The 56,639-nt window shown below is 64.9% G+C and carries 57 protein-coding genes and 1 riboswitch (2 of these 58 cut by a window edge); of the genes, 29 read left to right on the plus strand and 28 right to left on the minus strand.

Going from position 1 to position 56,639, the window contains the following annotated elements:
- From AABD04_RS23870 to AABD04_RS23890, 5 genes are all read right to left on the minus strand, one after another.
- Window positions 1-1,064, minus strand: the 5' portion of a protein-coding gene (locus AABD04_RS23870; RefSeq protein ID WP_341442749.1) for an LLM class flavin-dependent oxidoreductase. 205 nt of this gene lie to the left of the window's left edge; 1,064 of the gene's 1,269 nt are visible here — the first part of the coding sequence; it begins with the start codon at window positions 1,062-1,064; its stop codon lies off the left edge, out of view.
- A gap of 1 nt (window position 1,065) precedes the next feature.
- Entirely contained in the window at window positions 1,066-1,827 is a 762-nt protein-coding gene (locus tag AABD04_RS23875; RefSeq protein WP_243609317.1) for a 3-oxoacyl-ACP reductase, read from the minus strand.
- 52 nt (window positions 1,828-1,879) lie between these two features.
- Window positions 1,880-1,972, minus strand: a riboswitch (TPP riboswitch).
- A 73-nt stretch (window positions 1,973-2,045) separates the two neighbouring features.
- Window positions 2,046-3,341 carry an alpha-amylase family glycosyl hydrolase gene (locus tag AABD04_RS23880; protein ID WP_341442750.1) on the minus strand — a complete coding sequence of 432 codons (1,296 nt, stop codon included), beginning with the start codon at window positions 3,339-3,341 and terminating at the stop codon, window positions 2,046-2,048.
- Complete coding sequence (locus AABD04_RS23885; protein ID WP_341442751.1) at window positions 3,341-4,519, minus strand: alpha-hydroxy-acid oxidizing protein; 1,179 nt, start codon at window positions 4,517-4,519, stop codon at window positions 3,341-3,343. The genes AABD04_RS23880 and AABD04_RS23885 overlap by 1 nt, the downstream gene beginning before the upstream one ends.
- Window positions 4,520-4,528: 9 nt before the next feature.
- Window positions 4,529-5,242: a type 1 glutamine amidotransferase gene (locus AABD04_RS23890; RefSeq protein ID WP_341442752.1), complete on the minus strand. Its 714-nt coding sequence runs from the start codon at window positions 5,240-5,242 to the stop codon at window positions 4,529-4,531.
- A gap of 48 nt (window positions 5,243-5,290) precedes the next feature.
- On the opposite strand from AABD04_RS23890, the gene AABD04_RS23895 reads away from it, so the two are divergent.
- The 3 genes from AABD04_RS23895 to AABD04_RS23905 all read left to right on the plus strand — a co-directional run bounded on the left by AABD04_RS23895 (window position 5,291) and on the right by AABD04_RS23905 (window position 8,660).
- Window positions 5,291-7,240, plus strand: a complete 1,950-nt coding sequence (locus AABD04_RS23895) for a helicase-related protein (RefSeq protein WP_341442753.1) — start codon at window positions 5,291-5,293, stop codon at window positions 7,238-7,240.
- Between the two features lie 93 nt (window positions 7,241-7,333).
- Window positions 7,334-7,489, plus strand: a complete 156-nt coding sequence (locus AABD04_RS23900) for a DUF6131 family protein (RefSeq protein ID WP_243596606.1) — start codon at window positions 7,334-7,336, stop codon at window positions 7,487-7,489.
- Between the two features lie 412 nt (window positions 7,490-7,901).
- On the plus strand, window positions 7,902-8,660 hold the full coding sequence (locus AABD04_RS23905) for a GTP pyrophosphokinase (RefSeq protein WP_374230336.1): 759 nt from the start codon (window positions 7,902-7,904) through the stop codon (window positions 8,658-8,660).
- A gap of 67 nt (window positions 8,661-8,727) precedes the next feature.
- Here the strand turns inward: AABD04_RS23905 and AABD04_RS23910 are convergent, their stop codons facing one another.
- A complete protein-coding gene (locus AABD04_RS23910) occupies window positions 8,728-10,347 on the minus strand; it encodes an MFS transporter (RefSeq protein WP_341442754.1) in 1,620 nt (539 codons plus the stop codon).
- A gap of 83 nt (window positions 10,348-10,430) precedes the next feature.
- Here AABD04_RS23910 and AABD04_RS23915 point away from each other — a divergent pair, with 83 nt between their 5' ends.
- Entirely contained in the window at window positions 10,431-10,997 is a 567-nt protein-coding gene (locus tag AABD04_RS23915) for a TetR family transcriptional regulator (protein ID WP_243596608.1), read from the plus strand.
- A gap of 156 nt (window positions 10,998-11,153) precedes the next feature.
- On the opposite strand, the gene AABD04_RS23920 is transcribed toward AABD04_RS23915, so the two are convergent.
- Genes AABD04_RS23920 through AABD04_RS23935 form a run of 4 tightly spaced genes read right to left on the minus strand, consistent with a single transcriptional unit; the run spans window position 11,154 to window position 15,161 of the window.
- On the minus strand, window positions 11,154-12,473 hold the full coding sequence (locus AABD04_RS23920) for an MFS transporter (protein ID WP_341442755.1): 1,320 nt from the start codon (window positions 12,471-12,473) through the stop codon (window positions 11,154-11,156).
- Complete coding sequence (locus AABD04_RS23925; protein WP_341442756.1) at window positions 12,470-13,018, minus strand: 3-isopropylmalate dehydratase small subunit; 549 nt, start codon at window positions 13,016-13,018, stop codon at window positions 12,470-12,472. Before AABD04_RS23925 ends, AABD04_RS23920 begins: the two co-directional genes overlap by 4 nt.
- Window positions 13,015-14,280 (minus strand): 3-isopropylmalate dehydratase large subunit, encoded by a 1,266-nt coding sequence (locus tag AABD04_RS23930; RefSeq protein WP_423228187.1) that lies wholly within the window; start codon window positions 14,278-14,280, stop codon window positions 13,015-13,017. The genes AABD04_RS23925 and AABD04_RS23930 overlap by 4 nt, the downstream gene beginning before the upstream one ends.
- 5 nt (window positions 14,281-14,285) lie before the next feature.
- Window positions 14,286-15,161, minus strand: a complete 876-nt coding sequence (locus AABD04_RS23935; RefSeq protein WP_423228188.1) for an isocitrate lyase/PEP mutase family protein — start codon at window positions 15,159-15,161, stop codon at window positions 14,286-14,288.
- Between the two features lie 109 nt (window positions 15,162-15,270).
- Between AABD04_RS23935 and AABD04_RS23940 the strand changes: the two genes are divergently transcribed.
- Window positions 15,271-16,074, plus strand: coding sequence for an IclR family transcriptional regulator (locus tag AABD04_RS23940; protein WP_341442758.1), 804 nt, complete (start codon window positions 15,271-15,273; stop codon window positions 16,072-16,074).
- A gap of 41 nt (window positions 16,075-16,115) precedes the next feature.
- Here AABD04_RS23940 and AABD04_RS23945 read toward each other — a convergent pair whose 3' ends face one another.
- Entirely contained in the window at window positions 16,116-16,949 is an 834-nt protein-coding gene (locus AABD04_RS23945) for a DUF72 domain-containing protein (protein ID WP_341442759.1), read from the minus strand.
- 94 nt (window positions 16,950-17,043) lie between these two features.
- Between AABD04_RS23945 and AABD04_RS23950 the strand changes: the two genes are divergently transcribed.
- On the plus strand, window positions 17,044-18,153 hold the full coding sequence (locus tag AABD04_RS23950) for a S1C family serine protease (protein WP_341442760.1): 1,110 nt from the start codon (window positions 17,044-17,046) through the stop codon (window positions 18,151-18,153).
- Between the two features lie 6 nt (window positions 18,154-18,159).
- Here the strand turns inward: AABD04_RS23950 and AABD04_RS23955 are convergent, their stop codons facing one another.
- Window positions 18,160-18,573, minus strand: a complete 414-nt coding sequence (locus AABD04_RS23955; RefSeq protein WP_341442761.1) for a VOC family protein — start codon at window positions 18,571-18,573, stop codon at window positions 18,160-18,162.
- A gap of 59 nt (window positions 18,574-18,632) precedes the next feature.
- Here AABD04_RS23955 and AABD04_RS23960 point away from each other — a divergent pair, with 59 nt between their 5' ends.
- From AABD04_RS23960 to AABD04_RS23980, 5 genes are all read left to right on the plus strand, one after another.
- Window positions 18,633-19,610, plus strand: a complete 978-nt coding sequence (locus AABD04_RS23960; protein ID WP_243596616.1) for an LLM class F420-dependent oxidoreductase — start codon at window positions 18,633-18,635, stop codon at window positions 19,608-19,610.
- 67 nt (window positions 19,611-19,677) lie between these two features.
- On the plus strand, window positions 19,678-20,286 hold the full coding sequence (locus tag AABD04_RS23965; protein WP_341443135.1) for an AIM24 family protein: 609 nt from the start codon (window positions 19,678-19,680) through the stop codon (window positions 20,284-20,286).
- 1 nt (window position 20,287) lies between these two features.
- The gene (locus AABD04_RS23970) at window positions 20,288-20,965 is read left to right on the plus strand and encodes an AIM24 family protein (protein WP_341442762.1); all 678 of its coding nucleotides are present in this window, start codon (window positions 20,288-20,290) and stop codon (window positions 20,963-20,965) included.
- A 12-nt stretch (window positions 20,966-20,977) separates the two neighbouring features.
- A complete protein-coding gene (locus AABD04_RS23975; protein ID WP_341442763.1) occupies window positions 20,978-21,721 on the plus strand; it encodes an AIM24 family protein in 744 nt (247 codons plus the stop codon).
- A gap of 58 nt (window positions 21,722-21,779) precedes the next feature.
- On the plus strand, window positions 21,780-22,106 hold the full coding sequence (locus tag AABD04_RS23980; protein ID WP_243596619.1) for a hypothetical protein: 327 nt from the start codon (window positions 21,780-21,782) through the stop codon (window positions 22,104-22,106).
- Window positions 22,107-22,126: 20 nt separating this feature from the next.
- On the opposite strand, the gene AABD04_RS23985 is transcribed toward AABD04_RS23980, so the two are convergent.
- Window positions 22,127-22,624 (minus strand): SRPBCC family protein, encoded by a 498-nt coding sequence (locus AABD04_RS23985; RefSeq protein WP_341442764.1) that lies wholly within the window; start codon window positions 22,622-22,624, stop codon window positions 22,127-22,129.
- 157 nt (window positions 22,625-22,781) lie between these two features.
- Between AABD04_RS23985 and AABD04_RS23990 the strand changes: the two genes are divergently transcribed.
- Complete coding sequence (locus tag AABD04_RS23990) at window positions 22,782-23,240, plus strand: hypothetical protein (protein WP_341442765.1); 459 nt, start codon at window positions 22,782-22,784, stop codon at window positions 23,238-23,240.
- 1 nt (window position 23,241) lies between these two features.
- On the opposite strand, the gene AABD04_RS23995 is transcribed toward AABD04_RS23990, so the two are convergent.
- Entirely contained in the window at window positions 23,242-24,390 is a 1,149-nt protein-coding gene (locus AABD04_RS23995; RefSeq protein WP_341442766.1) for a macrolide family glycosyltransferase, read from the minus strand.
- 34 nt (window positions 24,391-24,424) lie between these two features.
- Window positions 24,425-24,703 (minus strand): ArsR/SmtB family transcription factor, encoded by a 279-nt coding sequence (locus AABD04_RS24000; protein WP_341443136.1) that lies wholly within the window; start codon window positions 24,701-24,703, stop codon window positions 24,425-24,427.
- 533 nt (window positions 24,704-25,236) lie between these two features.
- Between AABD04_RS24000 and AABD04_RS24005 the strand changes: the two genes are divergently transcribed.
- The 3 genes from AABD04_RS24005 to AABD04_RS24015 all read left to right on the plus strand — a co-directional run bounded on the left by AABD04_RS24005 (window position 25,237) and on the right by AABD04_RS24015 (window position 30,034).
- Entirely contained in the window at window positions 25,237-25,824 is a 588-nt protein-coding gene (locus tag AABD04_RS24005) for a GNAT family N-acetyltransferase (RefSeq protein ID WP_341442767.1), read from the plus strand.
- Window positions 25,825-25,833: 9 nt separating this feature from the next.
- Window positions 25,834-28,203: a lysylphosphatidylglycerol synthase transmembrane domain-containing protein gene (locus AABD04_RS24010; protein ID WP_341442768.1), complete on the plus strand. Its 2,370-nt coding sequence runs from the start codon at window positions 25,834-25,836 to the stop codon at window positions 28,201-28,203.
- Between the two features lie 148 nt (window positions 28,204-28,351).
- Window positions 28,352-30,034, plus strand: coding sequence for a bifunctional diguanylate cyclase/phosphodiesterase (locus AABD04_RS24015; RefSeq protein WP_341442769.1), 1,683 nt, complete (start codon window positions 28,352-28,354; stop codon window positions 30,032-30,034).
- A gap of 15 nt (window positions 30,035-30,049) precedes the next feature.
- Here AABD04_RS24015 and AABD04_RS24020 read toward each other — a convergent pair whose 3' ends face one another.
- Together AABD04_RS24020 and AABD04_RS24025 are read right to left on the minus strand one after the other, a co-directional pair.
- Window positions 30,050-30,346, minus strand: a complete 297-nt coding sequence (locus AABD04_RS24020; RefSeq protein WP_341442770.1) for a putative quinol monooxygenase — start codon at window positions 30,344-30,346, stop codon at window positions 30,050-30,052.
- Between the two features lie 45 nt (window positions 30,347-30,391).
- Complete coding sequence (locus tag AABD04_RS24025; protein WP_341442771.1) at window positions 30,392-31,897, minus strand: PucR family transcriptional regulator; 1,506 nt, start codon at window positions 31,895-31,897, stop codon at window positions 30,392-30,394.
- A gap of 149 nt (window positions 31,898-32,046) precedes the next feature.
- Between AABD04_RS24025 and AABD04_RS24030 the strand changes: the two genes are divergently transcribed.
- The 9 genes from AABD04_RS24030 (at window position 32,047) to AABD04_RS24070 (ending at window position 42,605) form a co-directional block, all read left to right on the plus strand.
- Window positions 32,047-32,913 carry an FAD binding domain-containing protein gene (locus AABD04_RS24030; RefSeq protein WP_341442772.1) on the plus strand — a complete coding sequence of 289 codons (867 nt, stop codon included), beginning with the start codon at window positions 32,047-32,049 and terminating at the stop codon, window positions 32,911-32,913.
- 2 nt (window positions 32,914-32,915) lie between these two features.
- Window positions 32,916-33,389 (plus strand): (2Fe-2S)-binding protein, encoded by a 474-nt coding sequence (locus AABD04_RS24035; RefSeq protein ID WP_341442773.1) that lies wholly within the window; start codon window positions 32,916-32,918, stop codon window positions 33,387-33,389.
- Entirely contained in the window at window positions 33,386-34,738 is a 1,353-nt protein-coding gene (locus AABD04_RS24040; RefSeq protein WP_341442774.1) for an 8-oxoguanine deaminase, read from the plus strand. Before AABD04_RS24035 ends, AABD04_RS24040 begins: the two co-directional genes overlap by 4 nt.
- The gene (locus AABD04_RS24045; protein WP_341442775.1) at window positions 34,735-37,059 is read left to right on the plus strand and encodes a xanthine dehydrogenase family protein molybdopterin-binding subunit; all 2,325 of its coding nucleotides are present in this window, start codon (window positions 34,735-34,737) and stop codon (window positions 37,057-37,059) included. The genes AABD04_RS24040 and AABD04_RS24045 overlap by 4 nt, the downstream gene beginning before the upstream one ends.
- A 109-nt stretch (window positions 37,060-37,168) precedes the next feature.
- Window positions 37,169-38,611, plus strand: a complete 1,443-nt coding sequence (locus AABD04_RS24050) for an NCS2 family permease (protein ID WP_341442776.1) — start codon at window positions 37,169-37,171, stop codon at window positions 38,609-38,611.
- A gap of 1 nt (window position 38,612) precedes the next feature.
- Entirely contained in the window at window positions 38,613-39,695 is a 1,083-nt protein-coding gene (locus AABD04_RS24055; RefSeq protein WP_341442777.1) for an XdhC family protein, read from the plus strand.
- 191 nt (window positions 39,696-39,886) lie between these two features.
- Window positions 39,887-40,111, plus strand: coding sequence for a hypothetical protein (locus AABD04_RS24060; protein WP_341442778.1), 225 nt, complete (start codon window positions 39,887-39,889; stop codon window positions 40,109-40,111).
- A gap of 149 nt (window positions 40,112-40,260) precedes the next feature.
- Window positions 40,261-40,785, plus strand: coding sequence for a DUF222 domain-containing protein (locus AABD04_RS24065; protein ID WP_341442779.1), 525 nt, complete (start codon window positions 40,261-40,263; stop codon window positions 40,783-40,785).
- Window positions 40,782-42,605, plus strand: a complete 1,824-nt coding sequence (locus tag AABD04_RS24070) for a hypothetical protein (protein WP_341442780.1) — start codon at window positions 40,782-40,784, stop codon at window positions 42,603-42,605. The genes AABD04_RS24065 and AABD04_RS24070 overlap by 4 nt, the downstream gene beginning before the upstream one ends.
- Here AABD04_RS24070 and allB read toward each other — a convergent pair.
- From allB to AABD04_RS24105, 7 genes are read right to left on the minus strand one after another with little or no spacing between them, the layout of a single operon-like run.
- The gene (allB, locus tag AABD04_RS24075; protein ID WP_341442781.1) at window positions 42,602-43,966 is read right to left on the minus strand and encodes an allantoinase AllB; all 1,365 of its coding nucleotides are present in this window, start codon (window positions 43,964-43,966) and stop codon (window positions 42,602-42,604) included. The two genes, AABD04_RS24070 and allB, sit on opposite strands and share 4 nt — an antisense overlap.
- A complete protein-coding gene (gene alc, locus AABD04_RS24080; protein ID WP_341442782.1) occupies window positions 43,908-44,951 on the minus strand; it encodes an allantoicase in 1,044 nt (347 codons plus the stop codon). Before alc ends, allB begins: the two co-directional genes overlap by 59 nt.
- Complete coding sequence (locus AABD04_RS24085; RefSeq protein ID WP_341442783.1) at window positions 44,948-46,099, minus strand: glycerate kinase; 1,152 nt, start codon at window positions 46,097-46,099, stop codon at window positions 44,948-44,950. Before AABD04_RS24085 ends, alc begins: the two co-directional genes overlap by 4 nt.
- Window positions 46,100-46,101: 2 nt before the next feature.
- Window positions 46,102-47,901 (minus strand): glyoxylate carboligase, encoded by a 1,800-nt coding sequence (gene gcl, locus AABD04_RS24090; RefSeq protein ID WP_341442784.1) that lies wholly within the window; start codon window positions 47,899-47,901, stop codon window positions 46,102-46,104.
- Between the two features lies 1 nt (window position 47,902).
- Window positions 47,903-48,799, minus strand: a complete 897-nt coding sequence (locus AABD04_RS24095; protein ID WP_341442785.1) for a 2-hydroxy-3-oxopropionate reductase — start codon at window positions 48,797-48,799, stop codon at window positions 47,903-47,905.
- An 8-nt stretch (window positions 48,800-48,807) separates the two neighbouring features.
- Window positions 48,808-49,632, minus strand: a complete 825-nt coding sequence (locus AABD04_RS24100; protein ID WP_341442786.1) for a hydroxypyruvate isomerase family protein — start codon at window positions 49,630-49,632, stop codon at window positions 48,808-48,810.
- A 12-nt stretch (window positions 49,633-49,644) separates the two neighbouring features.
- Window positions 49,645-50,040: an allophanate hydrolase-related protein gene (locus tag AABD04_RS24105; RefSeq protein ID WP_341442787.1), complete on the minus strand. Its 396-nt coding sequence runs from the start codon at window positions 50,038-50,040 to the stop codon at window positions 49,645-49,647.
- Between the two features lie 243 nt (window positions 50,041-50,283).
- Here AABD04_RS24105 and uraD point away from each other — a divergent pair, with 243 nt between their 5' ends.
- The 5 genes from uraD to AABD04_RS24130 are packed head-to-tail and all read left to right on the plus strand — an operon-like array spanning window position 50,284 to window position 54,271.
- Window positions 50,284-50,823 (plus strand): 2-oxo-4-hydroxy-4-carboxy-5-ureidoimidazoline decarboxylase, encoded by a 540-nt coding sequence (uraD, locus tag AABD04_RS24110; protein WP_341442788.1) that lies wholly within the window; start codon window positions 50,284-50,286, stop codon window positions 50,821-50,823.
- Window positions 50,816-51,154, plus strand: coding sequence for a hydroxyisourate hydrolase (gene uraH, locus AABD04_RS24115; RefSeq protein ID WP_341442789.1), 339 nt, complete (start codon window positions 50,816-50,818; stop codon window positions 51,152-51,154). Before uraD ends, uraH begins: the two co-directional genes overlap by 8 nt.
- A 5-nt stretch (window positions 51,155-51,159) precedes the next feature.
- Window positions 51,160-52,050: a factor-independent urate hydroxylase gene (gene pucL / locus AABD04_RS24120; protein WP_341442790.1), complete on the plus strand. Its 891-nt coding sequence runs from the start codon at window positions 51,160-51,162 to the stop codon at window positions 52,048-52,050.
- 12 nt (window positions 52,051-52,062) lie between these two features.
- Entirely contained in the window at window positions 52,063-53,463 is a 1,401-nt protein-coding gene (locus AABD04_RS24125) for a nucleobase:cation symporter-2 family protein (protein ID WP_341442791.1), read from the plus strand.
- A gap of 31 nt (window positions 53,464-53,494) precedes the next feature.
- Entirely contained in the window at window positions 53,495-54,271 is a 777-nt protein-coding gene (locus tag AABD04_RS24130) for an IclR family transcriptional regulator (RefSeq protein WP_374639294.1), read from the plus strand.
- Here AABD04_RS24130 and AABD04_RS24135 read toward each other — a convergent pair.
- The 4 genes in view from AABD04_RS24135 to AABD04_RS24150 are tightly spaced (at most 10 nt apart) and all read right to left on the minus strand, a layout consistent with a single transcriptional unit that may run on beyond the window.
- Window positions 54,268-55,092 (minus strand): spermidine synthase, encoded by an 825-nt coding sequence (locus AABD04_RS24135; RefSeq protein WP_243609362.1) that lies wholly within the window; start codon window positions 55,090-55,092, stop codon window positions 54,268-54,270. The two genes, AABD04_RS24130 and AABD04_RS24135, sit on opposite strands and share 4 nt — an antisense overlap.
- Window positions 55,085-55,528, minus strand: coding sequence for a cupin domain-containing protein (locus AABD04_RS24140; RefSeq protein WP_341442792.1), 444 nt, complete (start codon window positions 55,526-55,528; stop codon window positions 55,085-55,087). The genes AABD04_RS24135 and AABD04_RS24140 overlap by 8 nt, the downstream gene beginning before the upstream one ends.
- 10 nt (window positions 55,529-55,538) lie before the next feature.
- Window positions 55,539-56,204, minus strand: coding sequence for an SDR family NAD(P)-dependent oxidoreductase (locus tag AABD04_RS24145; RefSeq protein WP_341442793.1), 666 nt, complete (start codon window positions 56,202-56,204; stop codon window positions 55,539-55,541).
- Window positions 56,201-56,639, minus strand: partial view of a TetR/AcrR family transcriptional regulator gene (locus AABD04_RS24150; protein ID WP_423228189.1) — the 3' portion only. Its footprint extends 263 nt past the window's final position; the window shows 439 of its 702 coding nt (coding positions 264-702); the start codon falls outside the window, past its right edge; the stop codon is at window positions 56,201-56,203. The genes AABD04_RS24145 and AABD04_RS24150 overlap by 4 nt, the downstream gene beginning before the upstream one ends.

The following is a 56,639-nucleotide window of genomic DNA, read 5'->3' on the forward strand; positions in this document are numbered from 1 at the left end:
GCGTGCCCGCCCCCGGCCGCCAGGGTGCCGAGCAGTTCCCGCACGGTGGGAGCGTCCTTCTCGACGATCCGCAGGATTGTCTCGTAACGGCCCTGTGGTCCGGTGAACTCTGCTGCGGGTGGCAGGGACGGCACCGGAGCATCGAGTTCCCATGCAGCACAGTTCTGTCCGGTGAAGGTGGACAGCATCGCCAGCGACTGTTCGGTCGGTAGCAGCAGATCCAGCTCTGCCTTCTTGCGGCGGGCCTCGTCCATCGTCGACCCGATGTACGTCACCAGTCCCGGCATGATGCCCACTGCCGCACTGTCGCGACCAGCACTGTCGATACGAGACTTCACATCCCCGTAATAGCTCTGCGCGGCAACGAGATCGTAGGCGACGGCATAGATCGCCTCGGCGTACTTCGCCGCGAGATCACGCCCCGGTCCCGACGCACCGGCCTGGAACAGAACCGGCCTGCCCTGCGGCGAACGCGGTACCGTCAGCGGGCCGTCGACTTGAAAGTGCTTGCCGTCGTGGCCGATCGAGTGCACCTTGGCCGGATCGGCGTACATCCCCGTCCGATCGAGCGTCAACGCGTCGGTATCCCACGAATCCCACAGCGCCAGTGCAGTATCGACGAACTCTTCGGCGCGCGCATAGCGCTCCTCGCGACCGGGGATGACGTCCATTCCGTGATTACGCGCCTCGGCGTCGAACATGGAGGTGACGACGTTCCAGCCGGCACGGCCGCCGCTGATGTGATCGAGCGACGCGAGCATGCGTGCAGCGTGGAACGGGGTGTAGAACGTGGACGACACCGTGGTGACGAGACCGATGTGCGTGGTCGCTCTGGCCATGGCGGACAGCGCGGTGATCGGCTCGAGAAACCAGGTTCCGGCTCCGGCCGGGTCGCGCACCGAATGTCCGTCGGCGAAGAACACCGCGTCGAACTTGCCCCGTTCGGCGAGTTGCGCGAGTTCCTCGTAGTACGAGATGTCGCCGAGATCCTCCACTCGCGAATCGGGATGACGCCACGCTGCACTGTGGTGGCCGCAGCCGTAGAGAAAAGCGTTGAGGTGCATGTCAGTCCTTGACCAGGCCGCCGTCGACGACGAGATTCTGGCCGGTCACCGACCGCGCCCACGGCGAGGCGAAGAACAGCAGGGCATCGGCGAATTCCTCGGGGGTGGTGACGCGTTGCAACGGGGTCGAGGCGGCAATGAAGTCGAACACCTCGGCCGGGGTGGCGGCACTGGCGTCGGTGGTGCGGAGCAGTCCACCCGAGACCATGTTGACGGTGATGTTGTCCGCGCCCAGATCGGCGGCCAGGGTGCGGGTCAGTGACAGCAGAGCAGCCTTGGAGGCGGTGTAGTCGTGGTACGGCACCACTGGATTCTGGAACAAGTTGGTGCCCACGTTGATGATTCGCCCGAAGCCCGCCTCACGCATACCCGGCAGTGCGGCCTGAGTGGTGAGCAACGCTGCGCGGACGCTGCCACGCAACTGCGCGTCGAAACGCTCCCAGGTGATGGTGTCGGCCTTGGGTCGGGCATCTCCGTCGAAGGAGAAGTCGGCCAGTGCGTTGTTGACGACGGTGGTGATCGGGGTGCCGAAGTGCGCACGGGCCGAGTCGAACACCGTGGCCACCGCGCTCTCGTCGGTCACGTCGCCCTGAACCGCAAAAGCCTGTCCACCGAGCCGGTCCGCCAGCGCTTCGGCAGCATCTTTGCTGTTCCGGTAATCGATCACCACACGTGCACCCTGACCGGCGAACGCCGCGGCGATCGATGCTCCCAGCCCGCGTCCACCCCCGGTGACCAACACTGTCTGCTCGTCGAGTCTCATGCGCTCCGCCTCTCGCTCGAGGTCAGGACCGTCGCGGGGGGGGGCAGGAAATACCGAAACGTCACGACATTCCCTTCGCTGGTCCTAACCAGATCAGGTTCGACGGGTGTGATCTCAGCCCTGACGGGCACCCCGTGTCGCGGTCGACTGTACCTGTAGGTCTCTCTACCGCTCTCTTGCGCTCGACGTAGACAGCCGAACACAACCGAATGCAGCGATCAGCCGATGACAGCCCACCCATGCGGCGGAACGTTTACCCGTCCGTCGTTCACATGCGCCTCACCGGCCAGTACTTCGCTGCCCTGGACCGGGTAGTCGATGGCCTCGTCGCCGAGGTTCTGCGCCACCGTCATCGAATTGTCGTCCGCGTACACGCGGTAGAGCAGCGCGGTGTTGGTGAGCTCGAGCGTCTCGGTGCGCGCGGAGTACAACCACGGATTGCGACGCCGCAGACCGATGAGCTCCTGGTGCACTCGAAACACGGGCCAGCCGTACGGGGCGAGATCCTCGGACGTGTCGGGGTATTCGGGACGGACCTCGTCGTCGCCGCCGACCCGATCTTCCTTGATGCCGCGGAAGGCTTGCTCGTCGCCGTAGTAGATCATCGGCATACCGCCCACGGTGAACAGAACCACCAACGCGTGCAGCAGATGTCGCTCGTCCTCGATGACGCTGGCGATGCGATTGACGTCATGGTTGCCGACGAACGTGGCGGGTACGAAGGCGTCGAGCCACCCGTTGTGACGCTCCAACGCGTGCGACAGCTCGAAGAAGTTCTTCTCGCTCAGCCCACTCCAGATCGCCTTCCACAGTTCGTACTGAGTGACCGAATCCAGCGTGGAGGCCGAGACGATTCGGTCGTAGTCGCCGTGAATGACTTCGCCGAGAAAGTATGCGTCCGGGTGCTTTTCGCGAACCTTCGGCAGTACCGCCGACCAGAAGCGTGGTGGCACCGCGTAGGCCGCGTCGAGCCGCCAGGCGTCGACGCCGCGTTCGAGCCAGTACGACAGCACGTCCACGACGTACTGCTGCACGTGCGGGCTCTCGTGGTTGAGTGCCACCAGTTCGTCGTGGCCCTCGAAGTTGCGATGCGTCGGCTCGTCGCCGGACCAGTCGAGGTGGAACCACCCCGCGGCCTCGGAGTCCGGACCCTCGGCCAGAGCCTCACGGAACTTCGGAAAGCTCTGCGCCACATGGTTGAAGACGCCGTCGAACATGACCTTCAGGCCGCGCGAATGCGCAGCGGCGATCAACGAATCGATGTCCTCGTCCGTACCCAGCCTGCCGTCGACGTGGTAGTAGTCGACGGTGTCGTAGCCGTGCTTCTCGGATTCGAAGATCGGACCGAGGGCGATGCCCGACGCGCCGAGTTCGAGGGCGTAGTCGAGCCACTTCTCGATTCTGTTCAGCCGATGCAGATCCGCTTGCGACTCACCGTCCCACCCGTGCACCGGAGCGCCGGTGAAGCCGAGCGGGTACAGGTGCCACCAGATGGCGTGCTTCGTCCACTCCATCAGGACGCCTCGATCGAGTCGCGGCCGAGCTCGCCCGCACCGGCATGGCCGGACAGGCTGGTCACCAAGTCGAATTCGGCCAGCAGGCAACGTAATACGTGTGCAACACCCTCCTGCCCGCCGAGCGCGAGGCCGTAGAGGAACGGGCGGCCGAGGAGAACCGCATCGGCCCCGAGGGCAAGAGCCTTGGCCATGTCGGCGCCGGTACGCACACCGGAGTCGAACAGGATGGTCAGTTCGTCGCCCACCGCCTCGACGATGGACGGCAACGCGTCGAGTGATGCTCTGGCACCGTCGATCTGACGTCCACCGTGGTTGGAGACGACGATGCCGTCGACTCCATGGGCTGCGGCTTCTCGGGCGTCGCCGACGGTGCAGATTCCCTTGAGCACGATCGGGCCGTCCCAGTGCTCACGCAGGAACGCCAGGTTCTTCCACGACAGCCCCGGGTTGGGGAACATCTGCGCCCAATGCATCGCGGCCGCAACGGGATTCTCCTCGACCGGCTGAGCGAGTCCGGCTTGAAAAGCCGGATCGCTCAGATAGTTCTCGATACCGAGGTTGGCCAGGAACGGTAGGTACCCGCGGTCGAGATCGGCGGGCCGCCAGCCCAGCAACGTCGTGTCGAGCGTCAGCACCAACGTGGTGAATCCGGAATCCTTCGCACGCTGCAGGAAGCTCAGCAACACCGACTCGTCCGTCGGCCAGTACAGCTGATACCAGCGGGGAGCGTCGCCACCTGCCTCGGCGATCTGCTCGAACGAATGCGACGCCTGCGTCGAATGTATGTACGGCACACCGAGTTCCGCAGCTGCGCGGACGGTGGCGAGCTCCCCCTCGGGATGCGCGAGGGTCTGAATACCCACCGGGGCGATCAGCAGTGGCGCAGGCATCTCGGTGCCGAGCACGGTGCACGCATGATCACGCGAGGCTGAGCTGCGCAGCATCCGCGGCGTGATGGCCCACCTGTCGAAGGCGGCCCGGTTCGCCCGCGCCGTCGAGCCACTGCCCGCGCTGGCGACGATGTAGCCGAGCGCCTCGGGCGAGAGCTTTTCGGCAGCCTGGTCCTCCAGCCGCGCCAGGTTGGTGGTGATCGACGGTGTCTGCTGGGCGAACATACCGGCGGCGTAGATGCCGAGTTGGTGATCGCTGAAGTTGCTGGGCCTGGCCTCGGTCATCGTTCGACCCTACCGGGGCACCGCCGAGGATCGGGCGAGAAATGCGTCCAGCAGAGCCGAGCAACGCAACCGAGCTGCAGGTTCGGCGTCTGCGATGGCTCGGCGTATCTCGTGCACGTCCACCGCATGTTCGACGCCGTCGCGGTCCCACGCCGCTGCCCACGCATCGTAGGTATCGAGGTCGATCTCGGGGTGGAACTGCAACCCGAGGTGCGGACCCAGAACGAAGGCCTGTTGCGCAGCCTTGTTGCGGGCGATGACCGTGGCCTCCGGCGGAGCGGTGAACGTGTCGCCGTGGAATTCCATCCACGGGCCCGCCCCGACGAGCTCGGGATCGGACGTCTCGACGTCGACGAATCCGTACTCGGGGTGCTCGGACTTGCGGACGGATCCGCCGAGCACGCGAGCGAGCAATTGGCCGCCGAAGCACACGCCCAGAACCGGGACCTGCGCATCGATCGCCTGCTGCACGTACGCGATCTCCGGCGCGAGCCACGTCAGCGTGTCGTCGTACGCGGCATCGGGTGAGCCCATCACCACCACCAACTGCGCGTCGAACAGTCGCGGCGGTGCGACATCGGGGCTGTGATCGAAGGAATGCACGTCCAACAGGAAACCCCTGGTGCGCAATTCGGCGTCGAGGGTGCCGATGTCGCGTCGCGCGAGAGCGGGGTCCTGATCGTGGACGAGTACTACGGCGCGCGGGTCGTTCGTGTCTGTCACAGGGCTCCTTTACGGTGTTCGTGCACACCGTACGACAGACTGGATCCGATGCCACCTCGTAGACGCACAGCCCGATCCACCACTGCCCGCACCGTGAAGGCCGGGCAGAGCAGCGCTGCACGAAAGTTCGCGGCAGCGAAGAACGGTGAGCCTGCGGCAAAGAAAGCTGCCCCGAAGAAGGCCGCACCTCGTAAGAGAGCCGCTCCGCGCAAGACCTCGTCCCGCAAGTCCGCTGCTCCGGATCTGCGGGTGCCCGATCCCGGCGAGCGCGTCTGGGTGTTGGACGTGCCGTTCGAGGACCGGTCGGCGGCGGGCGCTGCCGGGGCGCGCTGGTATCCGGGTCCTCGGGTGTTCGCCTACTACGGCACGGAGCTGCCCGAGTACCTGAAGCCGTACGAGTCGATGCCCTACAGCCTGCAGCGCTGGCTCGAGGACGATGCCAACGAACACTGGCGTGACGAAGAGGTGCGGGAGCGGGCCATGCAACCGCGCGACACCCAACTCGAGTCCGTTCGACGCCATCTCGCCGCGCTCGAGGCCGGGTTCCCTTATTTCGCGCAGATGGATTCGACGGGACTGGGCAAGACGTTGGCGGTGTGCGAGGCAGTCCGGCAGATGTCGGCGGCCCAGATCGGCACGGTGCTGGTGGTCGCACCCAAGGGTGCGTTGCCGGGGTGGCGTCGCACCATCGCAGACAGCGAGGCAGACATCGAGCCGTCCGACCGCAAGCGGTGGTTGCTGATCACCTACCAGTCCACCAAGAAGCTGCTGTCTGTTCCGCCCGAGACCGATCTGGGCAAACGTAAACGGACGCAGAACAAACGGACCATCTCGCTGGGCGAGCTTCGGTTCGACATCGACGTGGTGATCGCCGACGAGTCGCATGCGTTGATGAACATCGAATCCCAGCAGTCGCAGATCCTCTGGCGGTATCAGGAGGCGGCTCGCTCGGTGGTGTGGATGTCTGCCACGCCCGGTTATCAGCCGTTGCACTTCGCGTACATGGCTCGCGCGGTCGAGCGCAGCCGAGGGGTCGAGATCCTGGGCGACGAGGAGTATCTCGGCTACGCGGTGACGATGAAGTGGGCCGAATTCCTCATCGAATCCGGGTTCGCCGTCAAAGCAGGCAAGGCGACGACGGGGTTGACGACGTGGCGCTGGGAGCCCGAGGACGCGGCCCGACGCGCCCGCGACATCGCGTCGGTGCACAGCTGGTTGTCGGGAGGCGCTGTGCCGTGGTCTATTTCGCGGCCGTCCCCGCCGACTCCGCGGGAGCCCCTCGGTCAGGAACTCACGGCCGCGCAGAAGCGCCTCTACAACTCGGCGTGGGTGGATTACCGCAAGGAAGTCGGCCTGCCGATCTGGAAGGCCGTCGGCGGAAAGCGAGTGCTGCAGAAGAACCCGAGCACCCGCGCCGCGACTCTGCGCTTCCGCCAGAAGTGTTCCTACTTGCGCATTCCGGCGACTGCGGACCAGGTACGGACGTGGGTCAAGGCAGGCAATCAGGTGTTCGTCTCGATGTTCTACCGCGAGTCCGTCGCCGCACTTGCGCAGACGCTGCGGGACGAGGGCCTCGACGTCGCCGTGGTCGACGGGAGCATGAGCAGCCCAGATCAGGAGGCGTCGATCAGACGCTTCCAGACCGGCGACGCGTCGGTCATCGTCTCGACCACCACGAGCGCGATCAACCTGCACACCAACGAGTTACTGCTCCCGGAAGGGACGGTCTCCACCCTTGCGCCACGCGTGACGCTGATTCACGACCCGAGGTGGACCCCCATCGACATCAGGCAGATAGAGGGCCGCGCGAACCGAATCGACAAGGATCACAACCACACCACCTCGACGTGCTACTACGGCTACGCCGAGGGCACCGTCGAGGAGGAGATGGTACTCACCGGCATCGAGCGCATCGCGGATCTGGGATCGATCGTGGGGCAGGCGGATCTGATCGATCCGGAGGCCTTCCTCGCGGCGAAAGTGGATGCCGGAAAATAGCGACAATTGTGAGCAATCGCCAACGCGCCCGGGTAGGTTCGGTCCCATCGGCAATTCGTCGGTAGCGGAATCACTTTGGCACCAGGAGTAGTCATGATCGTTCTCGGAATCATCCTCGCCCTCATCGGCTATTTCGCCGGTATTTCAATTTTGACGACTCTCGGCATCATCCTGGTGGTCGTCGGCGCGGTCCTGACGGTGCTCGGTTCGATGGGGCGCGCAGTCGGTGGCCGCAAGACGTGGTTTTGACAGACCCGTTAGAACATACGTTCGATTTCTGCTAGTCTGAGCGGGCCCCCGGAGTTGGCGATGCGGCCAGCGGAGCCACTTCGGGCGGTCCACATCGGATGGCATGGATCTCGAAGGCGGTCGCGCGCGATGGCACTCGAACCAGAGCCCGCAGCCGGTTCGCTGTACCGCGTGGGGGATCGATGGGCCGAGAGAGCGCCGACTCGATGCGGGAACGGTCATCGGCTCGTCGCCAATTCTGTTCTCGTCGGTTCGCGGGCGTGTTCGTGTGAGCTCGGGCATCACCGGACGCACCAGTGCCAGTCCTGCGGGGTCGTGAGATTCACACCGGAACTAGGCCCGTCGTGCAGTGATGCGAGCTTCGATTCTCGCGCCGCGCGCGCCCGGCCCGCCGTCGTGGACAATCGTGTCCATGAACGAGGTCATGAAGAACGGTGATGCCGAAGTCGACCTGGGTCGGCTGAGACACGATTTCACGCGATTCATGATGAGTTACAAGTTCGGGATCGACGAGCTGATCACCAAGATCAACATCCTCAAGCAGGAATTCACCCACATTCACCGGTACAGCCCCATCGAGCATGTCTCGTCGAGGTTGAAGACGCCCGAAAGCATCATCGACAAGGCCCGACGCAAGAAGTGTGCTCTGACGCTCGATGCGATCCGCGAGAGCATCTTCGACGTCGCCGGGGTCCGCATCACGTGCAGCTTCATTTCCGACACCTACCGCATCGCGGACATGCTCAGCAGCCAGACCGACATTCGGGTCGTCGAGGTCAAGGATTACATCGCGAACCCGAAACCCAACGGCTACAAGAGTTTGCACCTGATCGTCGAGATTCCGGTGTTCATGTCCGACCGCGTCCAGCCGGTGCTCGTCGAACTACAGATCCGCACCATCGCGATGGACTTCTGGGCGAGCTTGGAACACAAGATCTTCTACAAGTACCGCGGAGAGATTCCACCGACTCTGCTGGCCGAACTGACCGAGGCCGCCGAGAGCGCGAACAAGCTCGACGAGAAGATGGAGAGCCTGCACGACGAGGTGGTGGAACTGAACGGCGACACCGAGAACTCGATCGACCTCGGTGCGATGCCGCCCATGGCCCTGCCGCCGGAATTGCTGCACATGTTGCTGACGGCGCAGGCCGACGCGATCGACCCGGACTGACGACACTTTCGAAACGAAGAACCCCGCTGCTCGACAGGTGAGCAGCGGGGTTCTTGTCACTGTGGAGCTATCCGATGTGGACCGGGGTGTCTCCGACGGGCAGGTCGTCCTTCTTTGCGCGGACGAGCCCGAGCACAACCGGGCACACCAGCGCGACCAGGATCGCGGCGGTTCCGAAAGCCCAGGCGTAGCCCGATACCTCGGCTGCGAACGCGTGATCGATGGTGGCCAGCACGAAGTCGCGGATCGGCTCCGGCAACGCGGCCAGTACCTCGTCGCTGGGGACTTCCTGGCTTGCGAGGGCCTCGGCGGGAACTCCCGCGGGCGGCGTCGGCGCTGGGTTCTCGGCCAGGTACGAGGTCTTCGACGAGGTGTACACCGTGGTGAACACCGCTGCGCCGAGTGCGCCGCCGACCTGCAGGGTGGCGTTGATCAGAGCGGATGCGGCACCCGCGTCGTGATCCGGGACGCCGATGAGTGCCACGTTCTGCATCGGCACCATCAGTAGACCGAGGCCGAGACCGAGGAGCACGACGCCGGGGAGCACATGAGTCCAGTAGGAGGTGTCGACGCCGATCTGCGTCAGCAGGAGCAGGCCGATCGCCGAGACGACGGGGCCGACGGCCATCAGCGGCTTGGGCCCGATCTTCGGAACGAGAGCGGACGCGATCGCAGCGGTGATCAGGATGCCGCCGGTCATGGGGAGTGACGCGACGCCGGCGATCACCGGACTCATCTCGAGCACGATCTGGAAGTAGAAGGTGAGGTACAACGTGCCGCCGAGCAGTGCGGCACCGATCACCGCGGATCCGATGTATGCGGCACCGCGGTCACGGCCGAGCAGCACGCTCATCGGAAGCAACGGGTTGTCGGACTTGGTCTCGACGACGACGAACGCGGCGAGCAGAGCGAGGCCGAGCGCGATGAAGGAGATGGTGGGTACCGTCGCCCAGCCGTCTTCGGCTTCGGTGAAGCCGTAGACCAGCGATGCCAGTCCGAGTGCGACGAGGATCGCGCCGGGCAGGTCGTAGCGAGTGTCTCCGTGCGCCTTGCTTTCCTTGACCAGCGGGACAGCGGCTGCGATGGCGAAGATCGCAACGGGGATGTTGACGAGCAGGCACCAGCGCCAGTTCGCGTATTCCGTGAGTACTCCGCCGAGAAGCAGGCCGACGGCTGCGCCGCCACCGGCGATCGCTCCGAACACTCCGAATGCCTTGGCGCGTTCCTTGGTGTCGGTGAACGTGACCGTCAGGATGGCCAGTGCTGCGGGTGCGAGCAGTGCGGCGAAGACACCTTGGCCTGCGCGTGCGATGAACAGCTGCCAGCCCTCTTGGGCGAGTCCGCCGATGGCGGAGGCAACGGCGAAGCCTGCCATGCCGACGATGAACGAGCGCTTGCGTCCCCAGTAGTCGGCGATGCGTCCGCCGAGCAGCAGGAGTGCGCCGAACGACAGCGCGTAGGCGGTGATGACCCAGGCGCGGCTGCTGTCGCTGATGCCCAGGTCCAGCTGTGCCTGCGGCAGCGCAATGTTGACGATCGTGCCGTCGAGCACGATCGTGAGCTGCGTGATGGCGACGATGCAGAGCACCAACCACCGGCGCTCGTAATTCGGATTCGGATCCGACGCTTCGCGCTCGGAGACCTGCGACATGTTTCTACCCCACTCGTACTCGTTGATTCTGGGCACGAAAAATGTCCCGATCGAAAAGGTAGGCGATGCGGCACCGGGTGTCAAACGAACTAGTTGGTTGGCGAGGTAGGGTGGCCGCTATGAAGCCTGACGCCAGCGCAACCCGCGCCCGCATCGTCATCGCTGCCCGTGACGAGTTCTCCGAACACGGACTGGCCGGGGCCCGGGTGGATCGCATCGCGGTTGCAGCCAAGGCCAGCAAGGAACGCCTGTACGCATATTTCGGAGACAAGGAAACCCTGTTCCGGGCGGTCGTCGAGGACGGGTTCGCACGGTTCATCGACGAGGTCCCCTTCGCGGTCGACGACCTCGGCGGATACGCGGCGCGCGAATACCTGCATCTCGCCGCGCATCCCGAGGAGCACCGACTGCTGCTGTGGACTCAACTCCAGGGCGGTACGGCGACCTCGGGCACCGACGACATTCGCTCGGTCATCGCACAGCGACGCAGCGCCATGGCAGTCGCACAGCAGGAAGGTCTGATCTCCGACGCTTTCACCGTCGACGACCTGTTCACCATGATCTTCGGCATCACCTCGGCGTGGATGACCGCACCCGGCAGCGACTGCGGGCCCATCGACGACACCGAACACCAGCGTCGGGCATCGAAAATCGAGGGTGCCGTACGACGACTCTGCGCTCCGTAGCGTTGTCTATCCATCTCTAGCTTTGCTTCAAGAGTGACGAATAGTGGGGTAGTGGGGCCGGTTTTCCCGCAAACGCGCGCGCGTTTGTCGAGTTCACCGACCCGCCCCGACCCGACCGAACTGATCGGCGCTCTGCTGACAGCAGAGCGCCGCGAGCTACACAGGAAGCTTGCTGTGGCCCGTCTCCTTGATGGTCAGTACCGTCGCAACGCCGATGACGCACACGCCCATCACCCAGTACGCCGGTGACATGGCGTTGCCGGTCGATTCGACCAACTGTGCGGCCACGTACGGCGCAGTTCCGCCTGCCGCGATCGTTCCGATGTTGAAGCCCAACGACACTCCGGTGTACCGAACTGCCCGAGGAAAGAGCTCGGTGAACAGCGGGAAAGCCGGGACCTGCACCACACCGTTGAGCACCATGTACACGAAGTAGACGACGCCGACGATCAGAATGCTCGACGTGGCACCGAGAATCATGAACACCGGCAGCGCGATGATCACGTACGCCACATAGCCGAACAGCAGTACCGGTTTGCGGCCGAACCTATCGGTGAGCATGCCGCTCAGCGGGAATGTGGCGCAGGCCAACGCAATTGCCACTGCCGACGTCCAGTACACCGAGTCCTTCGAGAACCCGAGGTCGTTGATCAGATACACGCTGAAGTAGGTCAGTCCGATGTAGCCGGATCCGTTCATCGCGATCGCGATGCCGACCACGCGGAGCACCGACCACGGTTGCCTCTTCACCACGACACTCAACGGGCTCTTGGCGACCTCGTTCTTGGCTGCCATCTCCTCGAACTCCGGGCTGTCCTCCAGCTTGAGCCGCACCCGGAGACACACGAACGCCAGAGGCAGAGCGAGCAGGAACGGGATGCGCCATCCCCATGACGACATCTGTTCGTCGGTGGTGATCAGAGCCACGAGCCCGACGACGGCCGCGGCGACGGCAAAGCCGAGTGTCGATCCCACCGGCGTGAAGGACCCGAAGAATCCCCGACGGTTCGGCGGTGCCGATTCCGCGATGTAGGTTGCGGCTCCGCCGATCTCACCGCCCGCCGAGAATCCCTGGGCGAGCCGGATGATGACCAGCAGAATGGGTGCCAGCACCCCGACACTCGAGTGCGTCGGCAGCAGTCCGAGAATGCCGCAGGCGACACCCATGCACACCACGGTGATGACGAGGGCGTGCCGACGGCCCTTGCGGTCACCGAGTCGGCCGAAGAAGATTCCGCCGAGCGGACGGGCGACATAGGCGACACCGAACACGGCCAAGGTCGCGAGAATCGACACGCCGGGGCTGGTGGATGGGAAGAACAGCGGCGCGATGATGACGGCGAGGAAGCCGTAGACCGCGAAGTCGTAGTACTCGATGAGCGTGCCGACACCTCCGGCCAGCGCAGCTCGGCGCGCGGTCGTGGTGTCCGCCTTGGGCGGTACGACTCCTGCGCGGGAGTGTTCGGTGTTCGTCATCGCGCTGATCCTTCTGTGAGTGGTTGCGTGCTTCGGTGTTCGGAGAGAAGAAGTTCGTACGAACCGCCTGCTTCGATGACGGCGACGGTTCGGGCATTCGGTGGATGACCGGTGATCGTGGTGCCGTCCTGCTTCGACACCTCGGCCCGACGCCAATCCAGTCTGACATCGTCACCGACGGCCACCGCGTCGGATATTCCGGGAATGGTGATCAACGGCATTCCGTTGAAGGTCTCGCCCCGCCAAAATCCGGGCGAGAACGATTCCGCCACAACGGCACTGATGCCCAGGTTGCGGAGCGCCACCATCGGCGGATAGTGCGGATGCCCGTAGCCGAAGTTCCGCCCACCGACGATGATGTCTCCCGGCCGAACTCGGTCCACGAAACCCGGGTCGTACGCCGTCATGCACACCGACCGTAAGTGGTCTGGGTCGTAGGACTTGATGTTGGCGACACCCACCACGAGGTCGATGTCGAAGTCGTCACCGAAGATCCACGCCACACGGCCTTCGATGACCTCCGGTGGCGGCGGGTACGCGCTCATGAGCCCACCTGCGCGATCGAGCCGGCGAGCGCACTGGCCGCGACGGTGAAGGGCGAACCCATATAGATGTTGGCGTCGGAGCTACCCATCCGGCCGGAGATGTTGAGCACCCCGGTGGAAATGCAGTTCTCGCCGGCCGCCAACGGCTTCTGGTATCCGAAGCAGAAGTCGCAGCTCGACACCGCGATGTGCGCGCCCGCCGACCTCAGGATGTCCAGCAGCCCTTCGCTTTCTGCTTGATCGTGCACTTTCTGCGAGGTCGGCACGACGTTCAACTCGACGCCGGGAGCGACGGTCCGGCCGTCGAGCACCAGAGCCGCCGCACGCAGATCCTCGATACGACCGCTGGCGCAGGATCCTATGAAGGCCTTGGTGATCGGGATACCGGCGAGGTCGGCAGCGGTGTGGGTGTTCGCTGCCCGGGCCGATCCGGGCTGCACCACCTGCGGGACGATGGTCGACAGGTCGATGGTGTGGCGGGCTGCGTAGGCCGCCCCCTCATCGGGGAGGACGGGGGTGAACTCTGCGCGCGCGACATCACGGGCGTAGGCGAGCGAGAGTTCGTCGGGCTCGAATATCGCCGATACCGCGCCGGTGAACATCGCCATCCCGCACAGCCCCTGCCGGTGGTCGATCTTCATCGATCGCGCTCCGGGGCCACCGAACTCCATGACCTGGTGCGCGCATCCGTCGGCTCCGACAAGGTCGATGATCGTGTGCACGAGATCGCGACTGTCGACGCCGGGACCGAACTCACCCACGAGGTCGAACCGGGTGGTGGCCGGAATGTCCACGTACAGCTGACCCGTCACCCAGGCCTCGATCAGATCGCGGCGAATGCCCCAACCCAGTGCGCCGAAGGCGCCGATTCCGCTGATGTGCCCGTCGAAGTGGACGAGGAAGTCGCCTGGGGTCGCCAGACCGAGCTCGGCGGTCAATTGATGTCCGATGCCACGACCCTCGTGCAGCTCGATGCCGTAGAACTCGCACCAGTCTCGCGTGACCTGGTGCACCTCTTGTTCTTTGGCATTCTTCTTGGTGAGCATGTGGTCGATGAAGACGACGTACCGGGATGGGTCCACGAGTTCGGTGATGCCGAAGTCCTCGCGCATCTGCCGAAACATCACGTCGGTGTAGCCGGGGAAGTCGTAGGCGATCATGCGAGCGGGCCGGACAGCGTGATTCTCCCCGGCGTGCACCACCTCGGCGTCACAGGTTCGGCCGAGGATTTTCTCGACCATCGTCAATGCATCGGAGCTCATCTCGGTCACACGTTCGTCTCGGAGGGAAGGTACTTGCGTTGCGCTGCTTCCACTTCCGGAAAGCCGATCAGATCGACGAACTCGCTGTGCTGCAGTGCGTCTGCACTGACATCGGCCGGTGCTTCACCTCCGGCGAGGCGACGCAGAGCTTCACGAGCAGCCCCGGTCGCGGCCATCAGCACCTGTGTGGGCAGAAGAGCGAGTCGAACACCGATCTGCTGCAACACCTCCGGGGTGAACTCGCGCTCCGTCCACGTCGACGCGGTCAACGTCGCCATCAGCGGGACGCCGACCTCGTCGTGGCAGCGAGCCCACTCCTCGGCGGTCTCGAAGGTCTTCGTGACCGGCATGATCATGTCGGCACCGGCGTCGACGTACGCGGTGGCGCGTCGGATCGCGTCGTCGCCCCGCGCATCGGTGCGGGCGATCATCAGGACGTGATCCGGAAGCGAATCCCGGACGGCCCGTACTTTGCCCGACGCTTCCTCGACGCTGATCAGGTCCACCGGCTCGCCCACGCAGATGGGGCACTTCTTGGGCGAGAGCTGGTCTTCCATGAAGACGCCCTGAACACCCGCGGCGGCGAATCGGCCTGCGGTCCGCGCGGCGTTCACCGCGTTGCCGTAGCCGGTGTCGATGTCTGCGACCAGGGGCAACGCGGACGCTTCGCCGATGGTGCGCACGGCCTGGAGGTTCTCGGTCATCGTGTAGAGCTCGGCGTCGGGCAGTCCGAGGGCAGCCGACACCGCAAAGCCGGAGGCGCACAGGGCCGAGAACCCGGCCTGCTCGGCGAGCTTGGCGGTCAGCCCGTCCCACACGCCGGGGGCGTACACGAGGCCCTGTTCGGTCAGTTCCCTGAGTGTCGCAGTCATACACACCATCCATTTCGTATTGCGAAACGCATTCCGAAACTAGAGTGGTGGCGATCACAAGTCAAGAGGGGTTCGTAGGATGGCGGCAGCACTTCCCAGTCCGATCGAAGGAGCACACGTGGCATCGCCCACCGAGTCCGACACAGCCGGCCGCGACATCGTCGGCGCGGTCGTCAAGGCGTGCAGGCTGCTCGAGCACTTCGACACTTCACATCCGGTGTGGACGCTGAACGACCTGACGACAGCAAGTCGAATGAACAAGACCACCGTGCACCGGCTGATGACCACGATGATCCACGCGGGCTGGGTGGACCGAACGTCCGAGGGCTCGTACCGAATCGCCATGCCCGTGTTCGAGATCGGATCGTCGGCACTGACCCAGCTCGACATTCGCGGAGCCGCGCAACCGTATCTGTCGGAGATTGCCGAAAAATTCGGCGACACTGCATATCTCATGGTCCCTGCAGACGAGGGAGCCGTCTGCATCGATCGCCACGAAGGGAGTAATCCCCTTGTCGTCGCAGGCATTTCGATCGGTTCGGTACTGCCGTATCACGCGACCGCAGGCCCTATGGCCATGCTGGCGTTCTCCGCTCGGATTCGCGACCGCTGGCTCACCGACGACCTACCTGCGTTCACGGATCGAACACCGACCGCGCCGGACGAGCTACTGACACGTCTCGAACAGATCCGATCGCAGGGGTACGCGCTGAGCAACTCGGACTACCTCTCCGGCGTCGCGGCCGTCGGAGCACCGATCCTCGGGCGGAACGGGGTGGTCGTTGCATCGATCAGCGTGGGCGGCCGCGCGGAGACATTCGAGGGCGACGCGCTGCGAGAGAAGGTGGCCACGGTCCTGGCGTCCGCCGCGAGCTTGTCCCGAGTGGCAGAAGCGCTACCGGCGTCCGGGCATACTCAGTGATCTATTCGCAGATCTAGAACATAACGTAGAGAGCCGAATACTCACCTACCGATGCGCTCGATCAGCTTCATTGCGTCGAAGGGTGCGTATCCCTTGATGTCGTTGTCGAAGTACACGTGGACGTCGCGGCCCGTGGCCGTCCAGTCCGAGATCTTCGCGGCCCATCGATCGAGCGCCGCATCCGTGTAGCCGCTGGCATACAGCTCCTCGTCGCCGTGCAGGCGGGCGTACATGAAGTCGGCTGTCGGAGTGTCGACGTACGGGTACTTGCCTGCGGTGTCGGCGACAACGAACGCAATATCGTTCTCTCGCAACAGTTGTACGGCCTCGTCGGTGGCGAAGCTCTGGTGCCGAGCCTCCACACAGTGCCGCAGGACCCGAGACGACGGGGACGGCAACAACACTCGATCCTCGGCCAACTTGTCGTCGCGAGACTCGGCCAGAGCGACTGCAGCAGAGACTGTTCGGGGCAACATTGCGCAGAAATCCGACACCTTCTGCGCGTCGAACTCGAGGTTCGGCGGCAACTGCCACAGGAATGGTCCGAGCTTGTCGCCCAGCGTCAATACCCCGGTGGCAAAGAAATTCGCGAGTGCCGCCTCGACGCCGACGAGCCGCTTGATGTGGGTGACGTAGCGACCGCCTTTGATGGAGAACACGAAGTCGTCCGGCGTCTCGTCGTGCCACTTGGTGAAGCTCGACGGCTTCTGCATCGCATAGAACGTGCCGTTGATCTCGATCGACGTCAGCTGTTCCGACGCATACCCGAGCTCCCTGCGATGGGCCAGGCCCGCCGGATAGAAATCTCCTCGCCAGGGTGCGTACGTCCAACCGGAGATGCCGATGAGGACTCGAGGTCGATGCGACGCGGGCATGAGCAGACTGTAGACGGGCGCACCGAGAGGTACCGCTGGCCATGATCGTCAACTGACTGGCACCGCGATCGCCACCGGACCATAATCGGTTCCTATGCAGTCGGGTGGCCGAGCGTTCGTACTGACGCTGGTCGCTGCCGGTGCATGGCTGTTCGCCACACCGCTCGGTCCAGGGGTGCTGGGTATCGACAGCCCGATCCAGGAACCTGCGCCGGCACCTGCACCCGTCGTCGAACCCCCACCACTGACCCTCGACGAACTCTCGGCTCGCGTCGATCCCACCGTCGTCACCCTCGCGGCGTCGGCCGGTTTTTCCGGCGTCGCGGGCACCGGCTTCGTCGTCGCCCCCGACGGGATCGTGCTCACCAACTTCCACGTCGTCGAGAACGCCACCGAGATCAGTGCAGTGCACATGGGCAACGGACTGATCTACGACGCCACCGTGTTGGGTTACGACAAGTCCCGCGACGTGGCGGTCGTGCAGTTGATCACCGCGGCCGACCTGCCAGTGGTCGAGCTTGCACCGGACCCACTTCCCGACGTGGGCGACGCGGTGGTGGCCGTCGGGAATGCGTCGGGCGCAGGGGTATTGGTTCCTGCACCGGGCGCGGTCACGGCTCTCGATCAGCAGGTACGTACGCGCAGTTCGGTGGACGGTTCGGCGAACACGCTCGACAAGATGATTCGCGTCGATGCCGATGTGCGAGCTGGGGATTCGGGCGGGCCACTGTTCGACGCCTGGGGCCGAGTGGTGGGCGTCAACACCGCCGGGCTGTCGGACGAGGCGCGCAACGGCACCGAGTTCTCACCGCCGCAGGCACCCGAGGCCTATGCCGTCCCCATCTCCGAGGCGGTCGCTGTGCTCGATCAAGTGGTCGCCGGGCAGTCGGGCGGCACGGTCCATGTGGGCCCCACACCGTATTTCGGAGTCTCGGTACGCGATGTGTCGGTCTTCGAGAACAAGCCGGCAATGGGGGCGGCCGTGGTCTCGGTGACCTCCGATTCCCCGGCGGAGGCGCTGGGACTGTCTGCGGGAGACGTGATCGTGAGGTTCGACGGCGCGGAGATCGGATCGTCACCGGATCTGTCGGAGGCGCTGCTCGGCCGTCGCCCAGATGATTCCGCCGTCGTCGAATGGGTCGACGACACGGGTGTATCCAGCTCCGGCACAGTCACACTCGCCGCCGGAACCCCGACTGCGTAGGGGTCGTCAATCCTGCAGCACCGACATCACATTGCCCGCCGGGTCCGTGAACCAGGCGATCAGCGGGCCGCCGTGTCGAAAGATTCCCTTCTCGTCGGTTCCCATGGCAGGAGTGGAGCCTGCGGAACGACCCTGCATGTCCGGATACTGTTGGAACACCACCCCTTTGGCGATCAATGCATCGACTGCGGCCTCGATGTCGGCCACCGGGAAGTTGAGAATCGTGTATAGCGCGGGCACGTGCCCGGGGCGCGGATAGATCAGCACGATCGCCCCGGTCCCGAGGTGCAGCTCGAGCATCCCCATCTCGTTCTCGGTGACCGTCAGACCGAGAGTCTCGGCGTAGAAGGCCCGAGCTACGGGTAGGTCGTCGACTGCGAATCCGGAGAACGGCTGCCTGGTCAGCTCCAAGGATGTCATCGTCGAATTATCGCGCTCTCGCGCATGCCACGGGCCGATATCCGAGTAGCGTGGCTCTCGTGACTATTCGCCTCGGTTACCAGATGCCCAACTTCAGCTACGACGGTTCGGTCGCAGAACTCTTTCCCCAGGTCATCGCGCAGGCGCGCGAGGCCGAAGCGGCCGGTTTCGACACCGCATTCGTGATGGATCACTTCTACCAACTTCCCGGAATCGGCAAGCCCGACGAGCCGATGCTCGAGGCCTACTCCGCCCTGTCGGCGCTCGCGACGGCCACCGACACCATCCAGCTCTCCGCGCTGGTCACCGGCAACACCTACCGCAACCCGGCGATCCTTGCCAAGACCGTCACCACACTGGACGTGGTCAGCGGCGGGCGCGCGATCCTCGGCATCGGTGCCGGCTGGTTCGAGCTCGAGCACCAGAGCTTCGGACTCGAATTCGGCACCTTCACCGACCGTTTCGAGCGACTCGACGAGGCTCTGCAGATCATCGAGCCGATGCTCCGCGGCCAGCGCCCGACGTTCGACGGCCTCTGGTACCAGGTCGAGAACGCGATGAACGAGCCGCGTATCCGCGATGATCTGCCGATCATGCTCGGCGGTGGCGGCGAGAAGAAGACGTTCGGCCTGGCCGCTCAATTCGCGGATCATCTCAACATCATCTGCGACGCCAACGAACTGCCGCGAAAGATGGCTGCCGTGCAGGCCCGATGCGAGGAGGTCGACCGCGACCCCAAGGACCTCGAAACGAGCTTCCTCGCCTTCGTCATCGTCGACGAGGACGGCGACAAGGCCAAGGAGTTGCAGCGCGAGTTCGTACTCAAGCAGGGCCTCGATCTGACGAACCTGTCGGAAGAGGACGCGGCGAAGGCCACCGATCGCCACTTCTGCGGAACCCCCGACGACGTCGCCGAGCAGGTGCAGAAGCGCGTCCTCGATCAGGGCGTCGACGGCATCATCATCAACCTGATCACCAACGGACACCAGCCGGGAGCCGTCGAACTGGCAGGTAAAGCCCTGAAGCCGCTCGTCTAGATATTTTCTCCAGCAGTAGCCGCGGGGGCGCGTGCAGTGGCATAGTTCCCCCGTGGCTCAGCTGAGGATGAACGGGCACCGCGTCTTGGTCGCCGACCTGACCGGCGACTCCCTGCGCGCAATGTCGGGCTCGATGGTGGCGTACGAGGGCGAGGTCGCCTTCAAGAGCGCAGGCATGGGTGGTGGCGGAGGATTCCGCGCCGCACTCAAGCAGAAGGTGACCGGCGAGTCGCTGTCGCTGATGGACGTGTCCGGCAAGGGCACCGTCTACTTCGCCGTCGACGCTCAGGACATCACTCTCGTCGAGGTCCAGGGCGACAACCTCCACGTCGAATCGTCCCAATTGCTGGCTCTCACAGGGCAATTGAAGACGGACATAAAATTCTCCGGCTTGCGCGGCGCGAGTTCCGGCCAGGGATTGTTCACCACCGTCGTCAGCGGAACCGGCACCGTGGCATTGCTGTCCAAGGGTGGGCCCATCATCGCCCTCGCCGTCGATCCGCAGTACCCACTCGTCGTCGATCCCGACGCTTTCGTCGCCCATCGCGGTCAGCTGAATCAGAGCTTCGTCACCGACGTCACGTGGCGGTCCGCCATCGGCGGCGGCAGCGGCGAGGCATTCTCTCTCCGCTTCGACGGCCAGGGCGTCGTCTACATCCAACCCGAGGAGCGCTGACGTGCCGCTCGAACTCGTCAACAGCAAAGTCGTGAAATCCGTTCTGGCACCGAATCAGAACGTGCTCGCGCGTCGGGGATCGATGCTCTACTACACCGGCGACGTCCGGTTCGTTCCGCACTCGATGGGCGGCTCGGCCGGTGCCATGCCCGGCATGAGCGGCGTCGCCGGAATGGCCGGCCGGATGATGGCAGGCGAGCATGTCGCCATGATGGCCGCCGAAGGGCAGGGTGAGGTCTTCTACGGTCACGCCGGGTTGTACGTCGAGATCATCCACCTCGACGGTTCGTCGATGCTGACCGTCGAAGCCGATCGACTCCTGGTGCACGACGGCTACCTGCAGAGCTCCATCGTGGCCCTGACCTCCCAGGGCGGCGTCCGCGGAGCGGTGCGCGGCGCGATGACCGGGCAGGGTCTGTTCACGACACAACTGACCGGCCAGGGCAGCGTCGCGGTTCTCTCGCACGGCGGGGCGACTCCGTTGCAGGTCGGGCCCGATCACCCTCAGGTCGTGGTGGATCCGCAGGCGTACGTCTGCCACATCGGCAACATCAACGTCGAGATCTCCGCGAACGTCGGGTGGCGCGACGCCGTCGGCAAAGGTAGCGGCGAGGCGATCCAGTTGAAGATGACCGGCATGGGCACCGTGTGGGTGCAGGCGTCCGAGCAGAAGTTCTAGGAGGGACACCCCATGGGTCTGGACATTCACACACCGCATACCCTGCCGATCAACGACAACGTCCCCGGCAACGACTACGCGTTCTGCGTCGAGCTCGCCGGCCAGCCGTGGTTCACGTCGAAGGGCGCGATGATCGCGTACTACGGCAACGTTCGCTTCGAACCGCTCGGGCAGACGTCCATGCCCGCCGTCGTCGCCGCACGGTTCTCGTCTCCGCTGTACTCGAACGACTGGGTGCTCGCGCAGGGTCAGGGCAAGCTGATCCTCGGCGACCGTGGGTTCAACATCAACAGCTACGACCTCGACGACGGCAACCTCACCATCCGAGCCGCGAATCTCCTTGCGTTCGAGCCGACTCTGGATCTCAAGCAGTCCATCGTCCCGGGATTCCTGACTCTGCTCGGCACCGGCAAGTTCCTGGCGTCATCGAACGGCCCGGTCATGTTCGCCGAGCCGCCGCTGCGCATCGACCCGGAAGCCCTTGTCGGATGGGCAGATTGCCCGTCGCCGTCGCATCACTTCGACGCCGACTGGATGCAGAACTTCCTCGGTGCAGCCCGCGGATTCCTCGGTGCCAACAGCGGCGAGGAGCGTCAGTTCGACTTCACCGGTGCCGGCACAGTGCTGATCCAATCGAGCGAGAAGGTTCTCGACGATACGCATCTGTTGCGCTACGTCGAATCGCAGACGGTCTCGCTCGGCCAGAACTCACTGCGAGCGCTGCACAACACCATCGGTGCCCGGCTACAGCAATAGCTTCTCGCCCGTTCGGAGAAAACGCGCATACTGGAGGAACACCTGAGGAGGTACAGCCATGGCCAACCAAGGACCCTTCGGATTCGGATCCGACGACTTCGACAAGTTCGCCCGTGAGGCCACCGAGGGGCTGCGTGAAGTGGTCGGCTCACTGTTCGCCTCGGGCGCCGGGGCACCCAAAGCTCCGCCGGAGCCCGAAACCACAGGTCAGAAGGGCGACGGAGTCTGGGCCATCTACAGCGTGGACGACGCCGGATCACCCCAGATCGACCAGCTCTACGCCACCGAACTCGATGCCCTTCGGGCACACAAGGACAACACCGACCCGCGTCGACGCGTCCGATTTCTGCCCTACGGCGTGAGCGTCAGCGTTCTCGAGGACTGAATCGGGTGCACTGGACCGCGCTAGGCGCGGCTGGCTGCACCGGATTCACGCATGCTCGACGCCAGCGCCGCCAGCGATGCGTCGAGGAACGCCTCCGGTACCGCCGGCAGTCCACCGACGTGGGCGCGGGTGGCTTCCGGAGTATCGGTCCAGTCGTAGGTGAGGGTCACGGTCGTGCCTTCGCCCGCCGCCGCCAGGTCGTAGCGCCACCACCAGCCCCCATGGTCCACGGATCCATCGTCCGTACGCGCTCCCGGCAACCATGCGATCGTTCGATCCTGCACATAGGCGATCACCAGGTTGTGCACCACATAGTGGCCGCCTGCAACCTCGTGAAACATGTTGACGGCGAACACCTGCCCCAGCGCAGTGATCCGATCCGTGTCCACCGCCGAGCGCACCCAGTCGCCGGGTTCGGTGTCCTGATGTCGGTTGGGATCGGTCAGAACAGCAAAGATCTGCGCCGGGCTCGCGGCAATCGTTCGACTCACCACGAGACATTCCCGGGCGGCGTTCATGCGCCGCGGACAGCGTAGGTGATGGTCTTACTGGCAGAAGTCATGATGAAAGTGCTCATGCAGGGACAGACTCCTACGGACACCGAATCTCACCGGCATCGAGTCAGCGGTCGGTATCGTGGTCCCGTCACCCGAGAACGCAAGGATGCAACACCGAATGCCCTCCACGCCACAGCCCATCTCGGTACCGCTGGGACAGCCAGTGTTCGTTCAGGCACTTCGCTACACGGCGTTGTTCGATCAGAAGCCGTTCGCCGAGGCCCTCCTGATCTACACCGACAACGGCGCGTACAAGATCATGTCGCCGGGCGAGGATCATTACGGCAGCTACGTCTCGTACACCGACGTCGCGGCGAACCCGCAGCACGTGATCTTCCTGTCGTGGCCGTCGGAGGATTGGGGCCGCAACGTCGCTTCTCACACGTTGACGTTCAATCCCGATTCGGCGGCGTTCACTCAGGTTCTCGTCCTGCCCGGAAATCCTGTGCCTCGCTCGCAGTACGGTTACGCGCTGCCCACTCCCGATCCGCAGAGCGTCGACATGACGGCATCCTGGGACCGGGTTCGCGAGACCTATGCCGAGACCTTCGAAGAGCTACGCGCACTCGCTACGTGACCTACCGGCGAAACGCTTCCACCGCATCAGCCGCCTGCTCGACGCCACCATGTGCCCGCACCTCGGCACTCACCTCCGTTGCGCGCGATCCCAATTGCCGAGCCTCGGCAACCGCGCCAGCGAGGCTCGCGGCCGTCACTTTCTCGAATTCCAGGTACACGCCGACGCCGAGTTCGGCGAGCATCGTTGCGTTCCCGAATTGATCGACCGCCTGTGGCACGGCAACGGTCGGGACGCCGAACCACAGTGCCTCGGTACAACCACCCATTCCGGCGTGGGTGATGAAGACCGTGGCCGAATCGAGCACGGCGAGCTGCGGAACATGTTCGTGTACTTCGATATTCGCAGGCAGCGCGCCGAGCGCGACGGGGTCGACGCGTCGGCCGATGGAGATCACCACGTGCCAGTCCGTGTTCCCGAACGTCTCGATGCACAGTCGGTAGAACGCGGGTCGCTCGTTGTAGCCCGTACCGAACGAGATGTACAGGAGCGGCCCGTCGGGTGCGGTCCAGCTGCGATCGTTCAGGCGTACCGGGTCGAGGCACGGTCCGACGAACTGCACCGTCTCTGCCACCCGATCCGCGTTGGGCTGCATCACTTTCGGGATCAGCGACAGACAGTGCTGCGGATATGTGATCCACTCCCAGGGATCGGCGTCGATGTCGTTCTCTCGCAACCAGTGTGCATAGGTGTCGCGATACACGACACCGGTCGGCGACTCGCGGATGGAGGTCATCCCATCACCGAGATCCTCGGCGTATCCGTCCCACGCCACGTACGTCGGCGAGAGTTGCACGGCAGGAACCCCGTAACGCACCCCCAGGACCGGTGCCGTCATTCCGCCGATGTCGTACAGGAACAGATCCGGCTGATCGTCGTCGTAGAACGCAGTGAGTATCGGGAAGGACTCGATCGCCTCGTCGAGGAACACCTGCATCGCCGACGCCGGATCGTCCGGCCACGAAGACTCTCCGTCGGGAAGTATCGAGGAGAACGAGACCACCTCGACACCTGCGCGTTCGACCACGTGTCGCAGCGACTCACCGACGGCATAGGTGACGCGATGCCCGCGCCGGACCAACTCGGCAATCACGGCCAGCGATGGGTAGATATGGCTGGGAGCGGTCGTGCCGATCATGGCGATGTGCATGACGCCCACCGTAGAGCGCACATGGCGCTGCGAGCTAGTGGATTTCGTTCGCGATCAGATCCAGCAGGCCCGGGAATCGTTCGTTCAGCTCCTGGCGGCGCAGCGTCACTTTGCGACTGTTGCCACGGTCGACCTGGAATACCAGCCCCGCCTCGCGTAGCACTCGAAAGTGATGCGTAACAGTCGATTTGGTTACGCCCAGCTCGAACGACATGCAGGTTCGCTCGGCTCCGTCCTCGTCGCCGACGAGTTCGGTGACCACCTTGCGACGCAGTGGATCAGCCAGCGCAGACATCACCGCGCCGAGGTGCATTTCCTCGGGCTCCGGATGCCCGTTCTCGATCGGCGTGGAGTGTTCGCCGCTCAGGCATCGACACTGCTGGATTTCGGCCTGCTGCGCAATCGTCGCTTCCTCGCCCTGTGCCTGGTCCCGGTCGCCGGAGCCATCGGCTTCGTCACCCTTCTCACCTATCTGCCCGCTGCGCTCAGCGGTGCTGATCGCTCCGTTGGCGGTCGCCAGGTCGCTCACCGCCTTCGAGGCCGTCACCCCGGACCGTGTGGTGCTGACAAGCCTCGGATTCCCGGTTCTCGGCAATCTCGGCATGGCCCTGCAATCCGGCGTCCCGCTTGCCGCCGTCGTGGTCCCGGTGATCCTGTTGGGTCTGGGCTTCGGACTTCCGATCGGCCTGGTCGACGGCGAAGCCTTCGCCGCAGTGGCACCGCACAGCAGCGGCACCGCAGCAGGAGTACTCAATCTCGTCCGCATCGGTAGCGAGGCCGTGGTGGTCACCTCAGCGGCGATCATTGCGCTTTCCCGAAGCGGGAGATCCGACGTATCGTCGGCGAATGCCTTTTCTGCAACCGGTGACCCTCGTCGACGATCTCGTGACCCTCGAACCGCTGAGCCACGATCACCTCGAAGGTCTGTGCGACGCGGCCCGCGACGGTGAGTTGTGGAAGCTCTGGTACACCAACGTGCCGAAGCCCGAGGAGATGGCGGCCGAGATCGACCGGCGACTCGGATTGCTCGACGCAGGCACCATGCTTCCGTTCACCCTGCGCCGCAACGACACCGGGCAGATCATCGGGGCGACAACCTTCTGCAACGCCGACGCGAACAACCGTCGCGTCGAGATCGGATACACCTGGAATGCCCGCTCCGCGCACGGGACCGGGACCAATGCCGCGAGCAAGCTGCTACTACTGACCCATGCTTTCGAGGAACTGAAGTGCATCGCCGTCGAGTTCCGCACCCACTGGATGAACCTGCAATCGCGGACGGCGATCGCGAAACTGGGCGCGAAGCAGGACGGGATTCTGCGCAATCATCAACGCATGGCCGACGGTTCGCTGCGCGATACCGTGGTGTTCTCGATCATAGAATCCGAATGGCCCACCGTCCGCAACGAACTCCGCAGGCGTACCGCACGGTAGGTTGACCCCATGCGTGTGGATGGGCGGGACGTTCCCGTAGCGGGAAACCTGCTTCAGCCGTTGGTGCGAAGAACCAGCGACATCATTCGGGTCGTATCGGCAGCGGTACTGCTCGGCGTGGTGATCGCGGGTTCACTGATCACCAGAAATCAGTGGGATGCGCTGGAAGAATCGGTATCGAACATCGTGGGCGTGCTCAGCCCCGACCAATCCAATGCCGTCTACATCGTCTACGGGGTCGCCATTCTGGCGCTCCCGTTCGGCGTATTGATCGGGCTGATCGCCGGCCTCAAATGGAAACTGCTCGCCGGGTATGCGGCCGCCGCCTTGCTGGCCGCACTGGCACTGTCGATCACCGGAACCGGGATCTCCACGCCCACCTGGGACCTCGACGTACCCGAGCGACTCGATACGTTCCTCGCGCAATTCCTCGACGACTCCCGCTGGATCGCCATGTCGGCTGCGGCCCTGACGGTCTCCGGACCGGGCCTGCCCGCGCGATGGCGTCGGGCATGGTGGACGCTGTTGCTCGCGTTCGTGCCGATTCATCTGGTCGTCTCCACTGTCGTCCCGGCTCGCTCGATGCTCGGTCTGGCCGTCGGCTGGCTGGTCGGTGCCGTCATCGTGCTGCTGGTCGGTACGCCGGCACTCGAGGTTCCGCTCGACGCGGCGGTTCGTCTGTTCCACAGCCGCGGCGTCACCGTTCGCAGCTTCACCGTCGTCCGTCCCGCCGGTCCCGGCCCACTGGTTCTGAACGCGCACACGCCCGACGCGGATGTGGTGGTCGAGCTGTACGGGCAGAATCAGCGTAGTGGTGGTGCCCTGCGCCAGTTCTGGCGGTGGATCACGCTGCGTGGCAGCGAGACTGCGCCGCTGCATGCGTCCATGCGGCGAGCCGTCGAGCATCGTGCGTTGATGGGTCTGGCCATCAAGGGCCTCGGAGCTGCGGGCAGCCATCCGCTGGCGGTAGCGGCGCTCGATCGAGGGTGGACGCTGTACGCGCACAGCCAGCCACTCGGAGATCCGATCGAGGCAGAGCACGACGATGCCACCCTCAACGCTCTGTGGTCGGCTCTGAACACGCTGCACGAGAACCAGATCTCCCACGGCGATCTGCACCGAGGCGAACTCCGGATCCACGACGGCAAAGCCCTGTTCTGCGGCTTCGGTCACGCCGAACTGGGTGCGTCGGATTCACAGATGCAATCGGACGTGGCGCAGCTGTTGCTCACCACCGCAGATCTTTTCGGCCCGCAGCGTGCCGTCGCCACTGCTCTGGACGTACTCGGCTTCGACACCGTGGTCGCGGCCTCGGGTCGTTTGACCAAATCCGCCATCCCGCCTCGCGTTCGGCAATCGGTGTCCGACGACGCACAGACGATGAAGGCGATCCGGCTCGAAGTTCTCGAGCAGACCGGTGCCGCCAAGATCGAGGCCGAACAGGTAACCCGGTTCAGCCGCAACCAGATCATCTCGCTCGTGCTGTTGATCGGGTTGGTCTACGTCGCCTATCCGTTCATCAGCGCGGTACCCGCGTTCGTCGTCGAGCTCGGTTCGGTGAACTGGTGGTGGGCACTGCTGGGCTTGGCCGTGTCCGCCCTGACGTACATCGGCGCCGGAGCTGCGTTGTGGGCGTGCGCGTTCGGCAAGGTCAGCTTCTGGAATCTGACGGTGATGCAGGTCGCGAACACGTTCGCGGCCACCACGACTCCCGCTGGTGTCGGCGGACTTGCTCTGAGCGTGCGGTTCCTGCAGAAGGGTGGCCTCGGCACGGTCCGTGCGACGGCCGCTGTGGCGCTTCAACAGTCCGTCCAGGTGATCACGCACGTGAGCCTGTTGATCTTCTTCAGCGTCGTCGCCGGTACCTCGTCCGGTCTGTCCAACATGGTCCCCGGAAACACCGTGCTGTATCTGATCGCCGGTGCCGCATTCGGCGTCGTCGGGACGTTCATGTTCGTACCCAAGCTACGACGCTGGCTCCGGGTCGCCATCCGGCCACAGATCAAGGAAGTCCTCACCGAACTGGGCGAGCTCGCCCGCGACCCCAAACGCTTCTCGATTATCATCCTCGGCTGCGCAGCAACGACCTTGGGTGCGGCGCTCGCGTTGTGGGCGAGCATCGAGGCCTTCGGCGGCGGCACCACGTTCGTGACGGTGACGGTGGTGACCATGATCGGCGGAACCCTCGCCTCCGCCGCACCGACTCCTGGCGGTGTGGGAGCCGTGGAGGCCGCGCTCATCGGGGGTCTGGCCGCGTTCGGTGTACCCGCGTCCATCGCCGTGCCGTCGGTGTTGCTCTACCGCGTTCTGACCTGCTGGTTGCCGGTGTTTCTCGGGTGGCCCACCTTGCGGTGGCTCACCAAGCGAGACATGGTCTGATTCGCCGGATTTCGGGTACGGCCAAGCCGTGGATGCTAGCGTTCATGCAGGCTAGGGGCCTTATTCTACGAAGGGCATTGCCATTTCCGATCAGGGAGACTTCGTCCCCACCGCGAAGGAACGATGGGTCAGGCTGTTCATCAGCTCGATGACACTCACGTTCGGACTGGCCGGTGCGCTGATGGTCCCGGCTGGTCAGTTCTCGGAGTCGATGTCGATCGCGGTCCTGCTCGCCTCGGCCACCACGGTGCCCGTGGCCATCGCCTGGTATCTCCGCCCCTGGACGTCGCCGCGCCTGGCGACGGCCTACATCCTCTATGCCGATGTCGGCATCGTCTCGGTTCTGTTCTCGTTCCAGACTCACTTCGACGCCATGCCGGGATGCGCGATGTTCGCGATCGTCGCCGCATTCATCGTCGTCGGAAGTTCGTATCGAGTGATGGTGATCCACCTCGGCGTCGCGGCCGTCACGTTGGTCGCGCTCGGTGTCCTCGCCGTCGCCGACGGAGCCGATCCGTGGTCGACGGCGTCGCGCATCGTCACCATCGGCTCGCTGTACGCGGCTCCGTTCATGATCAAGGCGTACATCGGGCAACTCAGGTCGAAAGCAGCGCGCGCACTGCGCGATCCACTGACCGGCCTGTGGAATCGCCGCGGACTGCTGGACACCGTGGACACACAGGTCGACGAGGCAGTAGGGGTGACCGTCCTCGACATCGACCGTTTCAAGCAGATCAACGACAGATTCGGGCACCCCTCGGGCGATGCCGTTCTCATCGAAGTTGCCCGACGACTGTCCGAGGCGGTGGGCGATCGGTCGGCGATCGCACGACTGGGCGGCGACGAGTTCGTGGTTGTCAGATCCGGAACTCGCGAGGAGATCACTCAGTCGGACAACAGAATCCGGGCTGCCCTGGAGGAGACGTTCGACGGACCGCAGTTCACCACCAGCCTCGGATCGGCCGTGGAAACACTCGATTCCGACACCAGTATTCACGTCCTCGTTCGACGCCTGATCGCACTGGCGGACATCGAAATGTACCGATTCAAGGCACGAACCGCGGGGAGCACGGTTCCCGATCGACTGCCAGAAGCGAACTCGCACGAGCAGACGCGGCACCGAATCGACGAACTGATCGCATCCGGCGGCCCCGACATCTTCTTCCAGCCCATCTGCGACACCGACACCGGATCGGTCGTCGGCTTCGAGGCGCTCTCGCGCTTCCCCTTCGGTGCCGGATCGCCGCTGTCGTGGTACCGAGACGCCACGGAGGCCGGGATCGGTCCCCGCCTGGAACGTGCCGCACTCGACCGGGCGCTCGACGCGATGTGCGCGTTACCGTCGGACGCGTTCGTCTCGCTGAACGCATCCGCGGACACCATCCGAACGACGAACCTGCTCGATCGACTACGCCCGCACCTGGCGTCGCGCACGTTCCACCTCGAGATCACCGAGCACGAGCGTGTCGACGACTACCTCGCGGTCATCCGTGCGATCGACAGTCTGCGTTCCGCGGGAGTACAGATTTCCATCGACGACGTCGGCGCAGGATTTGCCGGTCTTCGCCACGTCGTCGAACTGCGCCCGGACATCCTCAAGGTGGACTACGCGCTCGTCCACGGCATCGACCGTGACCCACTCCGTCGAGCAGCCGCGAAAGCCATCATCGACTTCGCCCGCCAGATCGAGGCCACCGTCATCATGGAAGGCGTCGAGACCCCAGCGGAACTGCAGGTTGCCGCAGAACTCGGCGCTCAGATGGTCCAGGGATTTCTCACCGGGCGACCGGAACCGGCGTCCGCGCACTCCCGCCGACAGATGACGAGGTAGACGAGCTCCCGCCGATCAGATCGACGAATCGACGGTGAACTTGGTCAGAGTCGGCGCGGCAGCCAGCAACGGCGGCAGGTCGACGATCTTGCCGGGCCCGGCCCGGAACTCGCGGTACTTCGAATCGGCCTCGACCGACTCCCACGTCTCGTAGGCGACGACATGCGCCTCGTTCTCCTCGTCCACCCACACCTCGACACCGAGGCAACCCTCGAATGCGCGGGTATCGGCAAGCACCGTGCGCAGTAACTCACGCGCATCGGCAAGAGATTCGGGCTTGAAGGTCAGATCCAACAAAGCAATGAGAGCCATGGGCTTCAGTGTATGGGTCGTTCCGCAGGCTCCACTCCTGAGTGGTCATCTCAGCCGAAGTGCCAAGTAGAACTCGATTCTGTCCTCCAGCCGCGATAGATCGCGGCCGGTGAGTTCCTCGATCCGCTGGATGCGATATCGGACGGAATTGACGTGCATGTGCAGTTGTTCGGCACATCGCGTCCAGGCACCGTTCGTGTCGAGGTACACCGACAGTGTCTCCACCAGGTCACTGTTGTGCTGGTCGTCGTACTCGACCAACGGAGCGAGCAGACGTGAGGTGAACATCCGTCGCACGTCGTCGGGAACGTTGGCGAGAAGAATTGTCAGCGTGGCCAATTCATCATGTCCGACGACGCTGCAGTCCGAGCCACGGCGCTCGGCGAGCCGGCGGGCATACCGCGCTTCCTCGATGGCGCTTCGGATGTCGGCGGGCGCGGTCGGAGCACTGACGCCGATCGACGTGCCGCTCCCGATCAATCCCGGGGCCAACGCCTGGACAGCACGCCGGATGGAATCGGTTCGATCGGTCGGCGCCTCTACCAACGCGAACGCCTCGTCGTCGACGACTCCCACCGTGATCTCGAGCGGTGCCAGCACCTCTCGCAGAAGCGGGCGCAACTCACCGAGCCGCACCGTCTCACCCGACGTGGCCACAGCTACAGCGGCGTAGCGTGTTTCGATATCGAGTCCGATGACGTGCATCTGAGCGAGGATGTCGGTGGCCGTCGCCCCACCGACGATCGAGCGCACGAATTCCTGGGCCAGAATCCCTGAGCCCGACAAGCGATCGTCGGCACGGCTGCGCTCGACCGCGACGATGGACGCCAACTGCTCGGCCAGCGAGATCCGCGGTGCATCCCATGTCTGCCAATCGCTTTCGAATGCCACGAACCAGTCCACCACCCGCGGCGTGACCTCTCCGTCGACCGCAAAGATCGAGACCCGTTGCCCCTGTGAGTATCTCGGCATCCGGACCGACGTCATGAACTCGTGCGCCAGGTAGCCGGTGTCGGGTGGATCCTCGGATCCGGCGAGTACTCGCCCCGACGAGGTGACGACCCAGCACCTCATCCCCAGGTCGGAACTGACCATGTCCAGGAGCGGACCCAGCCCACCGCCCGGTCCTGCGCTCGCCACGAGGCGTCGGTGCCGATCGAGCACGAGGCTCAGGTCCGATGCTCGTGCCGTCGACAGTTGCCGGACGACGCTCTCGGTGACCGTGGCGAACGCGATGTCGGCGGGTACGCGAAAGAGCGGCAGACCGTATTCGCGACAGGCGTCGACCAGATCGTCGGGCACCACGCCGCCGTCGGATGCCGCCAGCGCGGCGATGCCGGCCTTGGACACCGCCCGTACGAACGTCCTCGAGTCCTCGGGGCCGGACCGCCACATCAAGCCGGTCAACACAAGCTCGCCGCCGCTGAGGTAGCGGCTCGGATCGAGCATATCGGTGGTCACGACCCATCTGATGGTCGGATCGAAGTGCTCGGGAGTCACGACCGGCTGCAGTTGCAGATCGGGGAGATCGGCCAGATCACGCAGTCTCACGGTGAATCGACCTCCCTCTTCGTAGGAACCTCCAAAACCTACACTGTGATCGGCGTCATACTTCGTCGTTCCTGTCTCTCGTTCGCGTCGTGCCCGGCGGCTGTACTGGGTGAACACGACCGAGAGACACGTGAGCGGAGAGCAGCACGATGGAATTTCTACGACCGCAGACCTGGAGCGACGCGTTGGCCGCGAAGGCCGACGACGTCGACGTGGTGCCCATCCAGGGCGGCACCGACGTCATGGTCGAGATGAACTTCGACCTGCACCGCCCGGGCGCATTGCTGGATCTGAACCCGATCACCGAACTCACCGAATGGGAACAGCTTCCCGACGGGACGCTACGGGTGGGCGCAGGCGTGCCGTACGTCCGCATCATCGCCGAGCTCGGAGACGCGCTTCCCGGCATTTCCCAGGCGTCGCGCACCGTCGGTTCACCGCAGATCCGCAATCGCGGCACCGTCGGCGGCAACCTCGGTGGCGCGTCACCGGCAGGCGATCTGCATGCACCACTGCTCGCTGCGGGCGCGACCGTCGAGGTCGAATCGGCCGAGCGCGGCGTGCGCATGATCCCCGCGACCGAGTTCTACCTCGGCGTCAAACGCAATTCCTGTCAGCCGGACGAACTCATCCGAGCGTTTCACGTAGCGCCGGCAGCGGGACCGCAGTATTTCTCGAAGATCGGCACCCGTAATGCGATGGTCATCGCCGTCTGTTCGTTCTCGATCGCACTGTTTCCGCAGGAGGGTCGCATCGGTACCGGTCTCGGCTCCGCTGCGCCGACGCCGCGCCGGGCTTACGATGCCGAGAACTACCTCGCGGCCGAACTCGAGTGGGACGGTGCCCTCGATCCTAGGGTGTCGGAGGAATTCGGCCGATTGGTCAGTGCGGCAGCAAGTCCCATCGACGACGTACGAGGCACTGCCGATTACCGCAAGCACGCCCTGTCCGTGATGGCCCGGCGAACACTGGGTTGGGCATGGCGAGACCTCACAGCCGCACGGAAGGTGGCCTGAACATGCGAGTCAACTGCACCATCAACGGAAGAGACATGGAAGCCGACGACGTCTGGGAGGGCGAGAGTCTGCTCTACCTGTTGCGCGAACGCATGGGCCTCCCCGGATCCAAGAACGCATGCGAACAAGGCGAATGCGGTTCGTGCACCGTCTACCTCGACGGCATCCCTGCCTGTGCCTGCCTGGTGGCGGCCGGCCAGGTCGAGGGCCGTGAGATCCGCACGGTCGAGGGCCTCGCCGACGGCGAGAAGCTGGACCCGATGCAAGAAGCGTTCGTCGAGTGCGGAGCCGTCCAGTGCGGCTTCTGCACCCCGGGCCTCGTCGTCCAGGCGCACGATCTGATCGAGCGTGTACCCAACCCGTCGGACGTCGAAATCCGCGAGTCGCTCGCCGGAAACCTCTGCCGCTGTACCGGATACGAGAAGATCCTGGATGCCGTTCGGCTCGCTGCGACACGAAAGGCCGAGGCACAATGACCACTGTCATCTCGGGTGCCTACATCGCACCCATCGTCGGTGACGAAATCCCGAACGGCTACCTCGTCGTCGAGGGCACGATGATCACCGCTGTCGGATCGGGCCCGGCCCCGGTCATCCCCGGGGCCGAAACGATCGACGCCTCCGGCTGCCTCGTCACCCCAGGCCTGGTCAATACCCACCACCACCTGTACCAGTGGGCGTCCCAGGGACTCGCCAAGGACAACACGCTCTTCGAATGGCTTGTCGCACTGTACAAGCCGTGGTCCAAGATGGACGCCGAGGTGGTCGGCGGTGCTGCCGCCGCCGGGTTGGGATGGCTGGCGAAGTCGGGGTGCACCACGAGCACCGATCACCACTACATCTTCCCCCGGGGCCGAGGCGACCTGTTCGCCGCCGAGATCGATGCGGCACAACGCATCGGCGTCCGATTCCAACCGTGTCGCGGCTCGATGGACCGGGGTGTGTCCGACGGCGGTCTGCCACCGGACGAGGTGGTCGAATCGCTCGACGACATCCTCACCGCCACCGCCGAGGCCATCGACACCTATCACGACGCCTCCTTCGGTTCGATGCTCCGGATCGCGGTCGCACCCTGTTCTCCGTTCTCCATCAGTAAAGAGCTGCTCGTGGAGTCCGCTGGGCTTGCTCGCGCGAAAGGTGTTCGACTGCATACTCATCTGGCCGAGACCCTGGACGAAGAAGAGCACTGCCTCGCTCAGATGAACTGCACCCCGGTCGAGTACATGGAGCAGGTCGGCTGGCTCGGTGACGACGTGTGGTTCGCGCACGCGGTCCACCTGCACGATTCCGATATCGCGAAGATGGCGGCCACCGGCACCGGTACTGCGCACTGTCCGAGTTCCAATGCTCGGCTCGGTGCGGGCATCGCCCGTATTTCCGATCTGCTCGCCGCCGGCGCGCCCGTCGGCCTCGGAGTCGACGGCTCGGCCTCGGCCGAAATGGTGCCACTGGCCGGCGAAGTCCGGCAGGCGATGTACATGCAGCGCGCCAAATACGGACCGACTGCGCTGACGGCGCGTCAGGCACTCGAGATCGGAACACTGGGCGGTGCAACGGTGCTGGGTCGTCAGAGCGAGATCGGTTCGCTCGAGGTCGGAAAGCTGGCCGACATCGCGATCTGGCGAACAGACGGCTTCTACTCGGCGGTGGACGATCCGGTCGTGGCGTTCGCGTACGGGCAGACACCACCGCTCGCGCGACTGATGGTGGGCGGTCGAACGATCGTCGAGAACGACGTCTTGACCAGCGCACCGCAGGACGAAATAGGCCGCGCCGGAGCCGATGCGCACCGTCGCCTGATGAAACTAGCGGAGGACGTGCTGTGAGCGCCCCGACCACTGCACCCAGGCAAGCTCCCGCCGACATCCCGGCACCGGGCCGCGGTCGCGTCGGCGACAGCCCGCTCCGGCCCGACGGCACGCTGAAGGTCAAGGGCGAGTTCGCGTACTCGTCGGACCTGTTCATCGACGGCATGCTCTGGGGCGCAACGCTCCGCAGCCCGCACCCACGCGCGAAGATCGTCTCGGTCGACATCTCGAAGGCTCTGGCGACACCCGGCGTCGAGGCGGTACTCACCCACGACGACGTGCCGGGGCGCAAGTGCTTCGGGCTCGACCACACGTGGGATCAGCCGGTACTGGCCTTCGACGAGGTGCGGCACGAGGGTGAGCCCATCGCCCTGATCGCGGCCGATCATCCCGAAACTGCCCGGCGTGCAATGGAGAAGATCGTCGTGGTCTACGACGTGCTCGAACCCCTCACCGATGCTCGACGCGCAGCCCTGGATCCGGACTACCCGAAGGTGCAGGAACGCGGCGGGGTGGCGCGCCATCAGCCGGTGCGTGTCGGCAACGTCGCCGCCGCCCGCGCCACCGCGGACGTCATCGTCAGCAGCGACTTCGCCGTCGGGATCCAGGATCAGGCATTCCTGGGACCCGAATCGGGACTGGCTGTTCCGGCCGAGGACGGCGGCATCGACCTCTATGTCGCGACCCAGTGGATGCACAACGACCTCGCGCAGATCGGGCCGTGCCTCGGACTGCCCGAGGAGAAGATCAGGATGACGCTCGCCGGCGTCGGCGGGGCCTTCGGTGGCCGCGAGGACCTGTCGATGCAGATCCACGCGGCGATGCTCGCGATGCACACCGGCAAGCCGGTCAAGATCGTCTACAACCGCTACGAGTCGTTCTTCGGACACGTGCACCGCCACCCCGCTCAGATGCACTACGAGTACGGTGCGACCAGCGACGGCAAGTTGGTGTTCGCAGACGTCGAGATCATCCTCGACGGCGGCGCGTACACCTCGGCCACCCTCAACGTCGTGGGCAACGCAGCCTCGCTGGGCGTCGGACCGTACGTCATTCCCAACATCGAGATCGACGCGTACGGGGTGTACACCAACAACCCGCCGTGTGGAGCGATGCGTGGGTTCGGTGCAGTACAAGCATGTTTCGCGTACGAGTCGATGATGGACAAACTCGGCGAGGCCTGCGGCATCGGTCCCGTGGCGATCCGGCAGATCAACGCCGTCAGCCAGGGATCGATCCTCGCGACCGGTCAGGTCATCGAAGCACCTGCCCCACTGGCAGAGATGCTCGCCCGAGCCGAAGCGATGGAACTGCCTGCCCCCGTGGACGCGTCGGACATCCGTAATCTGCCGGGCGGTGCGTCGCAGACCACCCACGGCGAAGGCGTCGTACGCGGGATCGGATACGGCGTCGGCATCAAGAACATCTGCTTCTCCGAGAACTACGACGACTACTCCACCGCGCGCGTACGGCTGGAGGTGATCGGTGGTGAGGCAACAGCATTGGTGCACACCGCCGCTGCCGAGGTGGGTCAGGGTCTGGTGACGTTGGAGGCGCAGATCGCGCGCACCGAGCTCGGCGTCACCAACGTGGTCATCCATCCGGCGGACACCAAGGTCGGCGATGCCGGCTCCTCCTCGGCGTCGAGGCAGTCGTACATGACCGGCGGCGCAGTCAAGACGGCGTGCGAGGCCGTCCGCGAGGCGGTGTTCGTCCTGGCCGGCCTGTACCTCGGCCGCGCGGTGGCCGACCTGAGCCTCGACGGCGGCAAGATCGTCTCGGCCACCGACGGTGTGCTGGCGACGATCGAGGATGTGCTCGGCGAGCGGGTCATCGAGCAGACACGTGAATTCCACCATCGCCCCACCAGCGGAATGGATCCGGTCACCGGACAGGGCGCGAGCCACACCCAGCTCGCCCTGTGTGTTCATCGCGCCGTGGTGGACGTCGACGTCGAACTCGGGCTGGTGAAGGTGGTCGAGATGGCCGCGGTGCAGGACGTCGGCAAGATCCTCAACCGGCTGTCGCTCGAAGGCCAGATCCACGGCGGCACAGCGCAGGGCCTCGGGCTCGCCGTGATGGAGGAGATTGTCGTCGTCGACGGCCTCGTGAAGAACCCGTCGTTCACCGATTACCTGATTCCGACCATTCTCGACATGCCGCCCATGAAGCTGGACATTCTCGAGAACCCGGATCCCTTGGCACCGTACGGCCTTCGCGGTGCGGGGGAGCCCCCCACGCTGTCGTCCACGCCTGCCGTCGTCGCTGCCATCCGCAATGCCACCGGACTCGCCTTGACCCGAGTGCCCGTTCGACCCGAAAACATCATCAACCCCTGACTCATTCGATGAGACCTTCTCCAGCACAGCGGAACCCGACGCCAACTCCCCCGGCACGGTCACCGTCGCAAACCCGGACAAGGTTGATCACGCCCTGGGAGGGCCGATCATGACCGATGTACACACAACCAGCACTCGTCACAGCGGACGAGGTCGATCCCAGATCGACAAGTTCTTCGACATCACCGGTCGAGGCTCGACGGTCTCTCGCGAGATCCGCGGTGGCGTCACCACATTCGTGGCTATGGCGTACCTCATCGTCCTCATACCGCTGATCATCGGCGATGCTCGGGACGTCACCGGTGCGACTCTCGATGCGGCGCAACTGTCGACGATGGTCGCTCTGTCCGCCGGCCTGACGACCATCCTGATGGGGGTCGTCGGAAACGCGCCCCTCGCCATGGCGGCCGGACTCGGGGTGACTCCCATCGTGGTGTTCCAGGCGGCCCCGTACATGACCTGGCCGCAGGCGATGGGGCTGGTGGTTCTCGAGGGCGTCGTCATCGTCGTGTTCGCCCTCACCGGCATTCGGCAACTCATCATGGATGCGATACCGCTCGTTCTGAAGCAGGCGATCGGCGTCGGGATCGGCGCATTCATCGCGCTCATCGGCTTGGTCGATGCCGGGTTCGTCGGACACCACGAGTCCGCGGCCACCGCGGTCACCCTCGGCACGTTCGGCAAGCTCGCCGGCTGGCCGGTGTTCGTGTTCTGCGTCGGCCTGATTCTCATGATCATGCTGTTCGTGCGGAAAGTGCCGGGCGCGATGCTGATCGGCATCTTCGTGGCCACCAACCTGGCGATCATCCTGAACTCGGTGTTCGACATCGCGCCGGAGGCATGGGGACCCGTCGTACCGAGGGTGCCCGATTCCATCGTCGCCACACCGCAATTCGACCTGCTCTTCAACGTCGACCTGTTCGGCGGGTTCGCTCGGGCAGGTGTGGTGACGGCCTCGGTGGTGCTGTTCACCCTCGTGCTCTCAGGTTTCTTCGACGCCATGGGCACCATCCTGGGCGTCGGTGAGGAAGCCGGCCTCGTCGACAAGCAGGGCAGGATGCCGGGTCTGAGTCGCATCCTCACTGTCGACGGCATCGGTGCCATCGTCGGTGGCGCGATCAACGGATCTGCCAACACCGCCGTCGTCGAGTCCGCTGCAGGCGTCACCGAAGGTGCCCGAACCGGTCTTGCCAGCGTCGTCACCGGCGGACTGTTGACCAGCCTGATCTTCTTCACCCCGCTGGCCGGGGTGGTCCCCGTCGGAGCAGCAGCCCCCGCACTGGTTCTGGTGGGCGCGCTGATGATGACGCATGTGCGCAAGATCAATTGGGAGAACACCGAAATCGCGATACCGGCCTTCCTGACGATCGTGCTGATGCCCTTCACCTACTCGATCACCGTGGGAGTCGCAGCGGGTGTCATCTCGTACACCCTCGTTCGCCTCGCCAAAGGCAAAGCACGCCAGACACATTGGCTGCTGTACCTGATGTCGGGAATCTTCCTGGTCTACTTCGCCCTGCACCCCATCGAAGAAGCGTTGGGAATCTCGTAACGTGAAAGAGATCGTCGATCGTCTGATCGCCTGGGACCACGCCGGTGTTCCCTACGCGGTGGCGACGGTCATCGCGGTATCCGGAAGTGCTCCTAGACTTCCGGGTGCCGCGATGGCGGTCTGCGCCGACGGTGAAGCAGTCGGCAGCGTCTCCGGCGGCTGCGTCGAAGGAGCAGTGTACGAGCTGTGCCTGCAGGTCCTCGAGACCGGCGAGTCCACGCGAGAATCGTTCGGCTACAGCGATGTCGACGCTTTTGCGGTCGGCTTGACGTGCGGGGGAGTGATCGAGGTGTTCGTCCGCCTCGGGCCCCCGCGCGCCGTGCTCGCGGCCATCGCGTCGGATGCTGCGGTGGCGACGGTGACGCTGCTTTCCGGGTCCGGGCAGTCACTTGCGGTCTCTTCTTCGGCAACCATGGGCACGACCGGTTTTTCCGACGTCGACGCAGTGGTCGTGGGTGAGGCGCTGGCGATGTTGGATTCCGGGGGCACCGGCATTCGGTCGGTGCGGTGCCGGCCGGACCTCGACGTGTTCGTCCAGTCGTATGCCACTGCCCCGCGGCTATTGATCTTCGGGGCCATCGATTACGCCGGAGCGCTCGCCCGTGTCGGCAAGTTCCTCGGCTACCACGTGACCGTATGCGATGCCCGTCCCGTATTCGCGACGGCTGCAAGGTTTCCCGACGCCGACGACGTTGTGACCGAATGGCCGCACAGCTACCTGGCGCGAACTACGGTCGATGCACGGACGGTGATCTGCGTACTCACCCACGACGCCAAATTCGACGTGCCTCTGCTCGAGGTGGCCTTGCGACTGCCGGTGGCATTCGTGGGGGCGATGGGATCACGCAGGACTCATGACGATCGCGCGGCACGGTTACGCGAGGTGGGGCTGACGGAGCAGGAGCTGGCGCGCTTGAAGTCGCCGATCGGCCTGGACTTGGGTGCGAGGACTCCGGAGGAAACTGCGCTGGCCATCGCGGCGGAGTTCGTGGCCGTGCGACGTGGGGGTAGTGCGTTGCCACTGACACGTACGGCCGGTCCGATTCACCACGACGGGGCGTCGGCCGATGCGAAGTACGCGTAACTACCCTGGTTCCGGGATGTCCACCTCTCTGATGTGAAGGGATTCAGTTGATTCGCGACCTACCTCGGTATCGACGACTGAACCTGTTGGGCGTTGTCCTTCTCGGCACCATGGCTGTGATAGCCACGGTCCAGGTACTCGACCCGACCGATGTTGGCCGAGTACTTGCGCATGTGGCAATCCTTGCCTCCGTGGGCGCGGCCGTTGTGTTCGGAGTCTGCCGCGCGGCCCGCAAGCCCACCTGGCTACTTCCTCGCGTGACGCTCGCCTTCTTCACACTCGGATCCATGGCGTCGCTCGTCGGAGGGAGTTACCTCCCCGTAGCCAACGGAGCGATTCTGGCCGCCATTCTCCCGATGTTCTTGACCGATGGACGGTGGGACAGGCTCTTCGGACACACCCAAGATTCGCACTGATTCTCGAGCCCACGGCAATCGATAGTCGCAGTTCAGAGGGAAAATCACCCTGCTTACGATTCCGTTCATAGTTCTTGTCGGTGGGTCGAGTTACGCTTCTTTCAGTTCGAACAGGCGTTCTTGTTTCGGCTCACCGGGGGGTGAAAAAGATGGGTGCAATACCGACCGTGTCGTTGGAGGCGTTGACCGCCGCCGCACGCGCAGAAAACCGTCAAGCATCTCGCAAGATCACCGCCTGCTATCGCGTGCACTGCGACTGGATCACGCGCGACACCAAGTACAAGCACTACAGCCGGTACGGGCGCACCGAAATGGCAGTGGCGTTGGGTTGCTCGGCCACCGTCGCCGAGGGGTATGTGTCCGTCGGCGTTGCCCTGCATACCCGGCTTCCACTGGTGAAGACCGCGTTCGAGTCCGGCGAGATCGACCTCCCCCGCGTGCGAACGGTGTGCCGGATTCTCGACAACCTCTCCGACGAGATCCTCACGATGGTCGAGGACGAGATCGTCGAAGCAGCGCAACGTAATTCGCCAGGCCGTTGGAGAAGGAGATCTGGGACATCCTGCTACGGGTCGCGCCGGAGGAAGCGGCAGCACTACGGGAGTTCGCGAAACGATTCCGCCATGTTTCCTACAGCCCGGCCGGTGAGTTGGCGCGGATTCGAGCGGAGTTGACCGCACCCGAGGCGGCGGCGGCCTGGCAGCTGCTCGAGGAGATGGCCGACACGCTCTGCCCTAAGGACCCCCGAGGTAAACAGGATCGCTTGTGTGATGCGTTCATGGCGCGGATGCACGGTGAACCCCGGTTGGCATGCCTATGCCAACGTGATGACTGCCCGAAAAAGGATGCGGCATTGCCGGATCGCCGGGTGCCGTTGACGATGATCACCGTCGACATCGGCACCCTCATCGGACTGCTCGCCAACCCCGCGTATCTGGCCGGACACGGATCCATCGATGCGGATCTCGCCCGAGAACTCGCCCGCAACAGTCAGTGGCAGATCCTGCTCACCGAGGCGGTGGCTCTAGCGGAGAAGCTCGGACTGGCAGTCCAGAACCCGGAGACTGGGGAATGGGAAAAGACCTCTGACAGCGAAAAGGAAGAGACCCCAACAGAACCCGAGACGGGAACTGCGACGGACGCAGACGCAGGTGCCAGCGCCGACGCGGACACAGGCGCCGACGCAGGCAGAGACGAAGGCGTGGACTCGGCTGCTGATGCCGCTACGGCTGCACATGGTGATGGGGGAATGGGGTCGGCCACGGATTCGGGCAGGGCGGGTGATCCCTCGACCGAACCGACTTCGGCCAGTACACCTCCACCTACTCCTGCGCGTGCACCGGTGGACACCTCGACACCGGCACCAGCGGCACCGGCAGATGAGGTCGACGAGACAGACGACGTCGGGGAAAACGGTGAGTCCGACGAGTCCGACGAGTCCGCGCCCATCTCTGCGACCGACCCGTCGGCAACTCCTGACGAGGGTGCCGCCGATCCCGTGCGGAAGCACGCAGCAACACGTGCAGGGTCACCGGTGACCGACCCGTCAGCGGCGGCAAAGTCTCACACCAACCCAGAGGCAGCCGCATCGTCTGAACCCGCGACAGCATCGCAATCACCTGGTCCACGGACATCGCCGGCACCTGATATCGCACCGAGCTGTTCGGAATCACTCTCGTCCACAACACCATCCGGCTCCACGACATCGGGCTCTGCAGCATCCGGTCCGACGTCAGCCGAAACCCCGGCACCAGGAACAGGATCCGCTCCGGCCAGCGACAACCCACACCGACGTCGGCTGGGATCACTGACCTCTGCCGCAGCATTGTTCTGCACCCACACCCCCGTCGGCCGGGGCACACGGCACAGCTCTGCCCTCGACCTGCCGACCCTGAATTCCGCCCACGCAGACCTCGGTCGTCCGGGCAACCGCAGCGGCTGTACAGCCAGGGGCCTCTACCTCGGCACCGCATCGCTGGCCGCAGCACTCGAAGCCGCCATCGCCGCCGACCCCACCCTCGGAAAGTCCGTCGCACGCGACCCGCTGACCGACCGAGCCCTGATCTACCGGCCCGACGCCCTCACCACCGCCGCCGTCCGCCTGCGCGACCGACACTGCCGCTTCCCTGGCTGTCACCGCCCCGCCGCACGCTGCCAACTCGACCACATCAATCCCTTCGACCACACCAACCCACTCGGCGGCGGCTGGACCACCGTCAACAACCTGCAATGCCTGTGCGAGTTCCACCACTCCGTCAAAACCGCCGGCTACTGGACAGCCGTCATGCTCCCCGGCGGGGCGATACTGTGGACCTCCATCTCGAAGACCACCCGAATCACCCTGCCCGCCAACGGCACCGCAGTACCCATCCTCGGCAACGACCTGAGACCACACATCCCCACCAAACCGAGACGATCCGGCATCATCGCCTACCCCGACCCACCCGACAACGAACAACCCGAGGCAGACGACACGGCACCACCGCCGTTCTAGTCGCGCACCAGCAGACACCCGGTCGAGGTTTCAGTACCTGCGATCCACGACCGTCGCACCACACCCGACAAGCCCAGTCGATCGTAGGCAGTCACCGGGTTGCGGTGGTACAGCTGCGCAACGTCGACTGTGAATTTCTCGTCGGGTGCGAACACCACAAGGTCTGCAGCACTGCCGATTTCGATGCGACCACGGTCGACCATACCTACCTGATCGGCGGTGTTCGTTGCCATCCACCGCACGATGTCGGTCAGCGCGAACCCACGGGCACGTGCCTCGGTCCACACCGCAGCCAGTGACACCTGCAGCGACGCGATCCCACCCCACGCGTCACCGAAGTCTCCGGTGTCGAACCTCTTCAGATCCGGAGTGCAAGGGGAGTGGTCGGTGACGATGGTGTCGATCGTGCCGTCGCGCAAACCCTGCCACAGCGCCTCTCGATTCCCGGCCTCGCGGATCGGCGGGCAACACTTGAACTGCGTCGCGCCCGCCGGGACGGCCTCGGCATCGAAACACAGGTAGTGCGGACATGTTTCGACGGTCACCCGCACGCCGTCTCGCTTCGCCGCCGCAATCATCGGTAGCGCGTCCGCGCTCGACAGATGCAGAATGTGCACCCGGCACCCCGTCTGTCGAGACAATTCGATCACCTGCTCGATGGCACGGTTCTCGGCCGCACGGGGACGCGATTCCAAGAAGCCCGAGTACTCACGGCCTGTCGCCGCCGGTGCCTCGGCGATCACCTCGGCGTTCTCGGCGTGCACGATCATCAGCCCGTCGAACGACGCGATCTCGATCAGAGCCTTCTCCAACTCCGGCAGCGTCAGCGGCGGAAACTCGTCCACTCCCGACGCGAGCAGGAAGCACTTGAAACCGAAGACACCCGCATCGTGCAGCGGACGCAGCTGATCGACGTTCCCTGGCACGGCCCCGCCCCAGAATCCGACGTTCACCAACGACTGATCCGCCGCCACCCTGCGCTTGATCTCCAACGCGGCGACGTCGACCGTCGGAGGAATGCTGTTGAGCGGCATGTCGACGATGGTGGTGATGCCACCCGCCGCGGCCGCCCGGGTGGCACTGGCAAAACCTTCCCACTCGGTGCGCCCCGGCTCGTTGACGTGCACGTGGGTATCGACCACACCCGGCAGCAGCACCTCGTCCGGCCCGAGCTCGACCACCGTCGCCGCAGACACGCGCGCATCCAGGGAGTCGATAGCCACGATCCGGCCGTCGGACACGGAGATCGACGCCGCGACCTCGTGTCCACCGATCACCGCACGAGCAGCGCGAACGACCAGATCAGACTGCACTGGAGACACTCTGGAGCTCCGAGGACTTCCACGCGATGTCTGCCGCATCGAGGGCTTCGGCGTCGAGTTCACCGAACAGCCGCAACCGGGACAGTCCACCGTCGGGGTACACGTCCAATCGCAGGTGTGTGTACGCGTCGGACTCGTTCAGCAAGAAGCGGTGACGCGTATCCGGTTGGACGGCGGTGCGGGGCAGAATCTCGCTCCATGCCGTCGGGTCCGTGATGTGTCGGCGACGAGAATCGATGGCACTGAGTCGGATCCACCCCGGTGCGTTACCGACGTAGTAGCTCGTATCGACCTCGACGTGGCGCGGGGCACCGGGTGAGGCGAGCGCGAACACGGCGAAGTCGTTGCCGCCGTTGCGTCGACGCGAATTCTCCCAGCCTTCACCCATGTTGCGGGCCCGCCCGGGCAGGATGATGTTGGCGGGTGAGGAGTAGAACGCATCGGAGCAGTCGGTGAGCCGCGCGCCGTTTTCAGCCGCGAGCAGATCGACAGTGCCGGCGAGGAACCGTGGATCCTGTACCACCTGTCCGTGCACGCGGAATCGCGCAACGCCGCCGTCGGGGTAGATCGACAGGCGCACGTGCGTCCACCGGTGCCGATCGGCTACCGCGTACGTGTTCGCGGTGTCACCGGCTGCGGGGGACTTGTCGACGATGGTGTGCCAATCTGCCTTCAGCACATCCTCGATGGACGGGTAACCCTCGATCGACGCGGCCTCGACGGACACGATCGGCGGATAGTTGCCGGTGAAGTGAGCGGTGTCGACGACGACGCCGTGCACGATCCCCGGCGAGCCCAGTCGCACGATCGCCCAGTCGTGACCGCCTTCGTCGCGACGACGACGAGTCTCCCACCCGTCGTACACCTTTCCCTTGTGGCCGAAGTCCGCGGGATCGAACAGCGGAGCGTCGGGCTTGATCAGGTTCTCGCGCTGGGCGAACAACTCGTCGTTCGCCGTGGAGACGCTGCCGCCGAGCGCCCGAGAAGCAAGATCGGTCAGCGTGGTGAAGTTCGTAGTGGTCATGAAGTTCCTTCCAAAATGTGAGTGGTGGCCAAGGTTCGGCCGACCTCGTGCAACAACCTGGCGGCATCGCGCATCGAGATTCGTGGGTCCGGCTCCACGTCGGACAGCGCATAGGAGGCGGTGATTCCGTAGGGGCGCAACCGATCGATACCGATGACGCTGCGACCCGCCACGGTGATCACCGGAACACCCGCTGCGAGTGCGGCCTGCGCGACACCGATCGGGGCCTTCCCGTGCAGGCTCTGCTCGTCCAACGAGCCCTCGCCGGTGACGACCACATCCGCCGACGCCACAGCGCTACCGAAGTCGATCAGCTCGAGGACGGTCTCGATACCGGGCTTGGCCACTGCTCCGAGTACAGCGATGGCTCCGAACGCCGTGCCGCCGGCCGCCCCGGTGCCAGCAATGCCGCTGACGTCCCGCCCGATTGCGTTGCGCACCAGATGCGCCCACTGTCGCATCCCGTGTTCGAGGTACAGCAGCTCCTGCGGTCCGGCACCCTTCTGTGGGCCGTACACCGCTGCGGCTCCGGTGACACCGAGCAACGGATTGTCGACATCGCAGGCCAACTCGAACATCGCGTTCCGAGCCGACGGCAGCACGCCGCTCAGATCCAGCTGGACCGCGCCGCGTAGGGCACCGCCACCGAGCGGAACGTCGTTGCCGTCGGCATCGAGGATGCGCGCACCCAGTGCCGTGAGCATTCCCGCGCCGCCGTCGGTGGATGCGCTACCCCCGAGCCCGACGACGATGCGCCGCGCACCTGAAACAGACCCGGCACCGGCCTCGAGGGCGTGCGCGATGACCGTACCCAGCCCGAATGTGTTCGCCCCCAACGCGTCCGGAGTACCTCCGGGCAGCAGCTCGAGACCGACCGCCGAGGCGAGTTCGACGACGGCAGTATCGCCACGACGGGCATACGACGTATCGACCGGTTCACCGGTCGGGCCCGTGCAGGTCACCGGCACTCGGTCCCACCCGGCGGCGACGGCAGCGTCGACGGTGCCGTCACCCCCATCGGCGACGGGCAGGCACACCGTCTCGAGCGACGAATCGACCGAGAGCATCCCCGATGCCAACGCCCGAGCGACCTCCGCCGCCGACAGCGAGCCCTTGAACTTGTCCGGGGACAGCAGAATTCGCGTCATCTCTAGTCCAGCAGGAGCAGTGCGGTGGGCGCGTCCGCCGACGTGTTGGCCAGTTCCTCGAACTCACCGACGTTGTCGATCTCGGTGCCCATCGAGATGTTGGTGACCCGCTCGAGGATGATCTCCACGACGACAGGAACCTTGTGCTCGTTGGCAAGAGTTCGAGCCCGCACCAGCGTCTCGCCGATCAGGTCGGGCTCGGTGACCCGAAGCGCTTTGCAGCCCAGTCCTTCTGCCACCTGCACGTGGTCGACGCCGTAGCCTTTGGGGATACCGGGCTGAGTGTCCAACGTGTCCTGATGGTTGATGTTGTCGAATCCCAGTTGCACACAGAAGTCCATGTCGAAGGCACGCTGCGCCTGCCGGATCAAGCCGAGGTACGAGTTGTTCACCACCACATGCACGTACGGAAGATTGAACTGCGCACCGACGGCCAGCTCTTCGATCATGAACTGGAAGTCGTAATCACCGGACAGTGCAACGACATTCGCCTTGGGATCGGCCGCGACCGCCCCGAGCGCCGCGGGAATCGTCCAGCCGAGCGGACCGGCCTGCCCGCAGTTGATCCAGTTGCGAGGGGAGTAGACGTGCAGGAACTGACCGCCCGCGATCTGCGAGAGCCCGATAGTGCTGATGTACCGGGTGTCCCGGTCGAAGACCTTGTTCATCTCCTCGTAGACGCGCTGCGGCTTGATCGGCACGTTGTCGAAGTGGGTGCGTCGGTGCATCGTGCGCTTACGGGTCGCGCAGTCCTCGACCCAGCCCGAGAGATCACGCAGTGTGCCTGCCGCCCGCCGCTCCTCGGCGACGGCCACGAACTGCTCGAGCGCGGCCTTGGCGTCGGAGATGATGCCGTAGTCGGGTGCGAAGACGCGTCCGATCTGGGTCGGCTCGATGTCGACGTGGACGAACTTCCGGCCCTTACGGTAGGTGTCCAAGCCCCCGGTATGCCGGTTGGCCCAACGGTTTCCGATGCCGAGCACGAAGTCCGAGGCCAACATGGTCGCGTTTCCGTACCGGTGCGCGGTCTGCAGACCGACCATGCCCGCCGCGAGACGGTGGTCGTCGGGGATGGTGCCCCAGCCCATCAGCGTCGGGATGACGGGCACGTCGAGGATCTCGGCGAGCTGCACCAACAGGTCCGACGCATCGGCGTTGATGATGCCGCCGCCGGCCACGATCAACGGGCGCTCGGCAGCCAGCAGCATGTCGATCGCCTTCTCGGCCTGAGCGCGTGAGGCGGCAGGCTTGTGCACGGGCAGCGACTGGTACGTCTCGGGATCGAAGTCGATCTCGGCCAGCTGGACGTCGATGGGAAGGTCGATCAGCACCGGTCCCGGACGGCCGGAGCGCATCAGGTGGAACGCCTGCGCAAACGCGCCGGGGACCTGGGCCGGCTCGAGGACGGTCATCGCCATCTTGGTCACCGGCGCCGCGATCGACGCGATGTCGACGGCCTGGAAGTCCTCCTTGTGCAGCCGCGCGACCGGAGCCTGGCCGGTGATGGCGAGGATCGGAATCGAGTCCGCCATGGCCGAATACAGCCCGGTGATCATGTCGGTGCCGGCCGGACCGGAGGTACCGATACAGATGCCGATGTTGCCCGGTGCGGCCCGGGTGAAGCCCTCCGCCATGTGCGAGGCACCTTCGACGTGGCGGGCCAGCACATGGCGGATGCCACCGTGATTGCGCATCGACGCGTAGAACGGGTTGATCGCTGCACCGGGCAAGCCGAATACGGTTGTTGCACCTTCGAGTTCGAGAATCTTCACTGCGGCATCGGCCGCGCGCATCTTGGCCATATCAGTTGTCCTTGTTTGTGATCGGGGAACCCGAGAGCCGAGCGACACCGCGGTACAGCGCCGAATGATCGAGTCCACCATCACCGTTGGCGCGGGCGGAGGCCATCAGCTGTGCCAGCACCGCGCCCATGGGAATCACGACTCCCGCTTCACGCGCAGCCGAGGTGACGATGCCGAGATCCTTGTGGTGCAGGTCGATACGGAACCCGGGCTCGAACGAGCGGTCGAGCATCTTCTGGGCCTTCTGGTTCAGCACGGCCGAACCGGCGAGGCCGCCGCCGAGAACCTCCACCGACGCAGCCAGATCGACGCCGTAGGCCTCGAGGAACGCGATCGCCTCGGCGAGCACCTGAATGTTGCCGGCCACGATCAGCTGGTTGGCCGCCTTGACCGTCTGTCCGGATCCGTTCGGACCCACGTGTACGACGGTCTTGCCGACGACGTCGAGAATCGGCTTGGCCGTGGCGAAGTCGTCCGCGCTGCCGCCGACCATGATCGACAGCGTCGCGTTCTCGGCTCCGGCCTGGCCACCGGAGACCGGGGCATCGAGGATCCGGAAGCCGCGCGCTGTCGCGTCGGCGGCCAAGGTGGCGGTGACGTCGGGACGGATGCTGGAGAAGTCGATGATCAGCGCGTCGCGTCGAGCATTGTCGAACACACCGCCCTCACCGGCGAGAACGTCCTGCACATCGGGGGAGTCGGGGACCATGATCGCGACGATGTCGGCGTCGTGGACGGCCTTGGCGATCGAATCGGCAGCGGTGCCGCCTGCCTCGATCAGAGGACCCGTGCGATCGGGGGTCAGGTTGTAGCCGACCACCTGGTGGCCCGCCTTCGCGAGGTGAACGGACATGGGACTGCCCATGATTCCGAGGCCGATGAATGCAATGGTGCTCATGAGAATCCTTACTTGGTAGTGGTGGCCAGTTCGAGCCACGCGAACGGATCCGGCTGGGTGGCTTTGTATTCGAGTCCGACGTAGCCGTCGTAACCCCGTTCGGCGAGGCCGGCGAGCTGTCCGCCGAGGTCGAGCGTGCCGGTGCCCGGTTCTCCGCGGCCGGGGGAATCGGCGATCTGTACATGCCCGATCAGGTCGTGGTGGGCCTCGAGTGCAGCAGCGACGGCGTCTCCGTTGACGGCGAGGTGGTACAGGTCGGCCAACAGGCGCAGGTTGTGTACGTCCTGCTCGCGGGCCACGCGTCGGATGGTGGCGACGGCTCCGGCCGCAGACTTCAGCGGGTATGCGGGTGCACCGCTCACCGGCTCGACCAGTACGACCGCACCGATGGTCGCGGCTGCCTTCGCGGCTGTGGCCAGGTTCTCGATCGCCACCTCGTCCTGCTCGATCGGGTCGACGCCACCGATGCGGTTCCCGTACAGGGCGTTGAAGGCCCGGGTACCCAGCCGCTCGCCGATACCCACGGTCACGTCGATGTTGTCGCGAAACGCCTGCACCTGCGCCGGATCGGAGAGAATTCCGCGGTCACCGGCGGGCATATCTCCCGCGGCGAAGTTCAGGCCGGTGAGCTGTACGCCCGCATCCCGGACGGAGGACACGAATGCATCGACGTCGGCATCGGACGGGACCGGGTTCGAGAACGGCCACCAGAATTCGACGGCGTCGAAGCCGGCATCTTTGGCACGCTGCGGGCGATCGAGCAGGGGCACATCGGTGAAGAGAATGGAACAGTTGACGGTGTAACGGAGTCGAGAATCAGCAAAGATATTCATGCACAGTGCCTTTCAGTTCTGAGGTTGCGGCAGTCCGCGGTACCTGCGCCAGCTGCCTGCGTAGGTGATGTCGGTCAGCTCGTCCGGCTGCGCGTCGAGCACCCCGGGGCGGAGGCCGACGCCCAGGACCGAGCGCCCGTCCTCGAGCGCAACCACGGTGAGCTCGAGCTCCGGTGGTTCGTCCGGGAGGAACGCCGTACGTAGGTCGTCCAGCGGAATGTCGTACAACTCGCCCTCGATGGCCGCGCCTGCGGTGTGATCGAGCAGCAGCGCCGGAAACTCGTCACGTACCGAGAAGAACCGGTAACTCGGGGTGGTGCGCACGGTCCCCACGAACGGGTGGGACGAGACGTTGTGATGCAGGCTGCCGCCGCGCATGGCACCACCGTTACAGAAAAGCTCCGTCATGAAGTCGTTCCTCTCGGGCTCGAACGGGCCGGACTGGTCGATGCAGAAAGTCCGTATTGTGGAATATGAATTCCGCTTGATGGTTCGAGTGTGGCGTGGGCCACGCGGATCTGTCAAGACCCGACTGCGCGGACGACCAAGACGGAGCGCCCAATGACCCAGTGCAGCAACACCTCAGAGGTCGATGCGGATCGGTCGAGATCAGCCCTTGACACGTGATGTGATCGGTGTCACGCTCGTTTGGTGGAATCATCATTTCGTAATGCGGAACCAGACACATCCGGGGTCGTCGACGATCTGAACGCGGCCACCGAGGCCGACGCGGCACGCACACTCTCGCTCTGCCTCGACGTGCCTCGCTGGGTCGAGGGAGTTCTGAGCGCCCGACCGTTCACCGACGTTCCGGCCCTGCGCCACGCCGTTCATCACGCTGCCGCACCATTGACAGCCGAAGAGGTGCGTCGAGCGCTCGCCGTGCATCCGCGCATCGGCGAGAAGCCCGACAATCACGATGCGAGTGCGGACTACGCGAGCGCCGAACAATCCGGCGTCGACATCTCCGACGCGAGTGTCGAACAGCGGCTACGAGCGGGAAATCTGGCCTACGAGGACCGTTTCGGGCAGGTGTTTCTGATCAGGGCGGCCGGCCGCGACGCCCATGCAGTTCTCGACGCTCTGCAGAGCAGGCTCGACAACGACCCCGAGACCGAGGCCGTCGTCGTCGAACACGAACTGCGGGAGATCGCCGAGATTCGTGCAACCGGAAGTCTCGGCGATGCCTGACCCGAGGAGCCATGTGACCGCCCACGTACTCGATTCGGCGAGAGGTGTTCCTGCGCAGGGACTCTCGATTTCCCTTACCGATTCCCACGGCACCGCGGTGGCCGAGGCGGTAACCGACGAACAGGGCCGAGTCTCGTCGCTCGGGCCGAGAGAATTGACGCCGGGAACCTACCGCCTCACCTTCGCCACCGGTGCGTACTTCGCAGCGCAGCACATCGAGTGCTTCCACCCCGAGGTGATCGTCACCTTCGAGATCACCGCACCCGATCAGCACTACCACGTCCCACTTCTGTTGAGTCCGTTCGCTTTCACCACCTATCGAGGGAGCTAGAACCCATGACCATCGTGCTCGGAGCAAACCAGTACGGAAAAGCCGAATGCAGACTCGTCCGCATCGACCGCGAGACTCCTCGCCACCGCATCACCGACGTCAGCGTCACCTCGCAGCTGCGCGGCGACCTCGAGGCAGTGCACACCGAGGGCGACAACGCCCACGTCGTTGCCACCGATACCCAGAAGAACACCGTGTACGCGTTCGCGCGGGACGGCATCGGGGCGATCGAGAACTTCGCCCTCCGTCTCGGCGCGCATTTCACCGACAGCTTCGACTGGATCACCGGCGGTCGCTGGGAAGTCGAGCAGTACTGCTGGTCGCGTATCGCGAACGGGGAAGACGGCTACGACCATTCCTTCGTCAAGGCGAGCGACGAGAAGCGGAACACCATCGTCACTGTCGACGGCGACGACATCTCCATCGTCTCCGGAATCAGCGACCTCGTGGTCCTCAATTCCACGGCGTCGGAGTTCTGGGGTTACCCGAAGGATCGCTACACCACGCTGAAGGAAACCACCGACCGAATCCTCGCCACCTCGGTCAGCGCCCGCTGGCGGTACCTCACCACCGAGCTGGACTTCGACAAGACCTTCGACGACGTCCGTTCCATCATGCTCGACGCCTTCGCGTCCACTCACTCTCTTGCGTTGCAGCAGAGCCTGTTCCAGATGGGCAAGCAGGTACTCGAAGCGCACCCGGAAATCGGCGAGATCAAGTTCTCGATGCCCAACATCCACCACTTCCTCGTCGACCTGGAGCCGTTCGGACTCGAAAACCCCGGTGAGGTCTTCTACGTCGCGGATCGTCCCTACGGCCTGATCGAGGCCACGGTGGAACGCGACGACGCCCCGGACGCAGGCCGCGCCTGGGATACCGTTCCCGGATTCTGCTAGGAGCGCCCGGCCATGAAGCTGACGAAACGCACGGCGACCAAGACCCATGCGCCGCACGACCCCGCCCGTCCCGAGGACGAGCGGTTGTCGATCGGCAGGTCGTACGTCTACGGATTGCAGCACATCCTGACGATGTACGGCGGAGTCATCGCACCACCCCTGATCGTCGGTGGCGCTGCGGGACTGACCGGAACCGAGATCGCACTGCTGGTCTCGGCCGCACTGTTCGTCAGTGGAGCGGCCACCTTGCTGCAAACCCTCGGAGTGCCGTACTTCGGCGCAAAACTCCCTTTGGTGCAGGGTATTTCGTTCGCATCGGTGTCGACGATGGTGGCCATCGCGAGCGGTCCGGGCGGACTCAACTCGGTGTTCGGTGCCATCATCGCCGCCGGTGCCATCGGCATCCTCATCACCCCGTTCTTCAGCAAGATCGTGCGCTTCTTCCCACCGGTCGTAACCGGCACGATCATCACCGTCATCGGCATCTCGCTACTGCCCGTTGCGGTTCGGTGGGCGATGGGCGGTGATCAGCAGGCCACCGACTGGGGCTCGATGTCCAACATCGGGCTCGCGGCCTTCAGCCTCGTGGTGGTTCTGCTCGTCAGCCGATTGGTGCAGGGCACGCTCTCGCGACTGTCGATTCTGATCGGCATCGTGGTCGGCACTGTCTTCGCCGTCCTCGTCGGCAAGGCCGACTTCTCCGGTGTGGGTGACGGTGCCATCTTCAGCCTCCCCGAACCGTTCGCGTTCGGAGCACCGACCTTCCAGATCGCGGCGATCCTGTCGATGGTGGTCGTCATCCTGGTGATCATGACCGAGACCACGGCGGACATCCTGGCCGTCGGTGAGATCGTGGGCACCGACGTCGACGCCCGACGCGTCGGCGACGGCCTGCGCGCGGACATGGTCGCCACCACCATCGCGCCCGTGTTCGGCACCTTCCCGGCCAGTGCCTTCGCGCAGAATGTCGGCCTGGTGGCGGTCACCGGAATCAAGAGTCGCTACGTCGTCGCGGCCGGCGGCTCGGTACTGCTGTTCCTCGGCCTCTTTCCCATCCTCGGGTTGGTCGTCGCATCGGTTCCGCTACCGGTGCTCGGCGACGCGGGCATCGTGCTGTTCGGCTCGGTGGCCGCCAGCGGAATCAGGACGCTCTCCAAGGTGGAGTTCGACGGCAACCTGAACCTCGTCATCGTGGCGGTAGCCATCGGCTTCGGTGTCATCCCCATCGCCGTACCGGGCTTCTACGCCGCGTTCCCCGACTGGGTGCACGTGGTGCTCGACTCGGGCATCAGCGCCGCGAGCATCGTGGCCGTCGTGCTGAACATACTGTTCAACGTCATCACCAGAGGCCAGAAACCCTCTCCCTCGGTGGTGACCGCAGCACCACCGGTGGCGACGCGGCATCACCAGTAGTGTTCTATCGAGATCGGTAGAAGCTACGAGCATGCGAGGTGGGACTGTGGCGGCAGGTGGCGGGGTGCAGTCCGTGGAGCGCGCGTTCGAGCTGCTCGACATCATGGCCGCCTCGGGAGGATCCATCGGGATCAGCGAACTGGCCGAGGGCACCGATCTGCCGATGCCGACCGTGCACCGACTGGTCGGGACCCTGGTCTCCCTCGGCTATGTCCGACGGCTGCCGTCCCGGCGATATGCATTGGGCACCAAGCTCATTCGCCTGGGCGACAGCGCGTCCAAGCTCATCGGGGGATGGGCAAAACCCTACCTCGCCGAGCTGGTCCGGATCACCCACGAGACCTCGAACATGGCCTTTCTCGAGGACGACATGGCGGTCTACGTCGCGCAGGTGCCGTCCGAACACGCCATGCGGATGTTCAACGAGGTCGGTCAGCGAGTGTTGCCGCATTCCACCGGTGTCGGCAAGGCTCTGCTGTCACAACTGGACGATGACGCCGTCCGCGCGATCGTCGGCCGGCTCGGCATGGCCCCTCGCACCGTCAACACCATCACCACCCTCGATGCGTTGCTCGAGGATCTCGCACTGATCCGCGAACGCGGGTACGCCATCGACGACGGTGAGCAGGAGGTGGGAGTGCGCTGCTTCGCGGTGCCGGTGATCGGTGCACCGACGCTCACGGCGATGTCCATCGCTGGGCCCACCGCCCGGGTGACACTGGAGTCGGCCGAGCAGTTCGTACCCCTGTTGATCTCGGCCGCCGAGCGACTGGCGAAAGATCTCGCGGGCAACAACCCAGCGCCTTAATCTTTCAACACTCTCGCATCCCGAGCGAAGGTCTCGACCTGCTCGGTCAGCCACACGTGCGCCGGAACCGCGCCGCCGAGTAGTTCGCGAGCCAAGGACGGGGAATCCCCGATCGGGACGTCGCTGCCGGCGATGATGATGTTCCCGTAACGCCTGCCCTTGAGCATCGCCGGATCGGCGACGATCGCCAGATGCGAGAAGACGCTACGAAGAGTCGCCGCCTCCTGCTTCGCGAGCGAGAGATCGCGTCGATCACCGCAATTGACGACGTACATGCCGCCGGGGGAGAGGACGCGTCGAACATGCTCGGTGAACTCGGCAGTCAGTAGCGGCTCCGGAGTGACCGCTCCCGCGAACACATCTCGCACGATCAGGTCGCGACTGTTCTCGCTCAGCGTCTCGGTGACCGCCCGTGCCTCACCGACGCGGATGCGGAGCAGCGGTGCTCGTGGCAGGTCGAACCACTCGCGCACCAGCTCCGAGAGCTTCCCGTCGAGCTCCACGACCACCTGACGTGCACCGGGAAACTCTGCGGTGAACGAGCGCGCCAACGTGCATGCCCCACCTCCGAGGTGCAGCGCTCGCAATGGAAAGCTCGAATCCCACTGCGCTCGAACCAGTCCGGAGATCCACCGCATGTACTCGAATTCGAGCACGGTGGGGTCGTTCATGTCGATGTGCGAACTCGGGACGTCGTTGACGTTGACGACCCACCCGTCGTCCGAGAACGTGTCACGGACCAATTCGCAGGTGCCCGAATCGATTTCGAACACCCCGGGCTGCAGAGAGCCGGCGGACGCCGTCGCCCGCTTCCTACCCATTACCGGACCCCTCGAGCTCGAAGTCCTCGAAATCGAATCCGGGGGTGACGGTGCAGCTGACCAGACTCGGCTCGTCACCCACCGGCCGCGCTCGCTGCCACACCGACGGCGGCACGATCTGCTGCGGCGAGTCCGGCCCGACCAGCAGCGAGGTCACAAATCCCGGCTCGCCCCCTCCGCCGCCGAGGTCCAGCTGCACGGGGCTGCCGCGGTGGTAGAGCCACATCTCGGTGCCACGAACGGTGTGCCAGGCCGACTGCTGACCGGGCATGAGCAGGAACAGAATTGCCGTCCCGGCCGCACGTGGCCCCGGGTAGCCGTCGGGCAGAGATGCCTGTGGAATCGTCACGTCGCTGCGCCACGTCTCGCGAAACCAACCACCCTCCGGATGGGGTGCAAGGTCCAGGCTCTGAGCCCAGTCGGGCAGCGACGTCATGGACGCAACCCTAATCCGTGGCGACCTGAACCCGGAACCTGTCGCGCTCGGTGTGCAGGCTCCACAGCTGCTCGGCGAGAGCCTCGGGGCTCTTCTTCGGATCGCTGCCGTCGATGGCACCACCGATGATCAACTGCGACACCTGAATTCCCTCTTCGGCCAACTCCTCGTTGAGCAGCTGCGCATAGGCTGCCTGCCCTGCGAACGCGATGGACGTACCGGTGACGGTACGGCCGGGCTTCACGGCAGAGCCGCCGTTGACGAAGAGGATCGTGCCCTTGTCCTTACCGAGAAATCGCATTCCCGGTAGCACCTGATGGACGGCGGCGATGGGACCGTAGATGGAGAACTCGACCGGGCCGACCATGTCTGCCGGGGTGGTCTCGAGTACGGGCCGCATGAAGTCCTTCTGCGGAAGCGGGCTGTACTGCAGCACCTCGATGGGGCCGAGTGTTTCGGTCACCTGCTCCAACGCCGCGGCGATCGAGGCCGGGTCGCGCACATTGGCGACGAATCCCTTCGCGGATACACCCTCGGCAGCGAGCTGATCGGCAAGGGCGTCGACACGGGCCTGGTTGCGGGAGATCAGGCCCACCGAGAAACCCTGAGCGCCGAACTTACGCGCCACTGCTGCGCCGAGACCTGCACCTGCTCCGACAATTGCTATGGAAGTCATGTCCTGTGCAATGACCGACGATCCTCGACTATTCCGTCGACCGACTCGAGCAGGGCCTCCGCGCTGTCGTGCAGCGCAGTGACATCTCCGGCCCAGCCGAGCACGCGCAGTGCGGCCGCGGCGATCCCGGCCGCATCGGCGGTGGGGTCACTGCGCCCGTTCTCGCGGTCGGCGCGCGCGTTCACCACGGTCTCCACCAGGCGAAACGGTAAGTCCTCCGTCCCCGTCCGACGCTGGGAGCCCAGTTGATCCAGCGTGTCCGACGCGATGGCCGCGTACAGGCTCATCAGCGTGTAGCGATGGTCGCGGAAGGTCTCGAAGCGCTCGCTGCGCAGCTCGGGTTGCAGGTAGAGAGCGCCGAGATTCCAGGTGGACGCGGCGAGCTGGCCGGCGTCGAAGTAGGTCAGTGCGTACATCTGGGTTGCGGCATCGGCC

Source organism: Rhodococcoides navarretei, assembly GCF_038069675.1.
GTDB lineage: Bacteria > Actinomycetota > Actinomycetes > Mycobacteriales > Mycobacteriaceae > Rhodococcoides > Rhodococcoides navarretei.

Bases quoted from the DNA above. Each gene is read 5' to 3' on its own strand.
- AABD04_RS23875 (WP_243609317.1), bottom strand. From the start codon at position 1,827: ATGAGACTCGACGAGCAGACAGTGTTGGTCACCGGGGGTGGACGCGGG.
- AABD04_RS23880 (WP_341442750.1), bottom strand. From the start codon at position 3,341: ATGGAGTGGACGAAGCACGCCATCTGGTGGCACCTGTACCCGCTCGGC.
- AABD04_RS23885 (WP_341442751.1), bottom strand. From the start codon at position 4,519: ATGACCGAGGCCAGGCCCAGCAACTTCAGCGATCACCAACTCGGCATC.
- AABD04_RS23895 (WP_341442753.1), top strand. From the start codon at position 5,291: ATGCCACCTCGTAGACGCACAGCCCGATCCACCACTGCCCGCACCGTG.
- AABD04_RS23900 (WP_243596606.1), top strand. From the start codon at position 7,334: ATGATCGTTCTCGGAATCATCCTCGCCCTCATCGGCTATTTCGCCGGT.
- AABD04_RS23905 (WP_374230336.1), top strand. From the start codon at position 7,902: ATGAACGAGGTCATGAAGAACGGTGATGCCGAAGTCGACCTGGGTCGG.
- AABD04_RS23915 (WP_243596608.1), top strand. From the start codon at position 10,431: ATGAAGCCTGACGCCAGCGCAACCCGCGCCCGCATCGTCATCGCTGCC.
- AABD04_RS23920 (WP_341442755.1), bottom strand. From the start codon at position 12,473: ATGACGAACACCGAACACTCCCGCGCAGGAGTCGTACCGCCCAAGGCG.
- AABD04_RS23925 (WP_341442756.1), bottom strand. From the start codon at position 13,018: ATGAGCGCGTACCCGCCGCCACCGGAGGTCATCGAAGGCCGTGTGGCG.
- AABD04_RS23930 (WP_423228187.1), bottom strand. From the start codon at position 14,280: ATGAGCTCCGATGCATTGACGATGGTCGAGAAAATCCTCGGCCGAACC.
- AABD04_RS23935 (WP_423228188.1), bottom strand. From the start codon at position 15,161: ATGGTGTGTATGACTGCGACACTCAGGGAACTGACCGAACAGGGCCTC.
- AABD04_RS23945 (WP_341442759.1), bottom strand. From the start codon at position 16,949: ATGCCCGCGTCGCATCGACCTCGAGTCCTCATCGGCATCTCCGGTTGG.
- AABD04_RS23950 (WP_341442760.1), top strand. From the start codon at position 17,044: ATGCAGTCGGGTGGCCGAGCGTTCGTACTGACGCTGGTCGCTGCCGGT.
- AABD04_RS23955 (WP_341442761.1), bottom strand. From the start codon at position 18,573: ATGACATCCTTGGAGCTGACCAGGCAGCCGTTCTCCGGATTCGCAGTC.
- AABD04_RS23965 (WP_341443135.1), top strand. From the start codon at position 19,678: ATGAACGGGCACCGCGTCTTGGTCGCCGACCTGACCGGCGACTCCCTG.
- AABD04_RS23975 (WP_341442763.1), top strand. From the start codon at position 20,978: ATGGGTCTGGACATTCACACACCGCATACCCTGCCGATCAACGACAAC.
- AABD04_RS23980 (WP_243596619.1), top strand. From the start codon at position 21,780: ATGGCCAACCAAGGACCCTTCGGATTCGGATCCGACGACTTCGACAAG.
- AABD04_RS23985 (WP_341442764.1), bottom strand. From the start codon at position 22,624: ATGAACGCCGCCCGGGAATGTCTCGTGGTGAGTCGAACGATTGCCGCG.
- AABD04_RS23990 (WP_341442765.1), top strand. From the start codon at position 22,782: ATGCCCTCCACGCCACAGCCCATCTCGGTACCGCTGGGACAGCCAGTG.
- AABD04_RS23995 (WP_341442766.1), bottom strand. From the start codon at position 24,390: ATGCACATCGCCATGATCGGCACGACCGCTCCCAGCCATATCTACCCA.
- AABD04_RS24000 (WP_341443136.1), bottom strand. From the start codon at position 24,703: ATGCACCTCGGCGCGGTGATGTCTGCGCTGGCTGATCCACTGCGTCGC.
- AABD04_RS24005 (WP_341442767.1), top strand. From the start codon at position 25,237: ATGCCTTTTCTGCAACCGGTGACCCTCGTCGACGATCTCGTGACCCTC.
- AABD04_RS24010 (WP_341442768.1), top strand. From the start codon at position 25,834: ATGCGTGTGGATGGGCGGGACGTTCCCGTAGCGGGAAACCTGCTTCAG.
- AABD04_RS24015 (WP_341442769.1), top strand. From the start codon at position 28,352: ATGACACTCACGTTCGGACTGGCCGGTGCGCTGATGGTCCCGGCTGGT.
- AABD04_RS24020 (WP_341442770.1), bottom strand. From the start codon at position 30,346: ATGGCTCTCATTGCTTTGTTGGATCTGACCTTCAAGCCCGAATCTCTT.
- AABD04_RS24030 (WP_341442772.1), top strand. From the start codon at position 32,047: ATGGAATTTCTACGACCGCAGACCTGGAGCGACGCGTTGGCCGCGAAG.
- AABD04_RS24035 (WP_341442773.1), top strand. From the start codon at position 32,916: ATGCGAGTCAACTGCACCATCAACGGAAGAGACATGGAAGCCGACGAC.
- AABD04_RS24040 (WP_341442774.1), top strand. From the start codon at position 33,386: ATGACCACTGTCATCTCGGGTGCCTACATCGCACCCATCGTCGGTGAC.
- AABD04_RS24050 (WP_341442776.1), top strand. From the start codon at position 37,169: ATGACCGATGTACACACAACCAGCACTCGTCACAGCGGACGAGGTCGA.
- AABD04_RS24065 (WP_341442779.1), top strand. From the start codon at position 40,261: ATGGGTGCAATACCGACCGTGTCGTTGGAGGCGTTGACCGCCGCCGCA.
- allB (WP_341442781.1), bottom strand. From the start codon at position 43,966: ATGCGGCAGACATCGCGTGGAAGTCCTCGGAGCTCCAGAGTGTCTCCA.
- alc (WP_341442782.1), bottom strand. From the start codon at position 44,951: ATGACCACTACGAACTTCACCACGCTGACCGATCTTGCTTCTCGGGCG.
- AABD04_RS24085 (WP_341442783.1), bottom strand. From the start codon at position 46,099: ATGACGCGAATTCTGCTGTCCCCGGACAAGTTCAAGGGCTCGCTGTCG.
- gcl (WP_341442784.1), bottom strand. From the start codon at position 47,901: ATGGCCAAGATGCGCGCGGCCGATGCCGCAGTGAAGATTCTCGAACTC.
- AABD04_RS24095 (WP_341442785.1), bottom strand. From the start codon at position 48,799: ATGAGCACCATTGCATTCATCGGCCTCGGAATCATGGGCAGTCCCATG.
- AABD04_RS24100 (WP_341442786.1), bottom strand. From the start codon at position 49,632: ATGAATATCTTTGCTGATTCTCGACTCCGTTACACCGTCAACTGTTCC.
- AABD04_RS24105 (WP_341442787.1), bottom strand. From the start codon at position 50,040: ATGACGGAGCTTTTCTGTAACGGTGGTGCCATGCGCGGCGGCAGCCTG.
- uraH (WP_341442789.1), top strand. From the start codon at position 50,816: ATGCCTGACCCGAGGAGCCATGTGACCGCCCACGTACTCGATTCGGCG.
- pucL (WP_341442790.1), top strand. From the start codon at position 51,160: ATGACCATCGTGCTCGGAGCAAACCAGTACGGAAAAGCCGAATGCAGA.
- AABD04_RS24125 (WP_341442791.1), top strand. From the start codon at position 52,063: ATGAAGCTGACGAAACGCACGGCGACCAAGACCCATGCGCCGCACGAC.
- AABD04_RS24130 (WP_374639294.1), top strand. From the start codon at position 53,495: ATGCGAGGTGGGACTGTGGCGGCAGGTGGCGGGGTGCAGTCCGTGGAG.
- AABD04_RS24135 (WP_243609362.1), bottom strand. From the start codon at position 55,092: ATGGGTAGGAAGCGGGCGACGGCGTCCGCCGGCTCTCTGCAGCCCGGG.
- AABD04_RS24140 (WP_341442792.1), bottom strand. From the start codon at position 55,528: ATGACGTCGCTGCCCGACTGGGCTCAGAGCCTGGACCTTGCACCCCAT.
- AABD04_RS24145 (WP_341442793.1), bottom strand. From the start codon at position 56,204: ATGACTTCCATAGCAATTGTCGGAGCAGGTGCAGGTCTCGGCGCAGCA.